A 57,671-nucleotide genomic window follows, 5' to 3' on the forward strand; every position below is an offset into this window, starting at 1 on the left:
GCGTCAAGTGGGAGAGTAGGTAGTTGCCGTTTTTTAGAGGAAAGCCTCCATATTGAGTGATATGGGGGCTTTTTGTATTTGTATAATTCTAATTTTTTGCTTATATTTGCGCCGCACTATTTATTATTAATGTTTAAAGCAAAATTAGAGATGAAGACAAAGTTATTTTTGGCAGCTGTTGCAGTTGCATTTTCTTTCGCCGTGACTTCTTGTGGTAACAAAAAGGCAGCTAATACTGAAGTAGAAGCTACTGAAGTTGAAGTTGTAGAAGAAGTACAGGCATGTGATTCAACAAAAGCTTGTTGCAAGGCAGATTCTGCTGCTTGCGATAGCACAAAAGCTTGCTGCAAAGAGAAAAAAGAATGTGATAAAGCTTGCGACAAGAAGTAATTCTTATCACATAGGATTATATAAAAAAGGGGCATACGTTTCAGTATGTCCCTTTTTTTGTTATACTTTATAGAGTTATTTGGTAGCAAACTTATAAAATGATGTTTTTTTAGAGAAAAAAGTAACGAATTTATTTGTGTGCTACGAAATTATCTATACCTTTGCACCGTCATAATAAAAATAAAAAGATAAAAATGATACAGAACTTTACATATATTCTACTGTGTGGTATTATTATTCTACTGGCAAGGTTTAGTGGAAGTGAGTGCTGTGCGTGAATATATGTAACGATTAGGATATTCGAAAGCCTTTCTCACTTCCAAGTGCGAAAGGCTTTTTTTTAATGGCAATAAATTATAAAAACTATAAGAAATGAGTGATAAGTTATTTATTTTCGACACAACGCTCCGCGATGGCGAGCAAGTCCCAGGATGCCAATTGAACACAGTGGAAAAGATTCAGGTAGCAAAGGCACTGGAACTGCTAGGCGTGGATGTAATTGAAGCCGGATTCCCGATTTCCAGTCCGGGAGATTTCAACTCTGTTATTGAAATATCCAAAGCGGTGACATGGCCTACTATTTGCGCATTGACCCGTGCAGTACAAAAAGATATAGATGTAGCTGCAGATGCTCTGAAGTTTGCTAAGCATAAACGTATTCATACCGGTATCGGCACATCGGATTCGCATATCAAGTATAAATTCAATTCCAATCGTGAGGAAATCATCGAGCGTGCAGTAGCTGCCGTGAAGTATGCTCGTCGTTACGTGGATGATGTGGAGTTCTATGCAGAAGATGCAGGTCGTACGGACAATGAATATTTGGCTCGTGTGGTGGAAGCTGTAATTAAGGCAGGTGCTACAGTAGTGAACATTCCGGATACGACCGGCTATTGTTTGCCGGACGAATATGGAGCGAAGATCAAATATTTGATGGAGCATGTGAGTGGTATTGAAAAAGCGATCCTTTCTACGCATTGTCATAATGACTTGGGAATGGCTACTGCAAATACGATGGCAGGCGTGCTGAATGGTGCGCGCCAGGTAGAGGTTACTATCAATGGTATCGGTGAACGCGCCGGTAATACTTCGCTTGAGGAAGTGGCTATGATCATCAAATGCCATAAGGATATCGATATTGAAACAAATATCAATACACAGAAGATTTATCCTACAAGCCGCATGGTTTCAAGCTTGATGAACATGCCAGTACAGCCTAACAAGGCTATCGTTGGTCGCAATGCCTTTGCACACTCATCGGGTATCCATCAGGATGGTGTGTTGAAGAATGTGCAGACTTACGAAATTATTGACCCGCACGACGTGGGTATCGACGATAATTCTATCGTATTGACTGCCCGTAGCGGACGTGCTGCTTTGAAGAATCGTTTGCAGGTATTAGGCGTGGATCTTGAACAGGAACAACTGGATAAGGTATATGAGGCTTTCCTGAAATTGGCGGATAAGAAGAAAGATATTAATGATGATGATATCTTGGTGCTTGCCGGTGCAGACCGTACTCAGAATCACCGCGTGAAATTGGAATATCTGCAAGTGACCAGTGGAGTAGGTGTGCGTTCGGTTGCCAGTCTGGGACTGAATATCTCCGGTGAGAAGTTTGAAGCCGCTGCCAGTGGAAACGGTCCGGTAGATGCAGCGATAAAGGCTTTGAAGAAGATTATCGACCGTCATATGACCCTGAAGGAATTTACGATCCAGGCTATCAGTAAAGGTAGTGACGATATGGGTAAGGTACACATGCAGGTGGAATATGACAATCATATCTATTATGGTTTCGGTGCGAATACGGATATTATTGCCGCATCGGTAGAAGCTTATATCGATTGTATCAATAAGTTCAAGTAGTTACGGGCTATAGGCTACGAGCTACGAGTAGGGATTATGTGTTTTAATAATTAATATTAGGAATAAAAGAACAGTTTACAAGTTATACCGGAGGGCTCTTGTAGCTCGTAGCTTGTAGCTAACAACTAAAAGATATGAATACATTATTTGATAAAATCTGGGATGCCCACGTGGTTCAGCAAGTGGAAGATGGTCCCACACAGTTATATATAGATCGCCTTTATTGCCATGAAGTAACCAGTCCGCAGGCCTTTGCGGGAATGCGCGCACGCGGTATCCAATGTTTCCGTCCGGAAAAGATTGTTTGTATGCCCGATCATAATACGCCGACCCACGATCAAGACAAGCCGATTGAAGATCCGATTTCTAAAACACAGGTGGATACACTGGCCAAGAATGCGGAAGATTTTGGATTGACACATTTCGGCATGTTGCATAAGAAAAATGGTATCATCCATGTGGTAGGTCCGGAAAGAGGTTTGACATTGCCGGGAATGACGATTGTATGTGGTGACTCGCATACTTCAACGCACGGTGCGATGGGAGCAGTAGCTTTTGGTATCGGTACAAGTGAGGTCGAAATGGTAATGGCTTCACAATGTATCTTGCAGACACGCCCCAAGACAATGCGTATCACAGTGGACGGAAAACTGGGTAAAGGTGTGACGGCAAAAGATATTGCTCTCTATATGATGTCCGAAATGACAACGAGCGGTGCAACTGGTTATTTTGTGGAATATGCCGGAGAAGCAGTTCGGAGTCTGACCATGGAAGGACGCTTGACGCTATGCAACCTGAGTATAGAAATGGGTGCACGTGGTGGTATGGTGGCACCGGATGAAGTGACATTCGAATATATCAAAGGCCGTGAATATGCTCCGGCAGGTGAGGAATGGGAGAAGGCATTGGCATACTGGAAGACGCTGAAGAGCGATGAGAATGCTACGTTTGATAAAGAGGTGCATTTTGATGCGGTAGATATCGAACCGATGATTACATACGGAACGAACCCGGGTATGGGTATGGGTATCACGCAGCACATTCCTACGATTGATGGAATGGGAGAGGCAGCAAAAACTTCATTCCTGAAATCAATGAATTATATGGGCTTCCAACCCGGTGAGGGAGTATTGGGCAAAAAAATAGATTATGTGTTTTTGGGTGCTTGTACGAATGGACGTATTGAAGATTTCCGTGCTTTCGCCTCGTTAGTGAAAGGCCGTAAGAAGGCGGAACATGTGGTTGCCTGGTTGGTGCCCGGTTCGTGGATGGTAGATGCACAGATTCGTGAAGAAGGTCTGGATAAGGTATTAGAGGAAGCAGGTTTTGCTATCCGCCAGCCGGGATGTTCGGCTTGTCTGGCAATGAATGATGATAAGGTGCCTGCCGGAATGTATGCGGTTTCTACAAGTAACCGTAACTTTGAAGGTCGGCAGGGACCGGGGTCACGCACATTGCTTGCCAGTCCGCTGGTGGCAGCTGCGGCAGCAGTGACAGGAGTGATTACGGACCCGAGAGAACTGATGTAATATCAGTTCTCCTGGCAGAAGTCATTAATAATAAGTATTTCAAAATCAAAGATAAGAAACAATGAAACAGAAATTCAATATCATCACCAGTACTTGTGTGCCTCTCCCGTTGGAGAATGTAGATACAGACCAGATCATTCCTGCACGTTTTCTGAAAGCTACGACTAAAGAAGGCTTCGGCGAGAATCTGTTCCGCGACTGGCGGTATGACAAGCAAGGAAACAAAATCGACTCTTTCGTTCTGAACGATCCGACCTATAGCGGACAGGTGCTTGTAGCCGGAAAGAACTTCGGCTCGGGCAGTAGCCGCGAGCATGCAGCATGGGCCATTGCAGATTATGGTTTCCGCGTGGTAGTCAGCAGTTTCTTTGCAGATATTCACAAGAATAATGAACTGAATAATTTCGTATTGCCTGTAGTGGTGAGCGAACCGTTCCTGAAAGAATTGTTTGATTCCATTGCCGCCGATCCGAAAACGGAGGTGGTGGTGAACTTGCCGGAACAGACAATCACCAACAAGGCAACAGGCAAAAGTGAGACTTTCGAAATCAATGCTTACAAGAAACATTGCCTGATGAATGGTCTGGATGACATCGATTTCCTGGTAGAGAATAAAGATAAAATAGAAGCTTGGGAAAATAAAAAATGAAGTATAAACAGCCCCAAATAGAAATCATGGACACCACGCTCCGCGACGGTGAGCAAACCAGCGGTGTGTCGTTCGTCCCCCATGAAAAGCTGATGATAGCCCGTCTGCTACTGGAAGAACTGAAGGTAGACAGGGTGGAAGTAGCTTCGGCACGGGTTTCGGACGGTGAGTTCGACGCAGTCAAGATGATATGTGACTGGGCGGCACGGCGTAATTTATTGCCCCGGGTGGAGGTGCTGGGTTTCGTAGATGGGCACACGTCGGTAGACTGGATACATGCTACCGGCTGCCGCGTCATTAATCTTCTGTGCAAAGGTTCGCTGAAGCATTGCACATGTCAGTTGAGAAAGACCCCTGAAGAACATATCGAGGATATTATTGGCGTAGTGAATTATGCCAATGAGCAGGATATGGAGGTGAACATCTATCTGGAAGACTGGAGCAACGGGATGAAAGAATCTCCGGAGTATGTCTTCCAGATGGTAGATGCGCTGATGCATACGAATATCAAACGGTATATGTTGCCTGATACACTGGGTGTGCTGAATCCGTTGCAGGTCATCGAGTATATGCGGAAGATGGTGAAGCGTTATCCGCATGCTCACTTCGATTTCCATCCGCATAATGACTACGACTTGGCAGTGAGCAATGTGCTGGCTGCCGTGCTGAGTGGTGCGAAGGGACTTCATACCACGATCAATGGTCTGGGCGAACGTGCCGGTAATGCACCGTTGTCCAGTGTGCAGGCTATTCTGAAAGATCATTTCAATGCTATCACTAACATTGATGAAGGTCGTCTGAATGAAGTCAGCCGGGTGGTTGAATCTTATTCCGGTATTGCCATACCCGCCAATAAACCGATTGTGGGTGAAAATGTGTTCACGCAGGTAGCGGGAGTACATGCAGATGGAGACAATAAGAGTAACCTTTATTGCAACGACCTGTTGCCCGAGCGTTTCGGGCGCAAGCGTGAATATGCACTGGGCAAGAACAGTGGTAAGGCGAACATCCGTAAGAATCTGGAAGACCTGGGACTGACGCTGGATGAGGATTCCATGCGTAAGGTGACGGAACGGATTATCGAGTTGGGTGACAAGAAAGAACTGGTTACCCAGGAAGATTTGCCTTATATCGTTTCGGATGTACTGAAGCACGGAGTAATGAATGAGAAAGTAAAATTGAAGACATACATCGTGAACCTTGCTTACGGTCTGAAGCCGATGGCTACGCTGAAGATTGAAATCAACGGGCAGGAATTTGAAGAAAGTTCCAGCGGTGACGGTCAGTATGATGCTTTTGTACGTGCTCTGCGTAAGATTTATAAGGTGACGTTGGGACGCAAATTCCCCATGCTGACGAACTATGCCGTAACCATCCCTCCCGGTGGGCGTACCGATGCTTTTGTGCAGACCGTGATTACCTGGAGCTATGACGGCACAGTGTTCCGTACACGCGGATTGGATGCTGACCAGACGGAGGCAGCGATTAAGGCGACGATGAAGATGCTGAATATCATTGAGGATGATTATGAACTTAAAAAATCAGAATGATGAGTTCTATTGAGGAAAAGAAAATAGAAGAATACCTAAAAAATAAAGAAAACAATGGATTTTAAAATTGCAGTATTAGCCGGTGACGGCATTGGCCCGGAGATTTCCACCGTAGGTGTGGACGTAATGACCGCCGTATGTGAGAAGTTCGGACATAAAGTAAACTACGAATATGCCATCTGCGGTGCAGATGCTATCGACAAAGTGGGCGATCCGTTCCCTGAAGCTACTTATGAAGTTTGTAAAAACGCAGATGCTGTTTTGTTTTCGGCTGTAGGTGACCCAAAATTCGACAATGATCCTACTGCCAAAGTACGCCCCGAACAGGGCCTGCTGGCTATGCGTAAGAAACTGGGATTGTTTGCCAATATCCGTCCGGTACAAACTTTCAAATGTCTGCTCCATAAATCACCGCTTCGTGCAGAACTGGTGGATGGCGCAGATTTTCTTTGTATCCGCGAACTGACCGGCGGGATGTATTTCGGTGAGAAGTATCAGGACAACGATAAAGCGTATGATACCAATATGTACACTCGTCCGGAGATTGAACGTATTCTGAAAGTTGGTTTTGAATATGCCATGAAACGCAATAAGCACCTCACAGTGGTAGATAAAGCCAATGTGCTCGCATCTTCACGCCTTTGGAGACAGATTGCCCAGGAGATGGCTCCGCAATATCCCGAAGTGACTACGGACTATATGTTTGTGGACAACGCTGCCATGAAGATGATTCAAGAACCTAAGTTTTTCGATGTGATGGTTACGGAAAATACATTCGGTGATATCCTTACGGATGAAGGTTCTGTGATTAGCGGCTCTATGGGATTGCTTCCTTCGGCTTCTACAGGCGAAAGCACTCCTGTATTCGAACCAATCCACGGTTCATGGCCACAGGCTAAAGGTTTGAACATCGCTAATCCGTTGGCGCAAATCCTTTCGGCTGCCATGTTATTCGAATATTTCAATTTGCTGGAAGAAGGCGCATTGATTCGCAAAGCCGTAGATGCTTCTTTGGATGCTAACGTCCGTACACCGGAAATTCAGGTAGAAGGTGGTGCGAAGTATGGTACCAAAGAAGTAGGAGCATGGGTGGTAGATTATATCAAACGTAGCTAATCTTTATTAAGGAAATAAAGGAACAACAAGATTTTTTCTACCTTTGTGAGGCTGTATCAGAGATTTTGATACAGCCTCTTAATTTTTATGATTATGGCAAAAATAGCAAAGAACCTGACGGAATTAATAGGGCATACGCCTTTAATGGAATTAGCGGAATACAGTCGTAAATATGGACTGAAACAGAATATTATCGCAAAGTTGGAAGCGTTCAATCCGGCTGGTAGTGTGAAGGATCGTGTGGCGCTTGCCATGATTGAAGATGCAGAAGCGAGCGGAGCACTGAAGCCCGGTGCGACGATTATAGAGCCTACCAGTGGAAATACCGGTGTGGGACTGGCGATGGTTGCTACAATCAAAGGGTATCACCTGATGCTCACAATGCCCGAAACCATGAGTATAGAGCGCCGTAATCTGCTGAAAGCACTGGGTGCTGAAATTGTGCTGACAGATGGATTGGCCGGTATGGCAGGATCCATTGCGAAAGCGCAGGAGTTAAGGGCATCTATTCCCGGTTCGGTCATTCTTCAACAATTTGAAAATCCTTCTAACGCACAGATTCATACGCTTACTACAGCTGAAGAAATCTGGACGGATACAGACGGAAAAGTGGATGTCTTTGTTGCCGGAGTGGGAACAGGCGGAACCATCTGCGGAGTGGCACGTGCCTTGAAAAAACATAATCCGGATGTGTATATTGTTGCTGTAGAACCGGAATCGTCTCCTGTTTTGGAAGGTGGAGTGGCAGGACCGCATCGTATTCAGGGAATCGGAGCCAATTTTGTTCCTGCTATTTATGATGCCTCTGTTGTAGATGAAGTGCTTCCTGTGCCCGATGATGAAGCAATTCGTGGCGGACGTGAGTTGGCGTCTACCGAAGGATTACTGGCGGGCATATCTTCAGGTGCGGCTGTATATGCAGCGCGTTTGCTGGTACAACGTCCGGAGTTTGCGGATAAGAAGATTGTAGTTCTTTTGCCTGATACGGGAGAGCGTTATCTGTCGACGGAACTGTTTGCATTCGATACTTATCCGCTGGATTAAGTACCAACTGTTTTTAGTATAAGTCACATCATTACAGTTCCCATTAAAGGAAACGGGCGTTCCCATGAGGGGAAACTGTAGTTCCCATTAGAGGAAACGAGCGTTCCCATGAGGAGAAACAACAGTTCCCATTAAGAGAAACGGCCGTTTATCTGTAAGTAACAAAATCTTTAATAGCATTATGAAAAAGTTTATTCTTTCTTTCCTTATATATATAATAGGTGTAACCTCTGTGTTTTCCCAAACTTATCAGGAACTGAGCGACCGTGCCATCGTCTGTACCGAACAAGACAGTCTGGCACAAGCGGAAAATTATATCCGTCAAGCCTTGAAACTGGAACCTGCTAATCCGCATAATGCTTTGTTGTTTTCTAATCTCGGTACTATCCAGCGGCGGCAACGGGATTATGATCAGGCTTTGGAATCATACACGTATGCTTTGAACATTGCTCCACGGGCTGTTCCCATTCTCTTGAATCGTGCAGCGCTGAATCTTGAAATGGGGCGGAATGAGCAGGCACGTGTGGATTATTCTTTAGTGCTGGATTTGGAAAAGGATAATCGGGAAGCACTTCTGATGCGTGCTTATATTTATGTGACCCAGCGTGATCTCAAGTTTGCCCGGGCGGATTATGAAAGATTACTGAAGCTCGATCCTCAGAATTATAACGCCCGTTTAGGACTCGCTACCTTGGAGCAAAAAGATGGAAACTTACAAAAAGCTCTGGAGATATTGAATAAGATGCTGGTAGAAGATCCGCAAGATGCAGCCTTATACGTAGCACGTGCGGGAATAGAACAGGATATGCAGCATGTAGATCTGGCAATGATTGATCTGGAAGAAGCTCTGAAACTGAATCCTTCGCAGACGGAAGCCTACCTGATGCGCGGACAAATCTATCTGTCCCAGAAGAAGAAAAAACTGGCAAAGCAGGATTTTGAGAAAGCAATGTCTCTTGGAGTGCCGCAGGCGGATCTTAGGGGATTGTTACAGCAATGCAAGTAAAAGTGTGCCAAAACAGAATAAAAGAATACAAATTGCACAAATAATAAATCAGATAAACTCTGATTATCAGAAGTATAAAGAAACATTATTTGCGTAATTTGTGTTCTAATCTTTATTTTGACCCATCTTCATTAAACGTATTTCCTGATTAATTCGACGAAATCCTTTCCGTATTTCTTTTTTTTATATTCGCCGATGCCGCTGATATTACCGAATGCTTCCATTGTAGTAGGGCGGGCTGTACTGAGTAAATGCAATACCTTATCGGACAGTACAATATAAGCCGGTAGTGCTTCTTGGTCTGCGAGCCGTTTCCGCAACGCGCGTAAGGCTTCGAAAAGTTCTTCACTTTCTGTGTTCGGTAACCCCAATGGCAATTCTCTGACTGGAATAGTCGGTTTCTTCTTTCGTCCTTTGGCGGGTGCGGACTCTTCACGCCGGATTACTGCCAATCGTGCTTGTGACCGTCCAAAGAGAACGTCGCTACCACTGTTCGTTATTTTCAGATGATTGTTCTCATTGTACGCTATTTCAAAATACCCCAGTTGTAGCATTTGCAACAAATAGTCTTGCCAATCACGGGCAGGAACTTCACGTCCGGCACCGAAAGTTTTCAGTTGCTGATATCCTTTCTCCGATACATCCGGTGTGTTATTTCCGCGCAAGATATCTACAAGAATACTCGTGCCGATCTGCTGTTCCGTACGGACGATAGCGCTTAAAGCTTTTTGTACAATAACAGTTCCGTCGAAACGCTGGGGAGGATTTTTGCAGACATCGCAGTTTCCGCAATCCTCTGTTGTAGCTTCTCCGAAATAACTCAACAGGATGCGACGCCGGCAAACATCAGCTTCAGCATACTGTTGCATACGTTGTAGCTTCTCCAGATTGATGCCTTGCTGACCGCTTTCCGTCGCAAACTTGGTTAATAGAATAAGGTCGGCCAGAGAATAAAACAAGAGGGTGTCGCTTGGTAGTCCATCCCGTCCTGCACGCCCAATCTCCTGGTAAAAACTTTCTATACTTTTAGGAAGATTGTAATGGATAACCCAGCGCACGTTACTTTTGTCGATTCCCATACCGAAAGCAATCGTGGCACAAACTATTTGTACACGGTCGTTGATGAAATCGTCCTGTGCTTCATCTCTCCGTACGGAGGATAATCCGGCATGATAGACTGCCACACGTAACCCTTGCTTTTGCAGCATCTGTGCCACTGTCTCCGTTTTACTGCGACTCATACAATAGATGATACCGCTTTCACCACGATGGCGACCTATGAAATCCAGGATAGCTTTGCTTTTTTCTTTTTGTTGGTATCCCCGTTTTACGGTAAGGCTCAGGTTGGGACGGTCGAAAGAAGAGATAAAAACCTTCGGCTGGTTGAGGTGTAACTGCCGTACAATATCCTCACGTGTAATTTTATCTGCTGTAGCTGTAAGAGCTATGACCGGAATATTGGGAAACATCTCGCGTATGAATCCCATTTGTGCATATTCCGGACGAAAATCATGTCCCCATTGTGAAATGCAATGTGCTTCATCGATGGCAAATAATGAGATATGCATATCTCTTAAAAGATAGTTGGCTTCGGCTATTAATTTCTCAGGCGAAATGTAGAGTAATTTCAGGCTCCCTTCCATACAGGCACGACGTAGAACGGCATTTTCAGTCTCGTCATTACTGCTGTTCAGAGCACCCGCGGCGACACCGTTGGCACAAAGTGATTCCACCTGATCTTTCATCAGGGAAATCAAAGGGGAAACTACTACGGCAGTTCCTTCGCATAACAGGGCCGGAAGCTGGTAACAAATGGACTTTCCACCTCCAGTAGGCATCAATACCAGTGAATCTCTTCCATCCAGTACTGTGCGGATAATCTCTTCCTGTAAAGGTCGGAAACTATCGTAACCAAAATATCGTTTAAGCGTTTGTATCATTTTAGCTGATAAAGTTTTATCCTGCAAAGGTACATTAATTATTGTATATAAAACAAGCTGATAAACGTATTCATTTTATATCATAAGTCCTTTTGTAAAGGTTAAAGTTTCTTATTAAATCGGCTCAAATACTACTTTTCAACCTTTTTCGTTGTTTATAGGTCAAAAATATGTACGATAAAAGTTGCGTATTAGAAAAAAATGTCAGACTTTTGTAAAGTCTAAAGGAAAATCCTTCGGGCTTTCATGTTTTAACAAACCCTAACCAGTTAATTCAAATGAGTGATTTAGAAAACAAGAATCAGGAAGCGGCTACTAAGAAGCGCCCTTATAACCTGAGAGAGAAAAAAGAGAAGAATGCTGCTTACCGCTCGTTGATTCGTCCGGAATTGGCAGATGAGTTGTATGACAAGATATTGAATATCGTAGTTGTGCAGAAGAAGTACAAAGATCCCGATTACTCGGCTAAAGATTTGGCGAAAGAGTTGAAAACCAACACTCGCTATTTGTCCGCTGTAGTAAATTCTCGTTTTGGTATGAACTATTCATGCCTGTTGAATGAGTACAGAGTAAAAGATGCAAAACATTTATTGACGGATAAGAGATATGCCGACAAGAATGTAGAAGAAATCAGCACGATGGTAGGTTTTGCCAACCGTCAGTCTTTTTACGCTGCATTTTATAAAAATGTAGGTGAAACTCCTAATGGATATCGTAAAAAACACGCAGATAAAAAACAGTAATTCTGCGTAGAACAATGTATAAAAAGGAAATATTCCGGAGCAACTGTTTCGGAATACTTCCTTTTCGTCTTTTCTAAATACCAACTCACATATCTCCCGACACATGAAGAAACAACTAATAGCATGTGCCGCTTTTGCATTGCTGACAGCTTGTAGCGGCTCAAAAACAACAACTGCCGAGGCAGATAAATTTGATTATACAGTGGAACAATTTGCAGACTTACAAATATTACGTTACCGGGTTCCCGGTTTCGAGAACTTGTCGCTCCAACAGAAAGAGCTGGTGTATTACCTTACGGAAGCTGCTTTGCAGGGCCGTGATATTCTCTTCGATCAGAATGGAAAATATAACTTGCGCATTCGTAGGACGTTAGAAGCAGTTTATACAGGATATAAAGGAGACAAAAATACGCCTGATTTTAAGGCGATGGAAGTGTACCTTAAACGTGTGTGGTTCTCTAATGGCATTCACCACCATTATGGCTCTGAGAAGTTCGTGCCTGGTTTTGCACCCGAATTTTTCAAAGAGGCTGTGCTGAGTGTAGATGCCTCTACATTGCCGCTGGCTGAAGGACAAACCGCAGAACAATTATGCGATGAGCTGTCTCCGGTTATTTTCGATCCGACTGTAATGCCGAAGCGCGTGAACCAGGCGGCAGGAGAGGACTTAGTGTTGACTTCTGCTTGCAATTATTATGACGGTGTGACGCAGAAAGAAGCTGAAGACTTCTATAATGCAATGAAAGACCCGAAAGATGAAACGCCTGTTTCTTACGGTTTGAATAGTCGTTTGGTGAAGGAAAACGGCAAGATTCAGGAAAAGGTCTGGAAAGTGGGTGGTCTGTACGGACAGGCTATCGATAAGATCGTATACTGGCTGAAGAAAGCAGAAGGCGTAGCTGAAAACCCAGAACAGAAGGCTGTGATTGCCGAACTGATAAAGTTTTATGAGACCGGTGATCTGAAGACTTTTGATGAATATGCTATCCTTTGGGTGAAAGATTTGAATTCCCTTGTGGACTTTGTAAATGGATTTACTGAAAGCTATGGTGATCCGTTGGGTATGAAGGCAAGCTGGGAATCATTGGTGAACTTTAAGGATATGGAAGCTACGCATCGTACTGAGATTATCAGTGGCAATGCGCAATGGTTTGAAGATCACTCTCCGGTAGATAAACTATTCAAGAAAGATGAAGTGAAAGGTGTTTCCGCCAAGGTGATTACTGCTGCGATTTTGGCCGGTGACCTTTATCCTGCAACGGCTATCGGTATCAATCTGCCTAACTCCAACTGGATACGTAGCCATCATGGTTCTAAATCCGTGACTATCGGTAATATTACGGATGCATATAATAAGGCGGCTCATGGCAACGGATTCAATGAAGAGTTTGTATATAGTGATGCCGAATTGCAGTTGATAGATAAATATGCCGATCTGACCGGTGAACTTCATACGGACTTGCATGAATGTCTGGGACATGGTTCCGGAAAGTTGCTTCCGGGAGTTGATCCGGATGCTTTGAAAGCCTATGGCTCTACGATCGAGGAAGCGCGTGCGGACTTATTCGGTTTGTATTATGTAGCTGATCCTAAGTTGGTAGAATTGGGACTGACACCCAATGAAGATGCTTACAAAGCAGAATATTATACTTATCTGATGAACGGCCTGATGACACAGCTGGTTCGCATTGAACCGGGTAATAATGTGGAAGAAGCCCACATGCGTAATCGTCAGCTCATTGCCCGCTGGGTATTTGAGAAAGGTGCGGCGGATAAAGTAGTAGAACTGGTGAAGAAAGATGGTAAGACTTATGTGGTGGTGAACGATTACGAAAAACTGCGTGAACTCTTCGGTGAATTACTGTCCGAGATCCAACGTATCAAATCAACAGGCGACTATCAAGGTGCGCATGATTTGGTAGAAAACTATGCAGTGAAGGTAGATCCGGCTTTGCATGCCGAAGTTCTGGAACGTTATAAGAAACTGAATCTGGCTCCGTACAAGGGATTTGTAAATCCGAAATATGAAGCAGTGGTAGATGCAGCCGGTAAGATAACCGACGTAAAGGTGACTTATGACGAAGGTTATGCGGAACAAATGTTGCGTTACAGTAAGGATTATTCTAATCTGCCTTCTATTAATAATTAACTATAAATCATTGTTTTGTGGATCTACATGAACAACTGAAAGAAATAAAGACACAGCTCCGCCTCTCTATGAACGGGGCTGTGTCTCAAAGTATGCGTGAAAAGGGGCTGGTCTATAAATTGAATTTCGGTGTAGAACTTCCCCGTATCAAGGCAATTGCCGAAGGGTATGAAAAAGATCACTCATTGGCGCAAGCTTTGTGGAAAGAGGATATCCGTGAATGTAAGATTCTGGCAGGGTTATTGCAGCCGGTAGACAGCTTCTTTCCGGAGATTGCTGATATCTGGGTGGAAAGCATTCAGAATATTGAAATAGCGGAACTTACTTCCATGAATCTGTTCCAGCATCTTCCTTATGCTCCTGCGAAGTCTTTCCAATGGATTGCCGATGAGCGGGAGTATATACAGACATGCGGTTTCCTCACCATTGCCCGCCTGCTGATGAAGAAAGGTGATATGAATGAACGCACTGCGAACGAATTTCTCGACCAGGCAGTTTGTGCTTTCATTTCCGGTTCCTACCACGTGCGCAATGCAGCTATGGCGGCCATTCGCCGTTTCATGCAGCATAGTGAAGAACATGCTTTCCAAGTATGTCGCCGGGTGGAAGAGATGGAACATTCCGAATCGGAAGCCGAACAGTTGCTATATAATCTTGTAAAAGAAGAAGTAGAATAAAGTGATAGGGTGATTACTCTATCACTCTTTTTTTGTTTTTTTTCCTCTTTCTCATTTGCTTTCCGCAAAAAAGGCTTAACTTTGTTGGCTGTAAAAAACTGTGCCGCCAAAATGGAAAGTCAGAATGTGAAAGATACGGTAAAGCAGATATTCACTGAATATCTCAACGCGAACGGGCATCGCAAGACTCCCGAGCGCTATGCCATACTCGATACTATCTATTCCATTGATGGTCATTTTGACATCGATACACTTTATTCGCTGATGGCTGACCAGGAAAATTTCCGTGTAAGCCGCGCGACTCTTTACAATACTATTATCCTTCTCATCAATGCACGACTGGTAATCAAACATCAGTTCGGAAACTCCTCCCAATACGAAAAGAGCTATAACCGTGATACGCATCACCATCAGATCTGCACGCAGTGTGGTAAAGTAACTGAGTTTCAGAACGAAGAATTACAGCAGGCGATTGGGAATACTAAATTGAGTCGGTTCAGTCTGTCGCATTATTCGCTTTATCTGTATGGATTGTGCAGTAAGTGCGACCGAGCTAACAAACGTAAGAAGAAAAGTAATAACCATAAGAAAGAAAAATGAAAGTAGATGTTCTATTAGGATTACAATGGGGCGACGAAGGCAAAGGCAAAGTCGTTGACGTATTAACTCCGAGATACGATGTCGTGGCTCGCTTCCAAGGCGGACCGAATGCCGGACATACACTCGAATTCGAAGGGCAGAAGTATGTGCTCCGTTCTATTCCCTCGGGAATTTTCCAAGGTGACAAGGTGAATATCATTGGTAATGGCGTAGTGCTTGATCCGGCTCTCTTTAAGGCAGAGGCTGAAGCATTGGAAGCATCCGGTCATAACCTGAAAGCGCGCTTGCATATCTCTAAGAAAGCGCATCTCATCTTGCCGACCCACCGGATATTGGACGCCGCTTACGAAGCTGCGAAAGGTGATGCTAAAGTAGGCACGACGGGTAAAGGTATCGGTCCGACTTATACCGATAAGATTAGCCGTAACGGTCTGCGTGTAGGTGATATCCTGCATAACTTCGAACAGAAATATGCTGAAGCCAAAGCTCGTCATGAGCAAATTCTGAAAGGTTTGAATTATGAGTATGACCTGACAGAGATTGAAAAGGCCTGGATGGAAGGTATTGAGTTCCTGAAGCAATTCCCGTTGGTAGACAGCGAGCATGAGATCAATAACCTGCTGAACGATAATAAGTCAGTACTTTGTGAAGGTGCTCAAGGTACGATGTTGGATATCGACTTTGGTTCTTATCCGTTCGTTACTTCTTCCAATACTATTTGTGCAGGTGCATGTACCGGTTTGGGTGTGGCTCCAAATAAGATTGGTGAAGTTTATGGTATCTTCAAAGCATATTGTACACGTGTAGGTGCAGGTCCGTTCCCGACGGAACTGTTTGATAAGACAGGTGACCAGATTTGTACACTGGGACATGAGTTCGGTTCGGTAACAGGTCGTAAACGTCGTTGCGGTTGGATTGACTTGGTGGCGTTAAAGTATGCCATTATGGTAGACGGTGTTACCAAATTGATCATGATGAAGAGCGATGTACTCGATTCATTCGAAACAATCAAAGCCTGTGTAGCTTATAAAGTAAACGGTGAAGAAATCGATTATTTCCCGTATGACATCAGCGAAGGTCTGGAGCCGGTTTATGTTGAGTTACCCGGTTGGGAGACTGATATGACGAGAATGCAGAGCGAAGACGAATTCCCTGAAGAATTTAATGCTTACCTGACATTCCTGGAAGAACAGCTTGGTGTGCCCATTAAGATCGTTTCCGTAGGTCCTGACCGTGGACAGACGATTGAACGTTATACAGAAGAGTAAGTCTAATTATATTATAATGAGATTACATCAGTATATGTGCTGATGTAATCTCATTTTTTTATTAACCCATCCGCATACTTATGATGAAAACACAACTTCTTTTATTCCTTTTGTTTGCAGCATCCTTTTTACCTGCAAAGGCGCAGACTTATCAACCGTCTGCCGAGAACCTGAAAGCCCGTCAGGAGTTTCAAGACAATAAGTTTGGAATATTTCTACACTGGGGGCTATACTGTATGTTGGCTACCGGTGAATGGACAATGACCAATAAAGATTTGAATTATAAAGAATATGCCAAACTAGCCGGAGGTTTCTATCCCTCCAAGTTTAGTGCGGCTGAATGGGTAAGTGCTATTAAGGCATCCGGAGCCAAGTATATCTGCTTTACAAGTCGTCATCATGAGGGCTTTTCTATGTTCCATACTAAATATTCTGATTATAATATTGTGGATGCCACTCCTTTCAAACGGGATATTGTGAAAGAACTGGCAGATGAATGTCATAAGCAGGGGGTTCGGTTACATTTTTATTATTCCCATATCGACTGGTATCGTGAAGATGCACCGTGGGGACGCACAGGGCGTGGAACCGGACGCCCTAATCCGAAGGGAGACTGGAAAAGCTATTATACTTTTATGAACAACCAGTTGACGGAGTTGCTGACGAACTATGGTCCGATAGGTGCTATCTGGTTCGATGGCTGGTGGGATCAGGATGCTAATCCTGATTTCGACTGGCAGTTACCGGAACAGTATGCGTTGATACATGGCCTGCAACCTGCTTGCTTGGTGGGTAACAATCATCACCAGATGCCTTTCCCTGGAGAGGATATACAGATTTTCGAGCGTGATCTGCCGGGCGAGAACAGTGCAGGGCTTTCCGGACAAGATGTCAGTCGACTGCCTTTGGAAACTTGTGAAACCATGAATGGAATGTGGGGATATAAAATAACCGACCAAGAGTATAAGTCAACGAAAACTTTGATCCATTATCTGGTGAAGGCTGCCGGAAAGAATGCGAACTTGTTGATGAATATAGGCCCTCAGCCCGACGGATGTCTACCGGAAGTGGCAGTTCAGCGGTTGAAAGAAGTAGGAGAGTGGATGAAAGTTTACGGTGAAACGATTTACGGCACGCGTGGTGGTATGGTTGCTCCGCATGACTGGGGTGTGACAACGCAAAAGGGAAACCGGCTCTTTGTTCATATTCTGAACTTGACGGATAATGCACTGTATCTTCCATTGGATGGAAAAATGGTGAAGAAAGGCTTTCTGTTTAAAGATCAATCTCCGGTACGGATCACTCGTGCCGGACAGGGAGTGGTGTTGCAGTTACCGGAAGTTCCTTCAGATACGGATTACGTGATAGAGTTACAACTTGTTGGGCAGTAGTGGGTTTTCGCTAATTCTTCCTAAAAGATAAGGGAAACTGTAGTAAAGCTCACGGTTTCCCTTTATTTTTGGCAAACAATTTGTATTATATATAACAAACGACACATTTTTAATTACTAAAAACAGAAAAAAATTATGGAAGGAATGATAGGAATACAATGGATTATCTTTATTGGTATAGCTGTAGTCAGCTGGCTGGTGCAAATGAACTTGCAGAACAAGTTCAAGAAGTACTCCAAAATCCCTACCGGTAATGGAATGACGGGCCGTGATGTTGCCCTTCAGATGCTACATGACAATGGAATTTATGATGTTCAGGTGACACATACGCCGGGACAACTGACAGACCACTATAATCCTGCCAATAAGACAGTAAACCTGAGTGAAGGTGTATATGAAAGTAATAGTATCATGGCTGCTGCCGTTGCTGCTCACGAGTGCGGTCACGCAGTACAGCACGCACGGGCTTATGCTCCGCTGACTATGCGTAGCAAGCTTGTACCGGTGGTATCGTTTGCTTCACAGTGGATGACCTGGTTGCTGCTGGGTGGTATCTTGCTGCTGAATACATTCCCGCAATTGTTGCTGGCAGGTATTATTTTGTTTGCTATGACAACGCTGTTCAGTTTCATCACTTTGCCGGTGGAAATAGATGCAAGTAAGCGTGCATTGGTATGGTTGAGTCGTTCGGGCATTACGAACTCTTACAATCATAAACAGGCTGAAGATGCACTTCGTTCTGCTGCTTATACCTATGTAGTGGCTGCATTGGGCTCATTGGCAACGCTGATTTATTATATTATGATATTTATGGGTCGCAGAGACTAATCTTGTCCAATATATAAAACGATAAAAACAGACCATCTATTCACTGCGAATAGGTGGTCTGTTTGCTTAAGATAGATGGTCTGTTTTTATTTCTGATATGGTGATTGCCAGAACCAGTCGGCATCATAAGTGATGTAGGAACCTTTTTCCATGTCATTATAATAACCAGTCGGCATAAGGGCAACATAGTCTGCAGGGTTATACTTTTTGTCTTCTGTACCGAATTCGCTACGGAATGTACAGTTAATATAATACAAATTCTTAGCCATGTAGGAGTCCAGATACTCTTCTTTAGTGGTTTTTTGTTTATTATTCCAGTTGGCTTCTTTATTCAATACCAGTGGCAGACCTGTACGCATTCGTTCGCGTACTTCCGGTATGCTGAGCATGGTACCATTTTCGTCCATGACCCAAGCATTTTGTGTAGGGTCTACCCATACCCATTTATCCAGAGTTTTAGAATAAACAGCATTAATAACGTGACAATCACTGATGTATTTTTTAGGCATACAGGTTATAAAACGTGATTTGAAACCCATTGCGAGGTAACATTCATTCAATACAGTGGTCAGTCCACGGCAGTTCAAACCACGGGAACCGTCTTTACAGGCTTCCGCCAAGGCAATGGAATTTAGATGCTCAGGATTGTTATGTTGTCCGTCATGTTTGATTTTATTGTGTATAAAGGTCAGTATGTTCTTTATCTTCGAGAACTCATCCCCTGTGCCAGCTACGCTATCTAATTTAAAATATTCCTTCACACCTATCAGATTACTATCGCTCGGCTCCATATATGTGAAATGGGGAGGAGTACTGGTATACTCGGCTGCTTTTTGCAGAATATAAAGATAATCTCCTTCTTCTCTGATTTTAGCCAGTGTCTCCTGGAATTTCTTTTCGTTGCGTATGTTATCCAAATCTGTATCTTTCTGTATATGAGTGTAATTGATATATCCATTCTGAAAAGCCAGATCAAAATGTTTCAAAGCATCTTCTGTCTTTTTTTGTAGAGATTGGTAACAGGCAATATCATAATAATAGTATCCATAGTTTAATTCTATACCTTTTTGTACTGCTTCCGGAAGTTTCTTGTAATTGTCGATGATATCCCAGTTGCACTGTTCTACTTTTGCATAATCTTTCTTATCTAAAGCTTGTTTTTTCTCTTGCCTCAATGAGTTGAGTGTCTTGTAAAACTCGTCTTTCATTTTAGACTCTTCCGGGTTTTGTGCCCAGCTGATAGTAGAACAACATAGGAACACTGCGAATAATAAACTGATTTGTTTTTTCATAATATTCTTCTTTTAATGTTTTTGGTAACACAATAGCAAATGATATGCCGAAAGGATAAGGTGTTGATATCTAATTGAATGTATGTATTGGGCATTGTTCGAAAGCGGACATGTTCTCCATATACGAACACATGGCTATGTACATATTCATTCAAAATCTCCTGTCTTTCTTTCAGCTAATTCAATAATTTGCCGTAAATTTGCATTCCAAACTAAATAATATAGAATAATTATGGCAGCAAAACCAGGTATTCCCAAAGGAACCCGTGACTTTTCGCCAGTAGAGATGGCGAAGCGTAACTATATATTCAATACCATTCGCGATGTATACCACCTCTATGGTTTTCAGCAGATTGAAACACCTGCAATGGAAATGCTTTCTACACTGATGGGGAAGTATGGCGAAGAAGGTGATAAACTCTTGTTCAAGATACAGAACTCAGGTGACTACTTTTCCGGGCTGACTGATGAGGAACTACTGAGTCGTAATGCTGCTAAACTTGCCAGTAAATTCTGTGAGAAAGGTTTGCGTTATGATCTCACTGTGCCGTTTGCCCGCTATGTGGTAATGCATCGTGATGAAATAACTTTCCCTTTCAAACGTTATCAGATACAACCCGTTTGGCGCGCAGATCGTCCACAGAAGGGACGTTATCGTGAATTTTATCAATGTGACGCTGATGTAGTGGGTAGTGACTCTTTACTGAATGAAGTAGAGTTGATGCAGATTGTTGATACGGTCTTTACCCGTTTGGGTATCCGGGTTTGTATTAAGATTAATAACCGTAAGATTCTGACTGGTATCGCTGAGATTATTGGTGAGGCTGATAAAATAGTGGATATCACAGTAGCCATTGATAAACTGGATAAAATAGGTTTGGACAATGTGAATGCAGAACTGAAGGAAAAAGGTATCAGTGATGAAGCTATTGCCAAATTGCAACCTATTATTCTGCTGAATGGTACGAATGAAGAAAAACTGGCTACTTTGAAAGAAGTGCTTGCGGGTAGTGAGATCGGTCAAAAGGGTGTGGAAGAAAGCGAGTTTATCTTGAAAACTCTGTCTGTTTTCGGTTTGAAAAATGAACTGGAACTGGATCTGACGCTTGCCCGCGGATTGAACTACTATACTGGCGCTATCTTTGAAGTGAAAGCTTTGGATGTGCAGATCGGAAGTATCACAGGTGGCGGTCGCTATGACAATCTGACCGGTGTATTCGGTATGGCTGGTGTTTCCGGTGTAGGTATCTCTTTTGGAGCCGATCGTATCTTCGATGTATTGAATCAGCTTGACCTTTATCCGAAGGAAGCTGTGAACAGTACACAACTTCTCTTTATTAACTTTGGTGAGAAAGAAGCTGCTTACTCTCTGAATGTACTTGCTAAGGTACGGACTGAAGGTATTCGTGCAGAAATTTTTCCGGATTCTTCAAAGATGAAAAAACAGATGAGCTATGCTAATGCCAAGAACATTCCATTTGTAGCCCTTGTGGGAGAGAATGAAATGAATGAGAATAAGGTGACGCTGAAGAATATGGAGACTGGTGAACAGAACTTGGTTTCGGCCGAAGAATTGATACAAACTTTAAAGAAATAAAAACTTCATAAAAGAGTAAACTCTTTGTAGTCCATCTTGGTTATCTTTGTAGTACTAACCTAACAAAGATAACTATTATGGATGTTTTAGAACCGAAGTATTACGCAGCCATCGGTATGGTGATGACGTTAATAGCCGTAATATTCCTTTTCTTGATGGGGAGTGCTTTAGTACATTCTACCAAGAGTTTCTGGCAGGGATATTCGACAGAATTGAGTTGTGATACGGATCTGGATATTGACTAAACTGGCTTAGTTTATCATTTTTTCAGTCGCCAATTTCTTGTTGACAAGAACCTAACTCCCTGTTGACAAGAAGTTAACTTCTTGCATGCAAGGTCTTAGCTTCTTGTAAGAGGGAATTTTAGTGTAATTTTCACTGTTGATTATCTTCTCTTTACTATTCCCACATATACTAATAAGATAATATTCATCATCAGCGCATAAATAATGGCTGGTATAGCAATTACATCATTATTGAATATAAACGGGCTGCTTGCAATGGCAATACTTTGAGCTGCATTCTGCATTCCTATTTCAATGATAAGTGTGCGTTGCTCTTTTCTGTTCAATTTCATTAGCCAAGAGATTATATATCCTCCACCCATAGCCAGCAAAATCATCATTGTGATGCACAATCCTAATCGTCCGATCTGTGCAGTTATCGTTTCGTGATGTTGTATGAAGAAGACAGAGGCCAATAATATCAAGGCGGGAAAAGCTACTTTAGATAATATTTTGTGTATCCGTTCGGCCGCTTCAGGGCAGAAACGTTTTGTTAAAATGCCTGTTGCAATGGGGAGCAACATAAGTAGTAAATTCTGGATGATGAGGCTACCGACAGGTAAATGTATGATTATTCCACTATTGTCTCCTGCAACTTGTGTGGCAAACTCCATAATGACAGGAATAGTGAATAGGGTGATAATGCTGCTGAGGGCAGTTAACGAAACGGAAAGTGCCACATCGCCTTTGGCAATCATCGAGAATATATTGGAAGAACTTCCTCCCGGAGAACAGGCTATGAGTACCAATCCAATAAAAAATAGAGGTTCCAGATGAAACAGACACCCCAGTGCAAAGGCTAATACAGGTAAAAGAATTATCTGTCCTATCAATCCCGCAATTACAGGATAGGGGCGTTGACGAAATAATTTAAAATCTTTAATTTCAAGTGTCAATCCCAGCTCAAACATTAATAATGTGAGAATGGGCAAAACAATCCAGACTGCATTCATGTTCTAAAAACGTTTTTTGAGGGGGCAAAGATAATGCAAATCATGAAAAAGTTATGCTGAGATGCCGCTTATCTTCTCTAAAGATAGTGGAATATTGTCTTATTCTTTGCCAATTTGGCAGTTCTATACTGACAGAAATTTAGCTTTGCTGTTTGGCACGCTTTTCGTAATTTATTTTGTGTCTCACCAATAACGAGGCAAGACATTACTATAATAAATGTATAACATATAAAAAACAAAAGAACTATGAACATTAAACCATTGGCAGACAGAGTGCTGATACTCCCTGCACCTGCAGAAGAGAAAACAATTGGCGGTATCATTATTCCGGATACTGCAAAAGAAAAACCTTTGAAAGGTGAAGTTGTGGCAGTTGGTCACGGTACGAAAGATGAAGAGATGGTATTGAAGGTGGGCGACACCGTTTTGTATGGCAAGTATGCCGGTACTGAACTGGAAGTTGAAGGCACTAAATATCTGATTATGCGTCAAAGTGACGTACTCGCTGTGTTAGGTTAATATAGTAATTATAAAATATTTAAATTGTAAATATCATTATGGCAAAAGAAATATTATTCAATATCGATGCCCGCGATCAATTGAAAAAAGGTATCGATACACTGGCAAATGCTGTGAAAGTAACTCTCGGCCCTAAAGGCCGTAATGTGATTATCGAAAAGAAATTCGGCGCTCCTCACATCACGAAAGACGGCGTAACTGTAGCTAAGGAAGTGGAACTGTCTGATGCATACCAGAATACGGGTGCACAGTTGGTGAAAGAAGTAGCTTCCAAGACTGGTGACGATGCCGGTGACGGTACTACTACTGCTACTGTATTGGCACAGGCTATTGTTGCTGAAGGCTTGAAGAACGTAACTGCCGGTGCAAGTCCTATGGATATCAAACGTGGTATTGACAAGGCTGTTGCCAAAGTGGTTGACTCAATTAAGTCACAGGCTGAAAAAGTAGGTGACAACTACGATAAGATCGAACAGGTTGCTTCTGTATCTGCAAACAATGATCCGGTTATCGGTAAGTTGATCGCTGATGCTATGCGTAAGGTTTCTAAAGACGGTGTAATTACTATCGAAGAAGCTAAGGGAACTGATACTACTATTGGTGTGGTAGAAGGTATGCAGTTTGATCGTGGTTACCTTTCCGCTTACTTCGTTACTAATACGGAGAAGATGGAGTGTGAAATGGAAAAACCATACATCCTGATCTACGACAAGAAGATTTCTAACCTGAAAGATTTCTTGCCTATCCTGGAACCTGCTGTACAAACTGGACGTCCTCTGTTGGTAATCGCAGAAGATGTGGATAGTGAAGCTTTGACTACGTTGGTTGTAAACCGTCTGCGTTCTCAATTGAAGATTTGTGCTGTGAAAGCTCCGGGCTTCGGTGACCGTCGTAAAGAAATGCTGGAAGATATCGCCGTATTGACTGGTGGTGTAGTGATCAGTGAGGAAAAGGGTCTGAAACTGGAACAAGCTACCATCGAAATGTTAGGTACTGCTGATAAGATCACAGTTTCTAAAGATAACACTACCATCGTAAACGGTGCCGGTGACAAACAAAATATCAAGGAACGTTGCGAACAGATTAAAGCTCAGATTGCTGCTACTAAATCTGATTATGACAAAGAAAAATTGCAGGAACGTCTGGCTAAATTGTCTGGTGGTGTTGCAGTTCTTTACGTGGGTGCTGCTTCTGAAGTTGAAATGAAGGAGAAGAAAGACCGTGTAGACGATGCTTTGCGTGCAACACGTGCTGCTATAGAAGAAGGTATCGTACCGGGTGGTGGCGTAGCTTACATCCGTGCACTTGATGCATTGGAAGGCTTCAAAGGTGATAACATCGATGAAACTACCGGTGTTGACATTATCAAGCGTGCTATTGAAGAACCGTTGCGTCAGATCGTTGCCAATGCTGGTAAAGAAGGTGCTGTAGTTGTACAGAAAGTACGTGAAGGTAAAGGTGACTTCGGTTACAATGCTCGTACTGATGTATATGAAAATCTGCATGCTGCCGGTGTAGTTGATCCTGCAAAGGTTGCTCGTGTAGCTTTGGAAAATGCTGCTTCTATTGCAGGTATGTTCTTGACTACTGAATGTGTAATCGTTGAAAAAAAGGAAGACAAACCTGAAATGCCAATGGGTGCTCCCGGTATGGGCGGCATGGGTGGCATGATGTAATACCCATTTTTCCCTGAACTCATAATTATAATAAATGACCACAGTATCTCTATGAAGGTACTGTGGTCTTTTTTTCTCTTTTCTAGTCTTTTTCTACTCATATTACCTGTATATTATTACGAAACTGTTACAATTTTGATTAAAAAAGATATCTTTTGTTCGTTTTTTATGTTTTATAAATAAAAAGTGATACCTTTAGGGTGATAAATTAGGATAACCTAAACAAAAACCAATCAATTATTTAACCTTTTTAATGACGAGAAGAGATGAACAAAAGCGACATCGGCCTGAACGCAGGCAAGATTTGGAGGTTGCTTAGCAATTACGCCAAATGGGACTATGGGACTTTGAAGAGAAAGTCCGGGCTGAAGGACAAAGAACTGGGAGCCGCCTTGGGATGGTTAGCTTGTGAAGACAAGATTGTATTGCACCAAGAGAACGAAGAGCTCTACATTTTTTTGGGCGTGAATGTTTATATCGGCTAAAGAATGAAAAAACCGATTGAAAACCTAAACGAAAGCGTGGATTTTTAAAATCCACGCTTCTTTTTTTCTGCTAACGAATATATTTCGTTCCTTTGCATGTTCTTAGTAGTGAATGATAATTCGGGTGCTAAGATAATTTATCGATAAAATGAATATAACTATGAGAAGTTTTGCTTCAGACAACAATTCCGGTGTACATCCATTGGTGATGGAAGCACTAAACCGGGCAAACCAAAATCATGCAGTAGGCTACGGTGACGATCCTTGGACGGAGGAAGCCGTCCGTAAAATCAAGGAGACATTTACAGCTGATTGTGAACCGCTTTTTGTTTTTAATGGAACAGGTAGTAATGCAATCGCTTTACAGTTGGCTACGCGTCCTTATAATTTGATTCTTTGTGCGGAGACAGCGCATATTTATGTGGATGAATGTGGTGCTCCTGCACGTATGACAGGTTGCCAGATCCGTCCGATTGTAACACCGGATGGTAAACTCACCCCAGAGTTGGTACAGCCTTATCTAAAGAATTTTGGCGAACAACATCATTCCCAGCCGGGTGCTATTTATATTTCCCAATGTTCGGAATTGGGTACTGTTTATACTCCGGAGGAATTGAAGGCATTAACAGCTTTAGCGCATAAACATGGTATGTATGTACACATGGATGGTGCACGCCTGGCGAATGCTTGTGTAGCTTTGAATCTTAGTTTCAAGGAACTTACGGTTGATTGTGGTATTGATATACTTAGTTTTGGTGGAACAAAGAATGGTTTGATGCTTGGGGAAAGCGTAGTCATTTTTAATCCAGAGCTCAAAAAAGAGGCACTTTATGTGCGGAAGCAATCGGCCCAGTTAGCTTCTAAATTACGTTATCTTTCTTGTCAGTTCACAGCTTACCTTACAGATGATTTGTGGAAAAAGAATGCTATGCATGCCAATGCAATGGCACAAAAACTGTATGATGGTTTGAAGGTATTCCCGGGTGTACATTTTACACAGAAGATGGAGAGTAACCAGTTATTCCTGACTATGCCTCGTTCGGTTATTGATAAGCTGATGAAGTCTTACTTCTTCTATTTCTGGAACGAAGCTGAAAATGAAATTCGTTTTGTGACTTCTTTTGATACAACAGAGGAAGATATACAGACCTTGTTACAGGCTGTAAAAGACAGTTTTTAGTTTTCCTTATTGTGCACTTATCTGCATCACCCCACACACTTATTTGCATCAGGTTGAAGACTTATCTGTGTAGGGCGATGCACTTATCTGCGTAGGCTGATGCACTTATCTGCATCAAAATCTTCTTCATTATATTATAAAAATGGCAGAAAAAAGCTCCGGACCTTCTCAGGCATGGAGCTTTGGTTTGAAACTTTTTCCCTTGGGGGTGGGAAAAAGCCTACTGAAAACAAACCGATTGAATATTACCTTAAATTCCTTTGCATGATAACCTTTAACTAACCTTTTTATGATAATCGTATGGACTACATTCCTATTGCTTCAAGTACGGGTACAAAAGTATAGCCTTTCCGTTTCAATGTTTTAATCATTTTATCCAGATAACCATTATAGAATTTATCCGTACGGCGGTCGTCCGTACCGAAGTGTATCAACATCAAATGTCCGTTTAAACCTTCTTTTTTCTCTACTTCCATGATTTTATCATAGATGAACTTACTGCTGCGATATTTCTGTCCCATATCCGGGGTAGTGTAATCTGCATTACTCATTGTACCGGGCGTATAGTTAATAAGTTGGATACCCATATTTTTTGCCCATGCAGCTATTTCTTTATTATAATATTCATAAGGCGGGATATATACCGGAGCATCTTTGTATTCGATACCTGCCTCGCGCATACCTGCGTAGCTTTTTAGCATATCCTGTTCAAACTGCTCACGGGTTACTAATAGTGAATCGCGATTTTCCCACGGCATATACAGTAAGTGTCCATAACTGTGGCTACCTACCAGATGTCCTTCGGTACGCAGACGTTTGACTACTTCAGGGTAGAGTTCGTAGAATTCACCGGTGAAGAAAAATCCACCTTTGATGCCATACTTTTTCAGCGTGCTGATGATAGCATCGGCACCGTCTGCCTTATCAGCTGCAGTAAAGACAAGTGTAATTTGTTTTTTTGATGGATCAGTGCGAATGATGCCACCATTTACATATACATTCTTATCGCTTTGAATGTTAGCTTGTTTCATGCCCTCTTTTTGCATGGCAGAGAGGTAATAAGTGAGACATGCAGTTCCATCCATAGTCGGTTCATTGGTCGAATAGTCATGAATGGCATCGTGATATACCATCAGGTCCGGTTGAAAGCGTTCATAATCTTGTCCGGGAGTGCCGGGAATACCAGTCATATTTACTCCACGCAGACTTTCAAAAATAGTGCGGTAAACTGGTCCGTCTACCAATCCGCCTGTAGTGTTGCCTACTCCTGCATTTAGTAATGAAGAGTGGGGTTGTGAAGGATAATCTCCATATAGGGGAAGTTCTACGATCATGCTGGTTCCCCATGGGTTACAACCGAACAACCAATCGAGCATGGCGGCTTCCATTTCTTTGTATGTTTCATCACCTGTTGCTTCACGATACAGGCGGCACTGTGTCAACATGGCAGTTGTTAAGTTGTTAGAACACCAAGTGTAGGGAATGCCATGCATGAATGGGCTTTCGACTGCTTTTTCGTAGGTACGTACAATACCGCTATGCATGTTTCGGATGAATTCTTTGCTGAGGCGGTCATTGTTTACTTTTGCTAAGTGGTAATGTCCCATATTCATGAACGGATACCATTGGTAGTGGCGTGCACTGTCAGCACCCATCCATGGGGTAACAGGTTCACGTCGTCCATACTCAACGGCTTGCTGCAGATATGTCAGATCTCCGGTACTCTTAAACAGTTCCATGGCTCCCAATTCCATATCGTCTACCCAGTTGTCTTCTTCATAGATATACGGAGACAAGACAGATGCCGTTTGGCAAGCCCCTGGCTTCTTTACTCCTTCCTGATAGGCTGCATCAGCCTTAGCCTCTATTTCGGCTGCAAATTCCGGGTAGAAATTCTTCAGGAGGCGTGCACCGAGAGCGAAGCAGGAAGCATATTTGCCTGCCGTGCTGGCTACACCTGTAGTTGCATTCATAAACTGGCCGCGTACCTGAGGTTCGCCGCTACAGAAATAAACAGGGCGTCCGTTGCCTGGACCATAACCATAATCTACTTTATCTTCGTTGGGCAGACGCATACCAGCATGGTCACGGTCGTCAGCAATCTGGTTGTATAGTTCACCGGGAGCGGGATTCATGCGATTTAACCAGTCCAGTCCCCATTTTATTTCGTCTACAATGTCAGGGATACCGTTAGCACCGGGAAGTCCGGCAGCATCATAGAAATCACCGAAAGATTCCGGGTTTTCCTGATAGGCGAACATCATCTGATAAATAGCATTGGCGGAAGTTGTGGTATATTGCAGATAATCCGTTGCATCGTGCCAGCCACCACGGACATCAATGTGTTGTCCCGTCTTAGTGGGATGATACAAGATGTAGCCATCGTGCACATGACAGCTGTCTTTCAGGAAAGGATTATAACCGCAGCGCTGCTGACGCATATAGTTCAACAAGAAATCTGCAGTTCCATTATATACATGGTTATTGATGGGAAAATGGGGAGATATAGCTTTACCTGCTTTCAGGTAATAAGTTCCTGGTTGATTAAAATCGCTAAAATTCAAACGATAGGTACTCTTCATTAGGCCCATCTTTCCGGTTGATTTGATAGAATTGAAAGTTCTAACTGTTTGTCCGGTGAAGGCATCTACAAGTGCATACTCTTGTATGTCAGTGGGTTCTTCACTCATGAATACTGCTACTTTTACAGACTGCGGCAAGTAGCCAAGTTGGTTTATGCGTATCCATGCATCTGCTTTGGTTTGCAGGACGATGAAAGTGAGTGCTACCGTAAGTAGCCAATGGTTACTTTTCATAATAAGTCAATATATTAAGGTTGGGGGAATTATGCTTTCTGTAAATACATTATTTTATATACAAATAAAGTGTTTTCCGTTTATTTTAGGAAGTTTTAGCATGAATAATTAATTGACGTTACGAGTCGTTTACATTGTTTTAGAATTAAAAAGACGTTAATGAATCTTTCTGTAAATGGATATTTTGTTGATTATCTATGGTTTATGCTTTTTAATACTCCTTTTTAGTTTTCGTTTATGTATTTTAATATTCAAAACACCCACTTGGTGCGTTATTTGTAATAGGGTATATAAGAATAACAAAATTTATAGACTATGGCTTATATAGATTATTACCAAGTCCTTGGGGTAGATAAGACGGCAAGCCAGGATGATATAAAGAAAGCGTTCCGTAAATTGGCACGTAAATATCATCCTGATCTGAATCCGAACGATTCTTCTGCCAAGGATAAATTTCAGGCAATTAATGAAGCAAATGAAGTGCTGAGTGATCCTGAAAAGCGTAAAAAATACGATGAGTATGGTGAGCACTGGAAGCATGCCGATGAATTTGAGGCACAAAAGCGTGCCCGTCAGGAGGCGGGTGCCGGTGGATTTGGAGGCTTTGGTGGCGGCTCGGGTGCAGGATATGGTACGGATGGTGGCTCTTACTGGTATTCATCCGATGGACAGGAATTTTCCGGTCATGGTGGCGGCTTCTCCGATTTCTTTGAATCTATGTTCGGAAACCGGGGGCGTGGAGGTGCTAATGCAGGCTTCCGCGGACAGGATTACCATGCAGATTTAAACCTCTCGCTTCGTGATGCAGCCCAGACTCATAAACAAGTGCTGACTGTAAACGGTAAGAATGTGCGCATTACTATTCCTGCGGGAGTAGCAAACGGGCAAGTAATTAAATTGAAAGGTTATGGTGGCGAAGGTGTTAACGGTGGACCTGCCGGAGACTTGTACATAACATTTGTGATTGCGGATGATCCGGTATTCAAGCGTTTAGGGGATGACTTGTATGTGGATGTGCCTATTGATCTTTATACCGCTATCCTGGGTGGTGACCAATTGGTGGACACTTTGGATGGAAAGGTGAAACTGAAAGTGAAACCCGAAACACAGAACGGTACGAAGGCTCGTTTGAAAGGTAAGGGATTCCCTGTATATAAGAAAGAAGGACAGTTCGGTGACCTCATTGTGACTTATTCCGTGAAACTGCCGACGAACTTGACGGAAGAGCAGAAAGAGTTGTTCCGTAAACTTCAAAGTATGAACTAAAAGGAGGTAGCACTATGCAGAATGAATTAATCATAGTCAGCGAGTATTGTCGCAAATGCCACATTGAACCGTCGTTTATCGATTTGTTACAGGAAGGTGGCCTGATAGAAGTAATGACCGAAGGTGGGGAACGCTATCTGACGTTTACTCAATTACCGGACATAGAACGTTACAGCCGTATGTATTATGACTTATCCATCAACATTGAAGGAATTGATGCCATCCATCACCTGTTGCAGCGTATGGAAGAGATGCAGAATGAACTTCATGAGTTACGCAGTCAGTTGAGACTGTTCCGGTAAGGAGCTTTATTCCTAAAAAAGAAGGCTGTCTCATTGATTTGAGGCAGCCTTCTTTAAATATAGTAATCGGTTAATTACTTGCGATAGCTTTCCAATTCTTCAGCCTTGAACTTACGGATGAAATTGAAGTGCTTTTCTACTTCAGCTTCAGCATAGTTCAGATAAACAACAGCTGATTTCGCGAACAACTCAGGAGCTTTGGTAGCATCCTGGATGAGAAGATGAGACATCACGCATACAGCCGCCATTTCGTAAAGGCGACGGGCTACGAAATCCAACAGTTCTTGGTTGGCAGCTTCTTTCGTTGCATTGGTGACAGCCTCAAACTTATTTGTCATTTCTTTCAGGCGATCCATCAGAGGTTGCATTTCTTCATTGCAAGGAATTGTTTCATAATCACGGAGTGTAGCAGCATACGAACCATTTGTTACGTAACGGATAGCGGCTACGGTCTGTAATTGAGTAGTACCTTCATAGATGCTAGTGATACGTGCATCACGATAAATGCGTTGGCAAGCATACTCCAACATGAAACCGGAACCGCCGTGAATCTGGATACAATCATAAGCATTCTGGTTTGCATATTCTGAGTTCATACCTTTAGCCAGCGGAGTGAAAGCATCAGCAAGCTTAGAATATTTCTTCTGTTCCTGGCGTTCTTCCGGAGTCAGCTTACGTTCGCGGGAAATATCATCCAAAGCTTTATAAACATCTACGTAACGAGACGTTTGGTATAACAATGCACGTCCGGCATCCAGTTTTGCTTTCATGATAGCCAGCATGTCATATACAGCCGGGAATTCAATAATAGCTTTATTGAACTGTTTACGATCTTTCGCATAAGCTAAGCCTTCATTATAGGCAGCTTGCGACAGACCTACAGACTGTGCGGCAATACCCAAACGTGCACCGTTCATCAATGCCATTACATACTTGATCAAACCGAGTTTACGATCACCGCAAAGTTCAGCCTTTGCATTCTTATAAACAAGTTCACAAGTTGGAGAACCGTGAATACCTAATTTGTTTTCGATACGGCGTACATCTACGCCACCTTCGCGCTTATCATAGATAAACATGGACAATCCACGACCATCTCTGGTTCCTTCTTCCGAACGGGCCAGTACGAGGTGTAAGTCTGCATCACCATTCGTGATGAAACGCTTCACACCATTCAGACGCCAGCAATTTTCTTTTTCGTCGAAAGTAGCTTTCAACATTACACTCTGCAAATCGGAACCGGCATCGGGTTCTGTCAAGTCCATAGACATAGTTTCACCGGCACAGATACGTGGAATGAAACGGCTGTGCTGATCTTCGTTACCGAATTCATACAGTGTTTCGATACAGTCTTGCAGAGACCAGATATTACCGAAACCGGCATCGGCTGCTGCTACGATCTCGGCACACATGGTGTACGGAGTGATGGGGAAGTTCAAACCACCGAAACGGCGTGGCATAGTCATACCATTCAGTCCGGCTTTCACCATTGCATCCAGGTTCTGTCTTGTACCGCTGGCATATTCCACACGACCGTTAGCACAGTGAGGACCTTCTTCATCTACACCTTCGGCGTTCGGGTTGATAATCTCTCCGGTGATTTCTCCGGTGATTTCAAGAACCTTATCATAAGAGTCCATTGCGTCCGCATAATCTTGCGGGGCATAGTCAAATTTGTCTTTATCTTGGTATCCGCGCTCTTTCAGTTCGCAGATACGTTCCATCATCGGGTTGTTCAGCTGGAACTTCAATTCAGGAACTTCGGTATAAAAATTTGCCATAATCTTTTTATTGTTTTTAGTTATAAACGAAAATTGACGGGGATGGTGAAGTGCATGTTAGCCGGTTGTCCTTCTATCTTCCCAGGAGTGAATTTGTAAGTCATCGTCAGGAAACCTACTACTCTCATCGCTTCCTTGTCCAGTTCGGGGCAAACGCTCTTCACAACTTCTGCCATCTTAGGATTGCCTTCCTTGTCTATCGAGCATTTTATGAGGACCAATCCTTGCTTTTTGTCTTTTATGGCCTGCCGAGGATACTTGGTATATTGGGCTATCAGCTTTGATAGCTCGGCATTACCTCCTGGAAACTGAGGCAGCTCTATATAAGGAATGAAGTCCAGTTCTTTACCGTCAATATCATACAGATGCCCTTCGGAAGAATCGCCGTTCATGACTTCTTCACGCTTCAAGGCTCCATTTTCATAATACTGCTTCAAGTTCAGCTTGCGCCCATTCTTGTAGGTTGATATTAACCGTATTTGCCCATTGGGATAATATTCTGTCCGTTGTCCTACCAATCTTCCGTTTTTATAGAAGCATACTATGCTGTCATTTCCGTTGGCATATGAATAGACATGCTTGCCGTTTTTCGGAAGTTTGTTCTGGGCATTCAGCATTCCGCACGTACAGAATAGACATAGAGCAATGATGACTCCCTTCATTTCGTTTATAAATTTATTTACTGTTTTCTTTATAGTATTTAATCATCTTCGGAATGACTTCTTCTACCGTACCGTTAATTACATAATCGGCAATGGTGTTAATAGGAGCATTCTCATCATTATTGATAGAGATGATGATACCACTTTCTTGCATACCGGCAATGTGCTGGATTTGTCCCGAGATACCGCAAGCGATATACAGTTTGGGGCGAACTGTTACACCTGTCTGTCCAATTTGGCGGTCGTGATCGCAGAAACCTGCATCAACGGCTGCGCGGCTGCCGCCTACTTCGGCATGCAGTTCCTTGGCCAGTTCAAACAGCATATTGAAACCTTCGCGGCTCCCCATACCGTAACCACCGGCTACGACAATCGGAGCGCCTTTCAGGTTGTGCTTTGCTTTCTCTACATGGCGGTCGATAACCTTCACTATATAGTCCGTAGTAGGCACATATTTGGCAACGTCGTGGTTGATTACTTCGCCCTGATAGTTGGTGTCGAGAATTTCCTTCTTCATCACGCCTTCGCGAACAGTAGCCATCTGCGGGCGGTGTTCGGGGTTGACGATGGTTGCCACGATGTTACCGCCGAATGCGGGACGAATCTGGTACAGCAAGTTTTCGTATACTTTGCCTTCTTTCTTATCTTCATGCTCGCCGATTTCCAGTGAAGTACAGTCGGCGGTCAGTCCGCTGGTTAGCGCAGAAGAAACACGTGGCCCAAGGTCACGACCGATAACGGTGGCGCCCATCAGGCAGATTTGCGGCTTTTCTTCTTTAAACAGATTGATGAGTACGGAAGAGTGGGGCAGTGAAGTATAAGGGAACAAGCCCGGAGCATCGAAGATGTGCAGACGGTCGACACCGAAGGGCAATACTTGTTTTTCGATTCCTGCAAGGTTGGTACCGGCAACAATGGCTTCCAGTTGGCAGTCCAGTTGGTTAGCTAACTTGCGTCCTTTGGTAAGGAGTTCGAGACTTACTTCGGCAACTACAGTGCCTTCAAGCTCACAATATACAAATACGTTATTCATATTTTTTAGTTTTTAGCTACTAGCTACAGGTTACAAGTGTTGTTCAGGATAATGGTGCAGCAACTTGTAGCTTGTCGCTTGTTGCTCGTAGCTTAGCCAATCGTATGATTGGCGAGTAGTTCAACAATAAGATCTTCTACATCCTGGTCGCTTCCGGTCAGCGTACGGCTTTCCTTGGCTTGGAAGGAGATGTTCTGAATGGCTTTCACTTTGGTAGGTGAGCCACTGAGGCCGCATTGTTTCAAATCGCCGTTGACATCGGCCACACTCCATTCGGTGATGTTCAGATAAGGGTACTTCTCGTAGAGGTCAGCATAAGGCAGAATAGCACCTTCCTTGGTGATAGCAGCTTTTTCCTGTGCACCGAGAGCACGTTTGTATTTCTGTACCAACTTAGCGTTGCGTGGGCGGCAGGGAGCTGCACTTCCATTCACAGTGATTACGATAGGTAGAGGACCTTCTACTGTTTCCACACCACCGTCGATATGACGTTTCACTACAACACGTCCGGTCGTTTTCTCCACGTTCAGAATTTCTTCGGCATAAGTAATTTGTGTCAGACCGAGTTTTTCAGCAACTTGCGGGCCCACTTGAGCTGTGTCACCGTCAATAGCCTGGCGTCCGCCGATGATGATGTCATACTCGCCTATCTTCTTGATGGCAGTGGCAAGGGCGTACGAAGTGGCAAGGGTATCTGCACCAGCAAAAGCACGGTCGGTCAACAGATAACCATTGTCGGCACCGCGGAACAATCCTTCACGAATAACTTCGGCTGCGCGTCCCGGTCCCATTGTCAGGATGGTTACGGTAGAGCCCGGGTGTGCATCTTTCAGTCTGAGGGCTTGCTCAAGAGCGTTCAAGTCTTCGGGGTTGAAGATGGCGGGGAGTGCCGCACGGTTAATGGTTCCGTCGGCTTTCATGGCATCTTTCCCAACATTACGTGTGTCGGGAACTTGTTTAGCCAATACTACGATTTTCAAACTCATGTTATTAATTATTAGTATTAGTATTTCTCAAAGTGTCAGTGCCGGGAATAGGAGTAGGAGGTACATAGTGTGTCCAGCTACTGAAATTGTCCGGTTAACTAATTATCAGCGTGCAAAATTAGTCAAACTGTTCGTTCTGACAAGAAATGCGGGCAAAAAATGCACATTGAAAAGGTTTTTGAGCAATATAGGGGCTTTAGAAAGGGAATTAGTTATGAGTTACAGGCTGCAAGCTACAAGTGCCTTTTCAGAATATAGCGCAGCAACTTGTAGCCTGTAGTTCGTAACTGATTCATAATCGTACAGGAGAGAATTATAAAGATCTGTTTACGGAATATATAAATAGTAGGATGATGAAATAGTGGTGAGTGATAAATGATCACTCACCACTAATAACTTTATTTAATCCCCAGCTTCTTCAACAGCGCCTTAGGCACTGCATCTTTGTGTACCAGGATGTTGATAGTCTTGTAAGCTACGAAAGGTTTGGAAGCATACCAGGTACCTTTGTATTTGTTGTTTGTACCCCATGAATTCTTCACCATATAGTATTCCTTGCCATTTTGATCTTTAGCGATACCATAGATAAGCATGCCATGGTCGTCGGTTGTTTCCCAATTGTCGAATGCTGTTTGACGCATTTCCTGAGTTACAGTGATTTCCGGCAATGGACGTGAAGTCAGTTCTTTACGTTTGTCGGCAGCAGTAAGACCTGTCCAGCGTGCCATATCCGAACCGGTGAGTTCAGCACCACGATCTGCGTCGGGCATCACTGCAATACCGTCACGAGTAAAACCTGTTTCGCTTACGTCGCTACCCCAGGCTACAGTATAACCGTTATTAACAGCATTGTCAATAACAGACATGAATTCCATCAAAGGCAAGTTGTAAGAAAGTCCATTACGCCAGTTATCCTGGATTTCAATGTTCATCTGAGTATAGAACGGATGGTGAGTGAATGAAGTCAGTGATACATAATCATCTGGATTGATGCCGAGAGATTCTGCAAATGTCTTCGGAGTATATTCTTTTCCTTGATAAGTGAACGTTTCGGGACATTTACCCAGGTAAGTATCGTAAATAGCAGATAATCCCTGTTTCCAAACCGGAGTCAGTTTCGTCAGTTTGCCTTTAGCTATTGCATTCATGTAAGCACCGGCTACGGCATCCAATTCATTGTGTACAGGCAGTGTATCGCCATACATAATTCCCGGCATAGCTTCTTGCGGAACGAGACCGTAGTTTTTCAGGCAATACATAATGTCATAAAAGCTTCCGCCCGGTGAGAAAGAACTGTCGCCGTGGTAACGCGCATAATTCACGCCACGGTCTACCATTGTGTGGTGTACTACAAACATTTCGGATAAATCATACTCTCCCTTGCCCATACGCAGTAGTTCGCTTTCAAGGAAACCAAGTGCTGAGAAGCTCCAGCAAGTGCTCGAACGGTTTTGGTTTTTAACAGAAGTGATCGGGTTTTCTTTGACGGTGGTGAAGATAAAGCCTTCTTCCGCCTTCGGAGTGTCTTGTGCTGACACATTGAAACTTAATAGGCCTAAAGTGGCAATAAGTATTGACTTTTTCATCATGATTAAATTGGTTTTAATGGATTGTTACTGGCACAAAGATAGGGAGATTTCGGAAACAAAAGCTATCTTTGAAGCGTTTTATCAGATAATTATGGAGAAAAAGATACATATCAACCCCAAAACAGGATTGGTTCTTGAAGGTGGCGGCATGCGCGGAGTGTTCACTTGCGGTGTGCTGGACAGCTTTATGGACCGTGGCATCCGCTTCCCCTATACTATCGGAGTAAGCGCCGGAGCCTGTAACGGACTTTCTTACATGTCCGGTCAGCGCGGCCGCGCCAAGTACAGTAATATTGATTTGCTGGAGAAGTACCAGTATATCGGTCTGAAATATTTGTTGAAGAAACGTAATATCATGGACTTCGACCTGCTGTTTCAGGAGTTTCCCGAGCATATTCTGCCTTATGACTACGAGTCCTATTTCAGTTCTCCGGAACGTTATGAAATGGTCACTACGAACTGTGTGACGGGCGAGGCGAACTATTTTGAGGAAAAGCAGGATAAAGGCCGGGTGATTGACATTGTGCGTGCTTCAAGCAGCCTTCCGTTTGTATGCCCCATTGCTTATGTGGACGATGTGCCGATGCTCGACGGGGGCATTGTGGACAGCATCCCCTTGATGCGTGCCCGGAATGAGGGTTTCACGCATAATGTAGTGGTGCTTACCCGCAATCATGGGTATCGCAAGGAAGCAAAGGATATACACATCCCGTCTTTTCTCTACCGGAAATATCCGAAGATGCGTGAGGCATTGAGCCGCCGTTGTCGTGTGTACAACGAGCAGTTGGAGATGGTAGAACGCATGGAAGAAGCGGGAGAAATTACTGTAATCCGTCCGCAGAAACCTGTGATGGTAGACCGCATCGAACGGGATATACGGAAGCTGACTGATTTGTATGAGGAAGGCTATGCGTGTGCGGCGAAGTATGATTTTCAGTGATTAATCAAGATATTGTAAACGCATTGCCAAATAATGATTGCCACTTTATGGCAATCATTATTTGGCAATGCGTTTCTTTATTCTTCTCTTTGTCGGACTACAAACTTTAGGAGGTCTGATATCATTTGTAGAAAATAATGAATATCCTTTTTCTGAAAACTCTTGGAGCTACATGTGGTATGGAAATGATAGAAGATGCCATCAACTACATTGTTAACTTCACGGCAGAAACTTATGCCAAATTACTATATCAACTGCCCGAAAAACAGAAACAGGTGCTGATTGCCATCAATCGGGAAGGACAGGTGCGCAATGTAGTTTCCGGTGCCATTAATTGATAAGCGTACGAAAATTACACAAAATATAAAACTTCTCCGGCATTCGTTAGTTCAGTGCCGGATTGAATGGGATTCAGTATACGACTGAATAGGGTTCAGTCGTATACTCATCCCTATTCAGTCGTATACTGATTATACCCCCTCTCAGAATATATTCCAGACGGTCTTCGGGGAAATATATAATGAAGGTAAAAATTGGCTACGTTTCTCCGTTTAGTAATAGCTGACCTTCACGTTGCTGACTTCCACACTTCCCGAGTAGCTGTTAACAGACCACGGATTCTTCTGTATCCCGTAAATGCGGTTCGTATAAGCCACATTGTCATTGATATAAACCACGCAGACAGAGTTGTCCGTACAGATAGTTACATTATAAGTATTATCAGCAGGTCTGTCGAACAGATAACCGTCTATTCCGTCGATGAATCCTTTACCATCTTCACCTTCTTCTTCGAAGTTTATCTTCCGTTTATTGTTGTTGTCTTCCGGGTTTACGACGATGGTATAGTACTTCTTGGAGTCCGTGCCGCGTACCAGAGAGATACCGAATCTATCTGCATTACCTGCCGTCTTTACGGTGAATGAAATCTTGTTGTTTACATTTAAGCGATTGAATAGGATATAAGCATTATCCGTCAGAGTATAGTTACCGTTGCTTTCTGATACTCCGTTACTTTTTTCCATCACTTTTACGGCAGAGGCAGTGGTATATTTCTGGCTGATACCTTCTACTAAGCCTAAAGTCAAAGTACCATCCGCATGCTGGATGACTTTGTGAGCAACCAGGCTTCCTGCCCATTCCGGTTCGTTCGGAGAGGCTCCTACGGCAGTATTGTCATTGCCCGAGCGAGTAGGGCACCATCCCCAAATGTAGCGGTTGGTTCCGTCCGAAGACGTCTTGCCTGCATAGAAACCGCGGGAGTCAAGGAAACCTTCGTGGCTGTCGGGCCAGATGCCGGCATCATTGGCGGTAGTTGCTTTCAGCTCTTCCAATGTACGCCCCTTGAAATATTGAACTTTGCGTATGGCTGCATGCATCTCCGAGTATACCAGATACCACCAGTTTCCCATCTTGAAGACATCGGGACATTCGTAAAAGCGATCCCACATCATGGTCATGAATACACCTGCATGTTCCCAGCTTTTCATATCCGTAGAAGTATATTCGGCCAGCACACCTTTACCGCTTTTGGTAGTGGAAACAAGCATGTGGTATTTTCCATCTTCACCTTCAAAAACGAAGGGATCGCGGAAATCATTCTTGCTATATCCGTCAGTGTCACCTTTCAGATAGAAAGTGCGATTCTTGGTCCAGGTCTTGAAGTCGGGTGAAGTAGCATACATCACTACCTGACCGTTCTCGGAAGAAGTAGGCTGATATTTGTTACCTGTGTAGAAGGTATAGTACAATTTATCCGAAGGATTATAAATAGTACTACCCGTTCCGATAGCAGCATCCTGCTCCGACAATCCTCCGCAAGAGATCAGTTCACCCATAGATCTGTATGAAGCAGCGTCCTGAGTACTTACCGCCCATATCGGGTGGTAAGTGCCTGCCTGGTTCGGACGGTACTCCTGTAGATACATAATCTTGAAATCTTTTGCCTGCGGATCATAGAAAGGCATCGGATCGCCTACATAACCAACAGATGGCTTATAGTAAGTATCAAACTTCATGGCATCTGCCGAAGCAAAATAAGTGGTGGTTCCGTCCCAGTCCTTCTGAGTTAAAACCGGATCATTGTCATCGCTACAGCTGCTGAAAGAAGTAATCATCAGAGCAGCCAGTGTGAGTGAATATATCATTGTTTTCATATATTAGTTTTATTTACCCGTTAAATAGTCAATTGCATTCTTTGTCAGTTTAGCCACATTGCCGTGGTATTTGTCCGCCGAAGCATCTATGCCGTAGGCATACCAGTCGTAGCATCCTGAGCCGATACATACGATGCTTCCGCGAAAACCTTCGGACAGATATTCCCATGCCACGATAGCACCATCGCCACCATAACCCAGATCAACGCCACCATGATTGGTACGCCATACTTCATTTGTGGCATAGCCACCCCAGTCGGAACCGATGTGCCATTGTGCCGTACTGTTGGTGGTCCGGTAGCCGGTATCGAAGGTATAGACCTTGTTCGTTTCACCGTTGTTCATCGCCAAATTCTGGTAGAGAGCGTGCGACTCGTGTCCTTGGATAAAGAAGTTCCATGCACCGCCTACTATTTCACCGGATTCTTCTGATTGTCCCCAACAGTTGTTTGGGTTGTTGCCGTCCAAGGTAGCCCCCAACTTGGCAGCATAGTAAGTGGCATAGCGGGTAAGCAACAGGTTCATGCCATTGTTATAAAGGTCTTTCATCTTCACCAATGCACTGATTGCTGCAGGCGCTGCCTTTTCGAACTTATCCATGTTGTCGATGCCGCCGTCTATATGCAGATGCCACCACATGATTTCGCACTCGCTCAGGTCTACTCTTCCTGCCTGCACATCTTCGAATGAGATATACTGAGAATTGGCAACATTGTTCAGCATCCAGGTTGCCGCTTCTTTTTCTTCCGGATTTAGTTCATTTAATGTAGCTGCCAGACCTACATATACGGCGCTCGGTGCATCGGTCGGGATAACCGTTACCGTATAAACGGCGGATGCGGTGTTGTATGAAACAGTGAATTCTACAGGATTACTGAAGTCAATAGCCTGGCCGGATGCCGGCATTACGATGGCTCCTGCCGAAGTTGTAATGACCGGAACCATATTTTTGATATTGACTGAGCTTGGCACACGTACGGTGATGGTACGTTTAGACTGGTCGATAACTCCGGCATAAGCGTCATTCAGTTTGAAGGAGAGTATCCGCGCTTCATCATGCTTGATATTGACTGTATAATCCAGGAATACGTTTCCATTAGTCACTTTTATCACTTGGGGGAATGAGAAGTTCAGCACATCGCCTGCTTTAACAGAAGCCTCGGCACCTTCGGATACTTCGATACCGGTGACTTTCATTGCATCAGTATCGTATATTTCGGGCACTGCAACGGTCACGGTCTTATTGGTCCGGTCTATCACTCCCATATAGGCGTTATTCAGTTCAAAGGCGGTAAGCCATGTGTCTCCGTCCAGTTTCAGTTCGGATGTATTATCATCGCTGCATCCCGGGAATGCTAACAGCAGGACGATTCCCAGTACAAGCAGATTTAGTTTATTCAGTATTGATTTCATAATGCTCTTTTTTTTATAAGGTTACCAGTTACCACAATTCTGCGTATAATTCCCGTTGCTGGCACTCATCTGTGCAAACGGAATAGGAAGATATTCGTTTTTATTTTTAGTGAACGAGGCATTCGTGTAGATGGTGCAGTCGGCAGCTTCCTCGGCATAAAACTTATTCAGTACCTCGGCGGCTTCACCCCATCTTACCAGGTCAAAGAAGCGTTCTGATTCCAGAGCCAGTTCTACACGGCGTTCAAACTTCAGCAATTTCAAGGCATCTGCTTGTGAGTAGCTCCCCGTATAGGGCTGAACGTTGAAACGTACGCCATATTCCATTTCGTAGTCGGCAATCATGGCTGTACTTTGTTTGGCACGGTTGCGTACTTCGTTAATCAGGCTGATAGCTTCGGCGATACGTCCATCGTTCAGTTGGATCAGTGCTTCGGCACGCATCAACAATACATCCGAGTAGCGCAGTACGATACGGTTCATTGGAGAACCCCACCAGGCACCCTTTATCAGGTAATCGCCATCCGGGTCTACATTGTGTTTCAGGGTTATGTAGTATCCGTAAAGTCCGTTGCTACGACTCCAGGTAGTCGACTGATCCATCATATAGTTCTTATTGAATTCATAAGGGAATCCCGGCATACCTACTGTCAGGAAGAGGCGTGGGTCAGCATAATCGGATTGTGAATTGTAATCAGTATTGTTAAAGGAATCCAGCAGGGGGTGTCCGTTGGCATCTGTCCTGAATGCGTTCACCAGATTCTGGCTCGGTTTGTAGAAGTCGCAACCACCATCGGTAACTCCCGGAATGTTGGGAACAATCAGACCGTAAGACCAGTTACAATTACCGTTATTAGTACCGTCGTTCATGGAGTATTGCATGGCCCACAGGGATTCTATACCATTTTCATATTGAGGTTCCGGGCGGAAGTTGTTGTGGAAATCCGATTCCAGCCCGTAGCCGCCTGCCGACATGATGGCATTGTCCGTGTATTGCACTACTTTCACCAAGTCTTCTGTGCTGAGGCTTGTCACTTCGTGGCTGTCTGCATTATCCTGATGATAAGCTTTGTACAGATAAGTCTTTGCCAGATAGGCAGCTGCTGCGGCTTTGGCGGGACGACCTTTGTCTGCCTGCTTCACGGGAAGGTTATCATAAGCAAACAGGAAATCGTCTGCAATTTGTTGCCAGCCTTCGTCATTGTTGTAAGTAGTGTTGGAGAGATAGTTGTATTCTTCCGGTGACAAGTTGGCATCGTTGGCAAACGGGATCTTCTTGTACAGGCGTTTCAGCAAGAAATGACCATGTGCACGGAGGAATCTCATTTCGGCAATGCGTTGCTGCTTCAGTGAATAGGTGTGTTCATCCACTTGTTCCAACAGTTGCAAAGCTGTATTGACACGTGAGATACAGTTGTAGAGACGCTGCCACATATCGCTGATGTTCCATGCCGTAGTCATAATACCTTGCGAGATATCCAGTGAGTGGAATACATCACCGTCTTCCGTACCGTTTCCGCCTTTATAAGCGTCATCCGAACGTACGTCATAATTCCACATGGAGAAGGAAGAGTTGATATCTTCGGCGGTAATCCATACTGCATAAGCAGAGATCACCAGATTGTCGATGTATGCCGGGTTCTTCAGCTGTTCGTCGCTGATGGTTCCCTGGGGGAGCTGATCTTCCAGAAAGTCGGTACAACTGCCGCACATCAGTGAAAGACCTAAGATTGCTGTATATATTAACTTTTTCATAAGTAACTGATTTTATTGTTAAAAGCCTACATTAATACCGAAAGTTATATTTATCGGGATGGGGTAGCCATAGTTGGCATTTTCAGGATCTACTCCGGTGAATTCCTTACTCTTGATGGTGAATACGTTCTGTGCACTCAGGTAGAAGCGCAGGCGCTCCATCTTCATCTTCTGGGCAAAGGTTTTCGGAACGTTGTAGCCCAACTGTATATTGCGTAACTTCAAGAATGAACCATTCTCAACGAAATAAGTGGAAACACGCTTCTCATTGTTTGTATCGCTGCGCGACAATGCAGGAATGGTAGAGTTCGGGTTGGTGGGCGACCATGCATTGAGTACTCGCTTACCTTTGTTCAGGAAACCAATGTTGAGTCCACTCCAAAGGTCTGTCTCTTTCTTCAGGTCGCTGATAACGTCTACTCCCTGAACACCTTGCCAGAACATGGTGAGGTCGAAATTCTTGTATTCAAGGTAGATGTTCAGACCATAGCTGAAGTCTGGTGTCGGATCATAAATCCATTGTTGGTCTTTCTCGTTGATGATGCCGTTGTGATCCAGGTCGCGCCAGCGGATACGGCCTATTCCGGCACCTTCCTGAGTGGCGTGGTTATCAATCTCTTCCTGTGATTTGAAGATGCCGTCGGCTACATAACCAACTTGTGAACCATTGCCATGTCCGATTACGCTTTGTACACCGTTACCTCCGAAAGTACCATTGGCTGCTACTGTAGTAGGCAGTTTTGTAATTTCATTCCGGTAAGTGGCTATGTTGGCATTCAGGTCATACTTCAATCCGAATGCAGTTTGATTACGATAACCGAGATTCAGTTCAACGCCCACGTTCTTCATTTCTCCAGCATTGATCCATTGGCTGCTTCCTTCGCCCATAGCGGCGATACCAGCCATCTGTACTAGGATATCCGTTGTCTTTTTGTAGAACCAGTCGAATGAGCCGTAAAGAGATTGTTTGAGAATTGAGAAATCAAGGCCCAGGTTGATCTGTGTGGTTGTTTCCCATTTGATGTTATCGTTACCAATTTGGTTACGTTTGAATCCGGACTGAAGGATACTGCCGCCATTGGTTCCGGCAATGTCATAGGAAGTACCGTAGCTTTGACCGCCTGATTCTGTCACACCGTAGTTGGGAACGTAAATAGTATAGCGGGCAATGTTCGAGATTTCCTGGTTACCGGTCTGGCCCCATGAGCCGCGGACTTTCAGGTCGTCAATCCAACTGAGGCTCTGCATGAACTTTTCACGGTTCAGGCGCCATCCCAGTGAGAAGGAAGGGAATGTGGCATAGCGGTTATTCTTACCGAAACGTGAAGAACCGTCACGGCGTACTGTCATAGAGAGCAGATATTTATCATTATACGTATAATTCAGTTTTCCGAAGAAAGAAACCAGTGAATAACCTTCACCCGAGCCATAAGCTTGAGCCGTACCGGAACCGGCATTCGGCCACATATAGTCAGGCGTCAGGATGGAATAGTCTTCTTTATAACCCGAAAAATTGATATCGTCTTCGCGGTTCAACTCCATACCGACCATGGCGTCACCACGGTGTTTGCCAATTTCCAGATTGTAGGTAGCGATGGCATTCCACATCCATTTCGTCCAGTGTTCTTGCTTGGCTTCTACGGCATTCTTATCATTTGTCACATTACCTTCGGTGATGGGATAGGTGAAGATGCGTTGTGATTTTTGTGCATAATCCAATCCGAAGGTGGAGCGTACATTGAATCCTTTGAAGGGATTGAGATTAATGTAGGCATCACCAAACATACGCCAGTAAGTATAGCGATTATCGGAGTTACGATCCAGTCTTGCCACGGGGTTTTCGCGGTCAGGGTATCCACCTACCGGACCGGCATATTCTCCATTGATATCATAAACCGGCAGTGAAGGATTGAATTGCAATACATTCTGCAGGAATCCGCCCGGTGCCTGTACTTCCGAAGTACGGTTCAGGGTGAAATGTTCTCCTATGGTCAGGAATTTACCAATCAGGTTGTAATCAGAGTTCATACGGGCAGAGAAACGTTCAAAGTCGCTGTCTTTAATGATACCTATATTCTTATAATAACCCAGTGAGAAGAAAGAAGATCCCTTTTCCGAACCGTTGCTTACTGATACATTGTACTGCTGGATAATACCTGTACGGGTGGTTTCGTCAAACCAGTCAGTATCGGCAGCCGGCACAGTGTTGGCGGAATCCAAATATTTGGACATGCTGATGTTGTTCAGTTGAGGATAACCGTTTGCATCGTAACCCCAACTATACTTATAACCCAGTGCATTGGTATTGGGGTCCTGCCCTTCGTTTACGTAAGCCTGCCACATGGCACGACCATATTCTTCTGCATTTAGTACTTCCATCTTATTGGTATACATGGAAGCGGCGATAGAAGCATCGAAGTTAATCTTTATCTGCCCTTCTTTACCTTTCTTCGTAGTGATGATGATAACACCGTTTGCAGCACGCGAACCATAGATAGAAGCAGAAGCTGCGTCCTTCAATACCTGAATGGATTCAATGTCATTACCGTTCAGTTCGTGCATACCCGATTTGGTAGGGACACCATCAATAATATAAAGAGGGTCATTGTTGTTCAGAGTTCCAATACCGCGGATACGTACTGTGGCATTTCCACTGGGATTACCGTCGGCTGTGATGTTCATACCCGGTACACGTCCTTGCAATGCTTTAATTGGATTATTTTCATTTTGCTTGGCAATTTCATCCATGCTAACTACGGATATCGCTCCGGTCAGGTCAGCTTTGCGTTGAGTGGTATAGCCTGTGACTACAATTTCCTGTAGTAATTCGGATTCTTCTTCCAGGGTAATGTTTAGTGTAGCTTGTGCTTCCACATTCACTGTTTTGAAGCCGATATACGAAATAGTCAGTTCTGCACCTTGTGGTACAGATAGTGTAAAGTCACCGTCAATATTAGTTATGGTACCGTTGCCTGTCTGGTTAGTCTCTATGACGGTTGCGCCAATAATAGGCTCTCCGTCAGTCTTGGAAACCACTTTTCCTTGTACAGTCAGGCGTTGGGCCTGAACCATTGTACATATAATAAGAAAGAGTGCAAATAGAAGCGATCTTTTTATGCCTTCCATGTTTTTAGATTTTAATTAATATGCTTTTCATTTTGTAATCGCTGTGGATTACCTCTCAAAACATGCTTTCCCGAGTGATGTTTTGATGTTGCAAATAAAAGGAATTCTATGATAAGAGGCTGTAATTTATGTTTCATATGCTGACATATTTGTAACAAAATAAAAGGTAGGTATCAAAATTACCAGCTTATGAAACATAAATAGCAGGCTGTTTCTTTTTTATTGGCTTCCTTTGCAAAGTGCTTTCCCGAGCAACCCATTATTAATTAAATGTAATACCCAAAAACATCATGAATTTAAAAAACAATTTGTTGACCGTGCGATGGACCCTTACCTTTATAATAGGTACAATTTGGTCGGTCTTTTCGTGCCAAGCTATTAACCCTCCTTTCGTGATTAAACATTTAGGTGACGGACAGAGCATTGTCCAGATTGAAAATCAAAAGAAATTCCTGTTGCTTCCCGTAGAGGAGGCTTCTCCGGAAGCAAAACTGTATATGATAGCAGACAATGATGTAGTACGCAACATGAATGTTCGTCTGGCTATAAATAAGGTAGACTACTTTGTTCCAGTAGATCTCTCCGGATTTGATAATAAATCACTTTCCTTTAACTTCCAGTTGATTCCTGATACGGCTATTTGCTGGGATGAAATGAAGCTTTCTGATGAGTTTGATACGACAAACCGTGAGAACTTCCGTCCGCTTTATCACTTTACTCCCCAATATGGCTGGATGAATGATCCGAATGGCATGGTGTATAAAGATGGTGTTTACCATCTGTTCTATCAATACAATCCTTATGGTTCAATGTGGGGAAATATGCATTGGGGACATGCCACTAGTACAGACCTTGTAAGTTGGGAACATCAGCCGGTAGCCATTGCACCTGATGCATTGGGAACCATATTCAGTGGTTCATGTGTGGTTGATAAAGATAATACGGCAGGCTTTGGTGCCGGTGCAATCGTAGCTTTCTATACTTCGGCCAGCGATCGTCAGGTGCAGAGCATGGCTTATAGTCTGGATAATGGTAGGACATTCAATAAGTATGCACGTAATCCTATCTTGACCTCCACCCAGCGTGACTTCCGCGATCCGAAAGTATTCTGGCACAATGCTACCGATAAATGGATTATGATTCTTGCTGTGGGACAGGAAATGCAAATCTATTCTTCTGCTAATCTGAAAGACTGGTCTTATGAAAGTAGTTTTGGTGAAGGCCAGGGTGCTCATGGCGGCGTATGGGAATGTCCTGATCTGATTGAATTGCCCATCGAGGGTACTGAACTGAAGAAGTGGGTATTGATTTGTAACATTAACCCCGGAGGGCCTTTCGGCGGTAGCGCTACCCAATATTTTGTAGGTACTTTTGATGGAAAGAGGTTTGTAAATGAATCATCCAAAGCTACTAAATGGATGGACTGGGGAAAGGATCATTATGCTACCGTGACCTGGAGCAATGTACCCGAAGGGCGTCATATTGCATTGGCGTGGATGAGCAACTGGCAATATGCCAACAATGTACCTACTACTCAATATCGCAGTGGTAACTCTATTCCTCGTGACTTGAGCCTCTATACTTCGGCCGGTGAAACATATCTGAAATCTTCTCCTGCTAAAGAATTGCTGAAACTGCGTGGAAAAGAAGAAAAGAAACGTTCCTTCAAAGTGGACCGTACCTATAACCTGGATAAGCTGCTTTCCGATAATACGGGTACATATGAAATTGAAATGACAATTAAGAACCGGAATGCTGAGATTGTAGGTTTCCAACTATTCAATTCAAAAGGAGAAGAAGTGGATATCTATTATAATCTGGTTGAGAAGAAATTTGCGATGGACCGTAGTAAAAGTGGAATCGTATCATTCAGTCAGGATTTTCCGATAGTGACTTTTGCCTCAATAGAGGATAATTCGGAAATGACATTACGTCTTTTTATTGATAAATCGAGTATTGAAGCATTTGGAGATGACGGACGTTTTGCAATGACAAACCTTGTATTTCCATCGGAACCTTATAACCGCATCAGTTTCTATGCTAAAGGTGGAAGCTATACGGTAAGTTCGTTCAAGGTTTATAAATTGAAGTAAAATTAGTCTGTTTTACCTCTTTTACCATCCCTAATCTACACCAAAGCCGTACCAACTCCGTATTTGCTCCGTACCTAAGCGTTTGGACCAGACACGGAGTTGGTACGGCTTTGATACGGAGTTGGTATGGATATGATAGGCCGATTGGTCTATTTCTCTTTTATTCCTCTATTTCAATAGTGTATTTTCCTCTGAATATTTCTTCGGGTTGCAGATGCTGCATCCAATCCTTTTCTTTATATTCTCCTGTATAGTGTGCTCTGTCACAACGACCATACCACGGTTCTATACAGACAAATGGAGCATTCTTGGAAGGGGGTGACCACAAACCGACTACAGGTGCATTGAAATGCAGGCTGAGGTAGGGTTGTTTATCCTTATTATATAAAGTAACCTGCCGTACCTGACTGTTTTCTAATATCAGTGCATCTTTATCAAAAGTATGTATATCTAAAGGTAACAGTCCATCAGTTAAATTCAACGAATATTTGGTATCCGGATCAGCGCAGCCCTTTTCGGAAATGAGGATATATTTCAGGCTGTTCTTTTTTCCAAAGCCAAAGAACCCCCGTTCTTCTGTAGCTGCATCGAAATCCGGATAACAGAATGCCGGGTGTGCTCCAATCTGGAAATGCATTTCTTTTTCTCCGGTATTCTTCACTTCCCATGTTACATCGATTTTCTTGCCATGGATGCGATAACCAATTTCAAGACAAAATGGAAAGGGGTATTTCTTGAGTGTTTCTTCGTTGCTGACAAGTTGGTAACGCACTTCATCGTCATGCTCTAATATGAGCGTAAATTCCATGTCGCGGGCAAATCCATGCTGTGTAAGGGCATAGGTTGTACCTTCATTGCGATATTCATTTTCCCACACACTTCCTACGATAGGAAAGAGCACCGGTGAATGACGTTTCCAAAATGCGGGGTCTGCTTGCCACAGATATTCTTTTCCATTAGAGAAAATACTGCACAATTCGGCTCCATGTGCAGAGACCTCGATACTAAGTTTTCCGTTAAAGAGTATTTCCATAATGATTTATTTATGAGTTTGCTGTATATACTCGTACAAAAGTAGCTAAAAAGGACGATAATAGGGTTTAAATACGGCTAAAAAACAGTCTTGTATCATAATTGATATTCTTTGTAACAAAATTGTTATCCCGTTGTCGTGGTATTCGCTTCCTTTGCAACGTGCTTTCCCGAGCAAGAAATACTTAAATTAATACCATACAACCATGAAATCAAATTCTTCGTTATCCAAGCTCTTCCCGGTGATGCTTTGTTTCTTCGCCATGGGATTTGTTGATCTGGTAGGCATTGCCTCCAACTATGTAAAAGCTGATTTAGGCCTGACGGATTCTCAGGCTAACATCTTTCCCTCGCTGGTTTTCTTCTGGTTTTTGATCTTTTCCGTACCGACAGGTATGCTGATGAGTCGTATCGGACAGAAAAAGACGGTACTTCTTAGTTTGCTGGTGACCTTTGCTTCTTTATTATTACCGGTTTTCGGCGATAGTTATACGCTTATGCTGATTTCTTTCTCTTTATTAGGTATCGGCAACGCGCTTATGCAGACTTCACTGAATCCGTTACTTTCCAATATTGTCAGAGGTGACCGACTGGCAAGTAGTCTAACCTTTGGACAGTTTGTGAAAGCGATAGCCTCGTTTCTTGCACCTTACATTGCTATGTGGGGAGCTACGCAGGCTATTCCATCCTTTGGTCTGGGTTGGCGGGTACTATTCCCTATTTATATGGTTATTGCTGTAATCGCTGTTTTACTGTTAGGGCAGACACAGATCGCTGAAGAAAAAGAAGAAGGCAAACCTTCTACATTTAGTCAGTGTTTAGCTCTATTGGGCAAACCGTTTATTCTGCTTTCTTTCATCGGCATTATGTGTCATGTAGGAATTGATGTGGGTACGAATACTACTGCACCTAAGATTTTAATGGAACGCTTGGGCATGGGATTGGATGATGCTGCGTTTGCTATCAGCCTTTATTTTATATTCCGTACGGCAGGTTGCTTTACAGGTTCTTTCATTTTGAGAAAGATGAATGCCAAATCGTTCTTTGCTATCAGTAGTTTTATGATGTTATTGGCAATGATAGGGCTTTTTGTTTTTCATTCAAAAACATCTATTTATATTTGTATTGCATTGATAGGTTATGGTAACTCAAATATATTCTCGATTGTCTTTTCGCAGGCATTGCTGTATATGCCCGGCAAGAAGAATGAAGTTTCCGGTCTGATGATTATGGGCCTTTTTGGTGGAACTGTGTTTCCATTGGCAATGGGACTGGCAAGTGATGCAGTAGGACAAAGCGGTGCAGTAGTGGTAATGACAGTCGGTGTACTTTATCTGCTGTATTACACATTGAAAATCAATAAGACAATTACTCATGCGTCATAAATCATAAATAGTAAATCATAAATCTAACAAGTATCATGAATAAAATTATCGTAGGAATGGGTGAAGCACTTTGGGATGTGCTGCCCGAAGGAAAGAAAATAGGTGGTGCACCTGCCAATTTTGCTTATCATGTGTCACAGTTTGGTTTTGACAGTCGTGTAGTAAGTGCTGTAGGGCGTGATGCTGACGGACGGGAAATATTGGATGTTTTTGCTCAAAAGAAACTGACTTGCCAGATAGAGCAGGTGGATTATCCTACGGGTACGGTACAGGTTACTCTTGATTCTGTCGGTGTACCTTGTTATGAAATTAAAGAGGGGGTAGCTTGGGACAATATACCTTTTACGGACGATTTGAAACGGCTGGCTCTTTCTACTCGTGCCGTTTGTTTCGGTTCTCTGGCTCAACGCAGTCCTGTGAGTAGGGCTACTATCCAGTGCTTTTTGGATACGATGCCTGACGGAGAAGATCAGATTAAGATTTTCGATATTAATCTTCGCCAGGGATTTTATACGAAGGAGATTCTTTGCGAATCTATGCGTCGTTGCAATATCCTTAAAATCAATGATGAGGAATTGGTAACAATCAGCCGCATCTTTGGTTATCCGGGTATCGATTTACAGGATAAATGCTGGATACTTTTGGCTAAATACAATCTGAAGATGCTGATTCTGACTTGTGGAACCAATGGCAGCTATGTATTTACCCCGGGCGTAGTATCTTATCAGGACACACCGAAAGTTCCTGTTGCCGATACTGTGGGAGCGGGTGATTCATTTACTGCTGCTTTCACATCTGCCATACTTAGTGGAAAATCCGTTCCTGAAGCACATAAACTGGCCGTAGAAGTTTCTGCTTATGTTTGTACACAGAGTGGGGCTATGCCGGAATTACCCTATGCTTTTAAGAGCCGGTTAGAGTAAGTACCTGAAAGGTTGCAATTAGATTGTTTTCTCCTTTGCCATTACTATTCTGATATAGTAATGGCAAAGGAGATTCATTTGTATGGCAAGTAATTTGATGTTATAAGGGCATTGTGTAGCATACAATACCTGTTTTCTTCCAACTTCCTTCTATTCCATATTCCTGTTTGTCTTCTGTAGTGTAACAATAATCATTTTCGTTTGCTGCTTCGTATAGAGGAATGGCTCCGTCTACGGGTAAAGTATATACATATCCCAATTCTTTTTCCAGTTGCCATCCGGTATCGGCTCGTAATGACTCTACGGATAAACGTTGTTTTTGTCCGTTGCTATATAAATACAGAGGTACAGTATTTGTTCTTTGCTGTTTGTAGATGGAACAAACGGCTCCTTCATATTTTTTGTTGGAGTGCGTTACAATATCTAAATAAGACGTATCGTATGTGTGATTTTTGCCATTCCAAGCCTGAAGTAACGGAGTTGTAGAGACCGATGATAACTTTTGGTTGGAAATATATTTTTCTATGGCATCTTTCACTTGTTTTCTTTTGGTGGCATCTTTTATCATATCATAAATAGGAAGGACTTTGTTTTGAGTGATTTTCGTTAAAGTGTAATTTTCTTCATTGAAGGACTTCAACCAGGTGTTAAGGTCGGCGGTTGTCGGCAGTGAAGGCAATAAGGTGGTATTTCCTCCGTAGAATTCGAAGATAAGTTGTCCTCCTATGCTTTGTGCCACTTCCTCTTCCCATCCGCCGACACTGCTTCCGGTAGAAAAGCCTTGCTGGGCCATTTTTGTCAAAGCACTGACTAAGGTGATTTTTACAATATCGGTTGCCGATGTCGCTGTAGGTACTGTTGTCCGGTAAAGTCCTCTGAATCGTGCTCCTATGCAAACATCTATTAAAAAGTGTGTGCCATATTTGTTTATGATATTTTCTGCTGTCAGACTGGTCACATCATTTTCAAATTCCTGAGTGAGGTATCTGTATTTATATTTTTCTGAGATATAAAACGGTGAGAAGTACCAGCGCTCCGCTGTAAAAAGCTGTTCGCAGGAGGCAAAAGAATATTGTGAAGAATGGTTGTAGTCAGACTGGAATTCTTTATGCTTGAGAATGGTACCTATGGAGAGAACGTTCTTGGAGTTTACGTCTTCCAGTATCAGGCTATTGCTAATGTTGGTAAGGAACGCTGTTGCATTTTCTCCGGCGTAGTCTTTGGATTCAGTAGAGGTTGCCTTCATACGGGTGAAGTCATATATATCGCTGTTTGCTAACTTATCCAGATCTATAATAGGTGCTTTTATGGCCTCGGGGCTTAAGTTATCAGCGGTAACATCATAGCCAGCACCAAGAATTTGTTTCATATTGGTCGGATAGGTTTTAAAAACGACTTCCTTGTCAGGAATAGTTTTGAATTCATAGACATCAGAAGTAGTTTCATCTTCTGGGCTGAAATCTGAATCTGAGGAACATGCATATAACATGCATATCGAAATGGCAAAATAGAATAGTTTTTTCATAAAACAATAGTTTTCCAGTTGTTATCTTGTATATGTTGACAAAAGTAGCAGAAGTATTTGAAAAGGCAATGGGTACACGCCTTTTCTTTAAGAAAAAGTGTCTTGTCTTATATTATAAACGAATTTACATCGCTGACAAAGTTCCTATACCTACTTTTCAAAACAATCTCTTATCTTAACCTTATTCTTTACTACGCTCCAATGATTATAAATAGTTTGTGGTGAATAGAATAGGAGGGCGACTTTAGATATGAGTGACAACTATTTGCATCTGTTTACGCTGGAATTCAGTGCAAATCTTTCATTCTAATTTTAATTAATATATTTTTGTAACTAAATTGATTGTATACCATGAAAAAATTACTTGTAACCCTTTTTGCATGCGCTACTTTATTGTATACTCATGCAGCGGAAAACAAAGCGATCCGCATTTCTACGGACAATACTGATCTGGTGCTTCAAGTAGGCGATAATGGTCGTCTATATCAAACTTATTTAGGTGAAAAGCTACTGCATGAACAGGATTTGAATAATTTTAGCTGGAGTATCCATGCAGGTGCCGATGGTAGTGTAAGTCGGCGTGGTTGGGAAGTATATAGTGGTTCAGGTAATGAAGATTATTTTGAACCGGCCATTGCTATTACTCATAACGATGGTAATCCGTCCACTATTCTGTATTATGTTTCTTCTTCCTCTAAGGCGGTTGACGGCGGTACGGAGACTGTGATCAATCTGCGTGACGACAAGTATCCGGTAGACGTCACTCTGCATTATGTGGCTTATCCGAAGGAAAACGTTATCAAGACCTGGAGCGAAATCATACATCAGGAGAAGAAACCTGTAATGCTTTCGACCTATGCCTCTACCATGCTTTATTTCAATAATTCAGCTTATTACCTGACTGAGTTTAGTAGTGACTGGGCGAAGGAAGCACAAATGAGCAGCCAACAGTTACAGTTCGGTAAGAAAGTGATCGATACGAAGTTGGGGAGTCGTGCCGCTATGCATACGCATCCTTTCTTTGAAGTAGGACTGGATCAACCGGTCAGAGAAGATCAGGGAAGCGTATTGATGGGTACATTGGGCTGGACCGGTAATTTCCGTTTCACTTTTGAGGTAGACAATGTAGGAAACCTTCGCGTAATCCCTGGCATCAATCCTTATGCTTCGAACTATAAGTTGAAACCGAATGAAGTGTTTACTACCCCTGAATTTATCTTCACTTTAAGCTATGACGGTGCAGGGAAAGGTAGCCGGAATCTCCATGAGTGGGCACGTAACTATAGTTTGAAAGATGGCAAAGGTAGTCGTCTGACTCTTCTGAATAACTGGGAAAATACAGGCTTTAACTTTAATCAGGAGATACTGGCTGAATTAATGAAGGAAGCCAAATATCTGGGTGTAGATATGTTCTTATTGGACGACGGGTGGTTTGCGAACAAATATCCCCGTAAAAATGATCATGCAGGTTTGGGAGACTGGGATGTGAATCATAATAAATTGCCCGGCGGTATTCCGGCTCTGGTGAAAGCTGCTAAAGATGCAGATGTGAAGTTTGGTATCTGGATTGAGCCTGAAATGGTGAATCCAAAGAGTGAACTCTTCGAGAAACATCCGGATTGGGCGATCATGCTGCCTAATCGTGCTACGTATTATTATCGTAACCAGCTGGTACTGGATCTCAGCAACCCCAAAGTGCAGGACCATGTATATGGTGTTGTAGAGAATATTATGAAAGAAAACCCCGATGTTGCTTTCTTCAAGTGGGATTGCAACAGTCCCATTACCAATATTTATTCCCCATATTTGAAGAATAAGCAGGGACAGTTGTATATTGATCATGTCCGCGGTATCTATAATGTTCTGAAACGTGTGAAAGCTACCTATCCTGATGTCCCGATGATGCTTTGCTCCGGTGGCGGTGCGCGTTGCGATTACGAAGCATTGAAGTACTTCACGGAATTCTGGTGCAGTGACAATACCGATCCGGTGGAACGTGCCTATATTCAATGGGGCTTCTCCCAGTTCTTTCCAGTAAAGGCTATGGATGCTCATGTGACGAGTTGGAACAAGGCGACTTCCATAAAGTTCCGTACCGACGTGGCCTCCATGTGCAAACTTGGTTTCGATATTGGTCTGAAAGAACTTACTGCCGATGAACTGACTTATTGCCAGACAGCGGTAGCCAACTGGAAACGTCTCCAAAACGCTATAATGGACGGTGACCAGTATCGTTTGGTTTCTCCGTACGAAGGGAATCATATGGCGCTGAACTATGTAAGCAAAGATACAAACAAGGCGGTTCTGTTTGCTTATGACATTCATCCGCGCTTTCAGGAAAAACTGTTGGCGGTGAAATTGCAAGGTTTGGACCCGAATAAACAGTATAAAGTGGAAGAAATCAACCTGATGCCTGCTGCAAGTTCCGGATTGGCAGCTAATGGAAAAGTATATTCCGGTGATTATCTGATGAAAGTCGGTCTGGATGTATTTGGTTTAGGACAAACTCAAAGCCGTGTTATTGAACTGACTGCTCAATAACAGGCGGCTGACGGCGTTTTTCTTTCATTATCTTGATTTGCACTGTCATAGTGCAGAATATTCAATAAATTGCACTGTTATAGTGCAATTTATTTATATATTTGCGATACTAATACCCTAAAAAATATGGATGATATCGCTATATGTTGTATGTCCGGTGGATATAAGAATGTGTTTACGCATGGTGTTCTGAGAGCTTTTGAGGAGAAAGGAATAAGGGCGAAAGCGTATGCATCCTGTTCCTCTTCCGTCTTGATAGCAGCCTTTGCGGCATTTAATAAAGTGAGTGCATTAGACCTTTCCTTGTGGAGTGATGGGTATACAACGAGTCAGGCCGAAGGCAACCAAAGCGGTGCTATGCTGCAATCCATTCAACGGCTATCGGCAGAGATTAAGAACAATCTGTGGAACCCGCAAGCCGCCCGCCTGTTGGTGGCAACCAGTTTTGTGAAAAACGAAGAAGCCGCCCAAGTCACTCAATCGGACGGAGCCAGACGTCTGGGACAAATGTTGCTGATAAATGCCCTGCGTCATAAACCGGAATGGAAAAACCGGAATCTCGAATTGCAGATGTTTGATACCCATTCTGATGAGCGGACTGCGCTACTGACCAAAGAAAACCTAAATGAAGTGGCCTATGCCACCACCCGCATGCTTCACGCCTGGAACATTCCCGCATTTATCAACAATAAACCGTACGTAGACGGTAGTTATACTTCCATTTGTCCCGTTGTTCCCCTTGCCGAATTGGGATACAAAGAGATCATCTGCATCTGCACTGAAAAAGAAAAAGTGACTTTTGATCTCTTCTCAGACGAAGAAATTCCTGCCCGGATTAATGACTCCACCATCCGTTTTATAAAGCCTGACCATGACTTGAAAGAGGTGGGAGTCGATTTCTATACCATTGCAGGCAACGGACTGGAAGACGTCTATAATCACGGTCGTGAAAAAGGACTGAGTTTCTGATTTCTCTATGATACTTAAAACAACCGAAAAGACAATGAGAAGATACAATGTTTACTTGTTGCTAACTTTACTTTCCCTCTTCGGGCTGGCAGCTTCGTGCGCCCGGCATGAACCCCGTTTCCGTATCGGGGTATCCCAGTGCAGCGACGATGAGTGGCGCCACCAGATGAATAACGAGATGCTGCGCGAAGCACTCTTCTATGATGAAGTGGAAATCGACATCCGCACCGTGAAGGATGATAATGCCCGTCAGATAGAGGACATTCGCAATTTCATTGAGGAAGGGGTGGACTTATTAGTCATTGCTCCCAACGAAGCCGCCCCCATCACCCCGGTGGTGGAAGAAGCATACGACCGTGGCATTCCCGTTATTGTATTCGACCGCAAGATACTTTCCGATAAATATACCGCTTATATCGGTGCGGACAATTATGAGATAGGAAAAGCGATAGGCCGCTACGTGGTTAATATGCTCCAGGGAAAAGGAAATGTAGTGGAAATATCAGGCTTGACCGGTTCCACATCGGCGATAGACCGACATCAGGGCTTTGTCTCTGCCATTTCCCCTTACCCCGGCATCAAGCTCCTGGGGCGTGAAGATGCCGGATGGTTACGCTCCGAAGCAGGGCAGAAAATGGATACCTTGCTG

At 43.3% G+C, this 57,671-nt stretch carries 46 protein-coding genes (1 of these 46 running past the window's edge); 31 read left to right on the forward strand and 15 right to left on the reverse strand.

The features are described from left to right. Positions 1-150: 150 nt before the first annotated feature. The 8 genes from DW182_RS00005 (at position 151) to DW182_RS00040 (ending at position 9,150) form a co-directional block, all read left to right on the forward strand. Entirely contained in the window at positions 151-390 is a 240-nt protein-coding gene (locus DW182_RS00005; RefSeq protein ID WP_022208084.1) for a hypothetical protein, read from the forward strand. Positions 391-762: 372 nt separating this feature from the next. Then, positions 763-2,256, forward strand: a complete 1,494-nt coding sequence (locus DW182_RS00010; RefSeq protein WP_118294264.1) for a 2-isopropylmalate synthase — start codon at positions 763-765, stop codon at positions 2,254-2,256. 134 nt (positions 2,257-2,390) lie between these two features. Beyond that, positions 2,391-3,785, forward strand: coding sequence for a 3-isopropylmalate dehydratase large subunit (leuC, locus tag DW182_RS00015; protein WP_118294265.1), 1,395 nt, complete (start codon positions 2,391-2,393; stop codon positions 3,783-3,785). Between the two features lie 61 nt (positions 3,786-3,846). After that, positions 3,847-4,434 carry a 3-isopropylmalate dehydratase small subunit gene (leuD, locus tag DW182_RS00020; protein WP_007217260.1) on the forward strand — a complete coding sequence of 196 codons (588 nt, stop codon included), beginning with the start codon at positions 3,847-3,849 and terminating at the stop codon, positions 4,432-4,434. Then, positions 4,431-5,984 (forward strand): alpha-isopropylmalate synthase regulatory domain-containing protein, encoded by a 1,554-nt coding sequence (locus DW182_RS00025; RefSeq protein ID WP_118294266.1) that lies wholly within the window; start codon positions 4,431-4,433, stop codon positions 5,982-5,984. The genes leuD and DW182_RS00025 overlap by 4 nt, the downstream gene beginning before the upstream one ends. A gap of 54 nt (positions 5,985-6,038) precedes the next feature. Further along, positions 6,039-7,100, forward strand: a complete 1,062-nt coding sequence (gene leuB, locus DW182_RS00030; protein ID WP_007214989.1) for a 3-isopropylmalate dehydrogenase — start codon at positions 6,039-6,041, stop codon at positions 7,098-7,100. Positions 7,101-7,193: 93 nt separating this feature from the next. Beyond that, entirely contained in the window at positions 7,194-8,144 is a 951-nt protein-coding gene (gene cysK / locus DW182_RS00035; RefSeq protein WP_118216512.1) for a cysteine synthase A, read from the forward strand. Positions 8,145-8,325: 181 nt separating this feature from the next. After that, positions 8,326-9,150, forward strand: coding sequence for a lipopolysaccharide assembly protein LapB (locus DW182_RS00040; protein WP_118216415.1), 825 nt, complete (start codon positions 8,326-8,328; stop codon positions 9,148-9,150). Positions 9,151-9,281: 131 nt separating this feature from the next. On the opposite strand, the gene recQ is transcribed toward DW182_RS00040, so the two are convergent. Beyond that, a complete protein-coding gene (recQ, locus tag DW182_RS00045; protein WP_007664504.1) occupies positions 9,282-11,090 on the reverse strand; it encodes a DNA helicase RecQ in 1,809 nt (602 codons plus the stop codon). 278 nt (positions 11,091-11,368) lie between these two features. On the opposite strand from recQ, the gene DW182_RS00050 reads away from it, so the two are divergent. The 7 genes from DW182_RS00050 (at position 11,369) to DW182_RS00080 (ending at position 18,746) form a co-directional block, all read left to right on the forward strand. Then, entirely contained in the window at positions 11,369-11,833 is a 465-nt protein-coding gene (locus DW182_RS00050; RefSeq protein WP_007214984.1) for an AraC family transcriptional regulator, read from the forward strand. 103 nt (positions 11,834-11,936) lie between these two features. Continuing rightward, on the forward strand, positions 11,937-13,982 hold the full coding sequence (locus DW182_RS00055; RefSeq protein ID WP_118294267.1) for a dihydrofolate reductase: 2,046 nt from the start codon (positions 11,937-11,939) through the stop codon (positions 13,980-13,982). A gap of 17 nt (positions 13,983-13,999) precedes the next feature. After that, positions 14,000-14,659: a DNA alkylation repair protein gene (locus tag DW182_RS00060; protein WP_118294268.1), complete on the forward strand. Its 660-nt coding sequence runs from the start codon at positions 14,000-14,002 to the stop codon at positions 14,657-14,659. Between the two features lie 111 nt (positions 14,660-14,770). Next, positions 14,771-15,259, forward strand: coding sequence for a Fur family transcriptional regulator (locus DW182_RS00065; protein WP_022393539.1), 489 nt, complete (start codon positions 14,771-14,773; stop codon positions 15,257-15,259). After that, the gene (locus DW182_RS00070) at positions 15,256-16,527 is read left to right on the forward strand and encodes an adenylosuccinate synthase (RefSeq protein ID WP_044532015.1); all 1,272 of its coding nucleotides are present in this window, start codon (positions 15,256-15,258) and stop codon (positions 16,525-16,527) included. Before DW182_RS00065 ends, DW182_RS00070 begins: the two co-directional genes overlap by 4 nt. Before the next feature lie 83 nt (positions 16,528-16,610). After that, positions 16,611-17,918, forward strand: coding sequence for an alpha-L-fucosidase (locus DW182_RS00075; RefSeq protein WP_044155292.1), 1,308 nt, complete (start codon positions 16,611-16,613; stop codon positions 17,916-17,918). Between the two features lie 135 nt (positions 17,919-18,053). Beyond that, entirely contained in the window at positions 18,054-18,746 is a 693-nt protein-coding gene (locus DW182_RS00080) for a zinc metallopeptidase (protein WP_009132767.1), read from the forward strand. Between the two features lie 86 nt (positions 18,747-18,832). On the opposite strand, the gene DW182_RS00085 is transcribed toward DW182_RS00080, so the two are convergent. Continuing rightward, entirely contained in the window at positions 18,833-20,038 is a 1,206-nt protein-coding gene (locus tag DW182_RS00085) for a transglutaminase domain-containing protein (RefSeq protein ID WP_118294269.1), read from the reverse strand. A gap of 232 nt (positions 20,039-20,270) precedes the next feature. On the opposite strand from DW182_RS00085, the gene hisS reads away from it, so the two are divergent. Together hisS and DW182_RS22225 are read left to right on the forward strand one after the other, a co-directional pair. After that, on the forward strand, positions 20,271-21,635 hold the full coding sequence (hisS, locus tag DW182_RS00090; RefSeq protein ID WP_117707842.1) for a histidine--tRNA ligase: 1,365 nt from the start codon (positions 20,271-20,273) through the stop codon (positions 21,633-21,635). A gap of 77 nt (positions 21,636-21,712) precedes the next feature. Next, the gene (locus tag DW182_RS22225) at positions 21,713-21,880 is read left to right on the forward strand and encodes a hypothetical protein (protein WP_007214867.1); all 168 of its coding nucleotides are present in this window, start codon (positions 21,713-21,715) and stop codon (positions 21,878-21,880) included. Positions 21,881-22,020: 140 nt separating this feature from the next. Here the strand turns inward: DW182_RS22225 and DW182_RS00095 are convergent, their stop codons facing one another. Then, a complete protein-coding gene (locus DW182_RS00095) occupies positions 22,021-22,872 on the reverse strand; it encodes a bile acid:sodium symporter family protein (protein WP_117694212.1) in 852 nt (283 codons plus the stop codon). 246 nt (positions 22,873-23,118) lie between these two features. Between DW182_RS00095 and DW182_RS00100 the strand changes: the two genes are divergently transcribed. The 4 genes from DW182_RS00100 to DW182_RS00115 all read left to right on the forward strand — a co-directional run bounded on the left by DW182_RS00100 (position 23,119) and on the right by DW182_RS00115 (position 26,732). Then, on the forward strand, positions 23,119-23,391 hold the full coding sequence (locus DW182_RS00100) for a co-chaperone GroES (RefSeq protein WP_005679636.1): 273 nt from the start codon (positions 23,119-23,121) through the stop codon (positions 23,389-23,391). A gap of 38 nt (positions 23,392-23,429) precedes the next feature. Next, on the forward strand, positions 23,430-25,067 hold the full coding sequence (gene groL, locus DW182_RS00105) for a chaperonin GroEL (protein WP_007217362.1): 1,638 nt from the start codon (positions 23,430-23,432) through the stop codon (positions 25,065-25,067). A 266-nt stretch (positions 25,068-25,333) separates the two neighbouring features. Beyond that, positions 25,334-25,552, forward strand: coding sequence for a winged helix-turn-helix domain-containing protein (locus tag DW182_RS00110; protein ID WP_007664492.1), 219 nt, complete (start codon positions 25,334-25,336; stop codon positions 25,550-25,552). A 160-nt stretch (positions 25,553-25,712) separates the two neighbouring features. Then, entirely contained in the window at positions 25,713-26,732 is a 1,020-nt protein-coding gene (locus DW182_RS00115) for a low specificity L-threonine aldolase (RefSeq protein WP_118294518.1), read from the forward strand. A 305-nt stretch (positions 26,733-27,037) separates the two neighbouring features. Here the strand turns inward: DW182_RS00115 and DW182_RS00120 are convergent, their stop codons facing one another. Then, positions 27,038-29,548 (reverse strand): glycoside hydrolase family 9 protein, encoded by a 2,511-nt coding sequence (locus tag DW182_RS00120; protein WP_118294270.1) that lies wholly within the window; start codon positions 29,546-29,548, stop codon positions 27,038-27,040. 315 nt (positions 29,549-29,863) lie between these two features. Between DW182_RS00120 and DW182_RS00125 the strand changes: the two genes are divergently transcribed. Continuing rightward, on the forward strand, positions 29,864-30,814 hold the full coding sequence (locus DW182_RS00125; RefSeq protein ID WP_118216420.1) for a DnaJ C-terminal domain-containing protein: 951 nt from the start codon (positions 29,864-29,866) through the stop codon (positions 30,812-30,814). A 14-nt stretch (positions 30,815-30,828) separates the two neighbouring features. After that, the gene (locus tag DW182_RS00130) at positions 30,829-31,116 is read left to right on the forward strand and encodes a chaperone modulator CbpM (protein WP_007664488.1); all 288 of its coding nucleotides are present in this window, start codon (positions 30,829-30,831) and stop codon (positions 31,114-31,116) included. A 74-nt stretch (positions 31,117-31,190) separates the two neighbouring features. On the opposite strand, the gene DW182_RS00135 is transcribed toward DW182_RS00130, so the two are convergent. From DW182_RS00135 to DW182_RS00155, 5 genes are all read right to left on the reverse strand, one after another. Beyond that, entirely contained in the window at positions 31,191-32,897 is a 1,707-nt protein-coding gene (locus DW182_RS00135) for an acyl-CoA dehydrogenase family protein (RefSeq protein WP_118294271.1), read from the reverse strand. 20 nt (positions 32,898-32,917) lie between these two features. Beyond that, positions 32,918-33,559: an energy transducer TonB gene (locus DW182_RS00140; protein ID WP_007664486.1), complete on the reverse strand. Its 642-nt coding sequence runs from the start codon at positions 33,557-33,559 to the stop codon at positions 32,918-32,920. Between the two features lie 13 nt (positions 33,560-33,572). Continuing rightward, positions 33,573-34,592, reverse strand: coding sequence for an electron transfer flavoprotein subunit alpha/FixB family protein (locus DW182_RS00145; RefSeq protein WP_118294272.1), 1,020 nt, complete (start codon positions 34,590-34,592; stop codon positions 33,573-33,575). 92 nt (positions 34,593-34,684) lie between these two features. Beyond that, positions 34,685-35,578, reverse strand: a complete 894-nt coding sequence (locus DW182_RS00150) for an electron transfer flavoprotein subunit beta/FixA family protein (RefSeq protein ID WP_117707839.1) — start codon at positions 35,576-35,578, stop codon at positions 34,685-34,687. Between the two features lie 398 nt (positions 35,579-35,976). Continuing rightward, positions 35,977-37,164 (reverse strand): aminopeptidase C, encoded by a 1,188-nt coding sequence (locus DW182_RS00155; RefSeq protein ID WP_118294519.1) that lies wholly within the window; start codon positions 37,162-37,164, stop codon positions 35,977-35,979. Positions 37,165-37,258: 94 nt separating this feature from the next. Here DW182_RS00155 and DW182_RS00160 point away from each other — a divergent pair, with 94 nt between their 5' ends. Next, positions 37,259-38,107: a patatin family protein gene (locus tag DW182_RS00160; RefSeq protein ID WP_118294520.1), complete on the forward strand. Its 849-nt coding sequence runs from the start codon at positions 37,259-37,261 to the stop codon at positions 38,105-38,107. A gap of 137 nt (positions 38,108-38,244) precedes the next feature. After that, on the forward strand, positions 38,245-38,445 hold the full coding sequence (locus DW182_RS00165) for a hypothetical protein (RefSeq protein ID WP_118294273.1): 201 nt from the start codon (positions 38,245-38,247) through the stop codon (positions 38,443-38,445). A gap of 213 nt (positions 38,446-38,658) precedes the next feature. Here DW182_RS00165 and DW182_RS00170 read toward each other — a convergent pair whose 3' ends face one another. From DW182_RS00170 to DW182_RS00185, 4 genes are read right to left on the reverse strand one after another with little or no spacing between them, the layout of a single operon-like run. Further along, positions 38,659-40,260 carry a glycoside hydrolase domain-containing protein gene (locus DW182_RS00170; RefSeq protein WP_118294274.1) on the reverse strand — a complete coding sequence of 534 codons (1,602 nt, stop codon included), beginning with the start codon at positions 40,258-40,260 and terminating at the stop codon, positions 38,659-38,661. A gap of 9 nt (positions 40,261-40,269) precedes the next feature. Next, positions 40,270-41,673, reverse strand: a complete 1,404-nt coding sequence (locus DW182_RS00175; RefSeq protein WP_118294275.1) for a DUF4960 domain-containing protein — start codon at positions 41,671-41,673, stop codon at positions 40,270-40,272. A 21-nt stretch (positions 41,674-41,694) separates the two neighbouring features. Further along, positions 41,695-43,428: a RagB/SusD family nutrient uptake outer membrane protein gene (locus DW182_RS00180; protein ID WP_115501528.1), complete on the reverse strand. Its 1,734-nt coding sequence runs from the start codon at positions 43,426-43,428 to the stop codon at positions 41,695-41,697. Positions 43,429-43,446: 18 nt separating this feature from the next. After that, positions 43,447-46,500: a SusC/RagA family TonB-linked outer membrane protein gene (locus tag DW182_RS00185; RefSeq protein WP_370449791.1), complete on the reverse strand. Its 3,054-nt coding sequence runs from the start codon at positions 46,498-46,500 to the stop codon at positions 43,447-43,449. 344 nt (positions 46,501-46,844) lie between these two features. Here DW182_RS00185 and DW182_RS00190 point away from each other — a divergent pair, with 344 nt between their 5' ends. Beyond that, a complete protein-coding gene (locus DW182_RS00190) occupies positions 46,845-48,647 on the forward strand; it encodes a GH32 C-terminal domain-containing protein (RefSeq protein WP_118294277.1) in 1,803 nt (600 codons plus the stop codon). 160 nt (positions 48,648-48,807) lie between these two features. Here DW182_RS00190 and DW182_RS00195 read toward each other — a convergent pair whose 3' ends face one another. Beyond that, entirely contained in the window at positions 48,808-49,680 is an 873-nt protein-coding gene (locus tag DW182_RS00195; RefSeq protein WP_118294278.1) for an aldose 1-epimerase family protein, read from the reverse strand. Between the two features lie 205 nt (positions 49,681-49,885). Here DW182_RS00195 and DW182_RS00200 point away from each other — a divergent pair, with 205 nt between their 5' ends. Beyond that, positions 49,886-51,064 (forward strand): MFS transporter, encoded by a 1,179-nt coding sequence (locus DW182_RS00200; protein WP_118294279.1) that lies wholly within the window; start codon positions 49,886-49,888, stop codon positions 51,062-51,064. A gap of 35 nt (positions 51,065-51,099) precedes the next feature. Continuing rightward, positions 51,100-51,987, forward strand: a complete 888-nt coding sequence (locus DW182_RS00205; protein WP_115501533.1) for a carbohydrate kinase — start codon at positions 51,100-51,102, stop codon at positions 51,985-51,987. A gap of 100 nt (positions 51,988-52,087) precedes the next feature. Here the strand turns inward: DW182_RS00205 and DW182_RS00210 are convergent, their stop codons facing one another. Then, entirely contained in the window at positions 52,088-53,512 is a 1,425-nt protein-coding gene (locus tag DW182_RS00210; RefSeq protein WP_115501534.1) for an MAC/perforin domain-containing protein, read from the reverse strand. A 351-nt stretch (positions 53,513-53,863) separates the two neighbouring features. Here DW182_RS00210 and DW182_RS00215 point away from each other — a divergent pair, with 351 nt between their 5' ends. The 3 genes from DW182_RS00215 to DW182_RS00225 all read left to right on the forward strand — a co-directional run. Next, entirely contained in the window at positions 53,864-56,053 is a 2,190-nt protein-coding gene (locus DW182_RS00215; RefSeq protein ID WP_118294280.1) for an alpha-galactosidase, read from the forward strand. Between the two features lie 126 nt (positions 56,054-56,179). Then, the gene (locus tag DW182_RS00220; RefSeq protein ID WP_147400088.1) at positions 56,180-57,022 is read left to right on the forward strand and encodes a hypothetical protein; all 843 of its coding nucleotides are present in this window, start codon (positions 56,180-56,182) and stop codon (positions 57,020-57,022) included. A gap of 34 nt (positions 57,023-57,056) precedes the next feature. Further along, on the forward strand, positions 57,057-57,671 hold the 5' portion of the coding sequence (locus DW182_RS00225; RefSeq protein ID WP_118294521.1) for a substrate-binding domain-containing protein. It continues 2,151 nt past the right edge of the window; only the first 615 of its 2,766 coding nucleotides appear in the window; its start codon is at positions 57,057-57,059; its stop codon lies beyond the right edge, outside the window.

This window comes from Bacteroides sp. AM16-24 (assembly GCF_003471885.1).
Lineage (GTDB): Bacteria > Bacteroidota > Bacteroidia > Bacteroidales > Bacteroidaceae > Bacteroides.

Bases quoted from the DNA above. Each gene is read 5' to 3' on its own strand.
- DW182_RS00005 (WP_022208084.1), top strand. From the start codon at position 151: ATGAAGACAAAGTTATTTTTGGCAGCTGTTGCAGTTGCATTTTCTTTC.
- DW182_RS00010 (WP_118294264.1), top strand. From the start codon at position 763: ATGAGTGATAAGTTATTTATTTTCGACACAACGCTCCGCGATGGCGAG.
- leuC (WP_118294265.1), top strand. From the start codon at position 2,391: ATGAATACATTATTTGATAAAATCTGGGATGCCCACGTGGTTCAGCAA.
- leuD (WP_007217260.1), top strand. From the start codon at position 3,847: ATGAAACAGAAATTCAATATCATCACCAGTACTTGTGTGCCTCTCCCG.
- DW182_RS00025 (WP_118294266.1), top strand. From the start codon at position 4,431: ATGAAGTATAAACAGCCCCAAATAGAAATCATGGACACCACGCTCCGC.
- leuB (WP_007214989.1), top strand. From the start codon at position 6,039: ATGGATTTTAAAATTGCAGTATTAGCCGGTGACGGCATTGGCCCGGAG.
- cysK (WP_118216512.1), top strand. From the start codon at position 7,194: ATGGCAAAAATAGCAAAGAACCTGACGGAATTAATAGGGCATACGCCT.
- DW182_RS00040 (WP_118216415.1), top strand. From the start codon at position 8,326: ATGAAAAAGTTTATTCTTTCTTTCCTTATATATATAATAGGTGTAACC.
- recQ (WP_007664504.1), bottom strand. From the start codon at position 11,090: ATGATACAAACGCTTAAACGATATTTTGGTTACGATAGTTTCCGACCT.
- DW182_RS00050 (WP_007214984.1), top strand. From the start codon at position 11,369: ATGAGTGATTTAGAAAACAAGAATCAGGAAGCGGCTACTAAGAAGCGC.
- DW182_RS00055 (WP_118294267.1), top strand. From the start codon at position 11,937: ATGAAGAAACAACTAATAGCATGTGCCGCTTTTGCATTGCTGACAGCT.
- DW182_RS00065 (WP_022393539.1), top strand. From the start codon at position 14,771: ATGGAAAGTCAGAATGTGAAAGATACGGTAAAGCAGATATTCACTGAA.
- DW182_RS00070 (WP_044532015.1), top strand. From the start codon at position 15,256: ATGAAAGTAGATGTTCTATTAGGATTACAATGGGGCGACGAAGGCAAA.
- DW182_RS00075 (WP_044155292.1), top strand. From the start codon at position 16,611: ATGAAAACACAACTTCTTTTATTCCTTTTGTTTGCAGCATCCTTTTTA.
- DW182_RS00080 (WP_009132767.1), top strand. From the start codon at position 18,054: ATGGAAGGAATGATAGGAATACAATGGATTATCTTTATTGGTATAGCT.
- DW182_RS00085 (WP_118294269.1), bottom strand. From the start codon at position 20,038: ATGAAAAAACAAATCAGTTTATTATTCGCAGTGTTCCTATGTTGTTCT.
- hisS (WP_117707842.1), top strand. From the start codon at position 20,271: ATGGCAGCAAAACCAGGTATTCCCAAAGGAACCCGTGACTTTTCGCCA.
- DW182_RS22225 (WP_007214867.1), top strand. From the start codon at position 21,713: ATGGATGTTTTAGAACCGAAGTATTACGCAGCCATCGGTATGGTGATG.
- DW182_RS00095 (WP_117694212.1), bottom strand. From the start codon at position 22,872: ATGAATGCAGTCTGGATTGTTTTGCCCATTCTCACATTATTAATGTTT.
- DW182_RS00100 (WP_005679636.1), top strand. From the start codon at position 23,119: ATGAACATTAAACCATTGGCAGACAGAGTGCTGATACTCCCTGCACCT.
- groL (WP_007217362.1), top strand. From the start codon at position 23,430: ATGGCAAAAGAAATATTATTCAATATCGATGCCCGCGATCAATTGAAA.
- DW182_RS00110 (WP_007664492.1), top strand. From the start codon at position 25,334: ATGAACAAAAGCGACATCGGCCTGAACGCAGGCAAGATTTGGAGGTTG.
- DW182_RS00115 (WP_118294518.1), top strand. From the start codon at position 25,713: ATGAGAAGTTTTGCTTCAGACAACAATTCCGGTGTACATCCATTGGTG.
- DW182_RS00120 (WP_118294270.1), bottom strand. From the start codon at position 29,548: ATGAAAAGTAACCATTGGCTACTTACGGTAGCACTCACTTTCATCGTC.
- DW182_RS00125 (WP_118216420.1), top strand. From the start codon at position 29,864: ATGGCTTATATAGATTATTACCAAGTCCTTGGGGTAGATAAGACGGCA.
- DW182_RS00130 (WP_007664488.1), top strand. From the start codon at position 30,829: ATGCAGAATGAATTAATCATAGTCAGCGAGTATTGTCGCAAATGCCAC.
- DW182_RS00135 (WP_118294271.1), bottom strand. From the start codon at position 32,897: ATGGCAAATTTTTATACCGAAGTTCCTGAATTGAAGTTCCAGCTGAAC.
- DW182_RS00140 (WP_007664486.1), bottom strand. From the start codon at position 33,559: ATGAAGGGAGTCATCATTGCTCTATGTCTATTCTGTACGTGCGGAATG.
- DW182_RS00145 (WP_118294272.1), bottom strand. From the start codon at position 34,592: ATGAATAACGTATTTGTATATTGTGAGCTTGAAGGCACTGTAGTTGCC.
- DW182_RS00150 (WP_117707839.1), bottom strand. From the start codon at position 35,578: ATGAGTTTGAAAATCGTAGTATTGGCTAAACAAGTTCCCGACACACGT.
- DW182_RS00155 (WP_118294519.1), bottom strand. From the start codon at position 37,164: ATGAAAAAGTCAATACTTATTGCCACTTTAGGCCTATTAAGTTTCAAT.
- DW182_RS00160 (WP_118294520.1), top strand. From the start codon at position 37,259: ATGGAGAAAAAGATACATATCAACCCCAAAACAGGATTGGTTCTTGAA.
- DW182_RS00165 (WP_118294273.1), top strand. From the start codon at position 38,245: ATGAATATCCTTTTTCTGAAAACTCTTGGAGCTACATGTGGTATGGAA.
- DW182_RS00170 (WP_118294274.1), bottom strand. From the start codon at position 40,260: ATGAAAACAATGATATATTCACTCACACTGGCTGCTCTGATGATTACT.
- DW182_RS00175 (WP_118294275.1), bottom strand. From the start codon at position 41,673: ATGAAATCAATACTGAATAAACTAAATCTGCTTGTACTGGGAATCGTC.
- DW182_RS00180 (WP_115501528.1), bottom strand. From the start codon at position 43,428: ATGAAAAAGTTAATATATACAGCAATCTTAGGTCTTTCACTGATGTGC.
- DW182_RS00185 (WP_370449791.1), bottom strand. From the start codon at position 46,500: ATGGTTCAGGCCCAACGCCTGACTGTACAAGGAAAAGTGGTTTCCAAG.
- DW182_RS00190 (WP_118294277.1), top strand. From the start codon at position 46,845: ATGAATTTAAAAAACAATTTGTTGACCGTGCGATGGACCCTTACCTTT.
- DW182_RS00195 (WP_118294278.1), bottom strand. From the start codon at position 49,680: ATGGAAATACTCTTTAACGGAAAACTTAGTATCGAGGTCTCTGCACAT.
- DW182_RS00200 (WP_118294279.1), top strand. From the start codon at position 49,886: ATGAAATCAAATTCTTCGTTATCCAAGCTCTTCCCGGTGATGCTTTGT.
- DW182_RS00205 (WP_115501533.1), top strand. From the start codon at position 51,100: ATGAATAAAATTATCGTAGGAATGGGTGAAGCACTTTGGGATGTGCTG.
- DW182_RS00210 (WP_115501534.1), bottom strand. From the start codon at position 53,512: ATGAAAAAACTATTCTATTTTGCCATTTCGATATGCATGTTATATGCA.
- DW182_RS00215 (WP_118294280.1), top strand. From the start codon at position 53,864: ATGAAAAAATTACTTGTAACCCTTTTTGCATGCGCTACTTTATTGTAT.
- DW182_RS00220 (WP_147400088.1), top strand. From the start codon at position 56,180: ATGGATGATATCGCTATATGTTGTATGTCCGGTGGATATAAGAATGTG.